The organism is Pseudomonas sp. NPDC087358, assembly GCF_044900785.1.
Lineage (GTDB): Bacteria > Pseudomonadota > Gammaproteobacteria > Pseudomonadales > Pseudomonadaceae > Aquipseudomonas.
Genome location: NZ_JBJDOA010000001.1, coordinates 1 through 56,843 on the forward strand (window position 1 = coordinate 1; position 56,843 = coordinate 56,843).

Here is a 56,843-nt window from a genome sequence, read left to right on the forward strand (position 1 = left end):
AGTTGTTAAAGAGCGGTTGGTTAAGATCTTTCGTCTCAACCGAGGCGCGCATTCTACAGCGTCCTCTGTATCTGTCAAGCGGTTATTTTAAGAAGTTTTCAAAGTTTCCTTTGCAACTTCAACCACTTGCGCTTCGTTCGACTTGGCGTCTCACGTCAGCGGGAGGCGAATTCTACAGCGTTACAACTTGCTGTCAACTCCTTTCTCACCGCTGTCGATTCAAGCATCTGAACCGAAGCGCTTCCTCACTGCTTACTTCGTCCAACTCTTTGATTATCAAGGAGTTTTCCGTTTCGTCTGCGCCGGAAGTGGGGCGAATTATAGACAGATCGAGAGAGGCGTCAACAGTTAATTTCGATTTACCCGCATTCTGCCCGCCCTGACAAAATATGAGCACTATATTGCTCATTTACACGTTCTTCAGCATCATGCGCCTGCACCATTCCTTACGCTTATTCACCGGACCTCTATAAAGCAATGAACGCAAAGCAAAGCAGGCTGACCTCCATCGCGCTTCCAGTTGGCATGTTGCTGATTGCCATGGCATCGGTACAGACCGGCGCATCTCTGGCCAAGTCGCTGTTCCCTGTCGTTGGCGCTCAGGGCACCACAACCTTGCGCCTGATTTTCGCCAGCATTCTCATGCTGCTGATCCTGCGCCCTTGGCGCACCACCTTCACCGCCAGCTCGCTGCGCACCGTGCTTATATATGGCATCGCACTGGGCGGGATGAATTTCCTCTTCTATATGGCAATCCGCACGATTCCCTTGGGGATCGGAGTGGCGTTGGAATTCACCGGCCCCCTGGCCGTAGCGCTTTGGCATTCGCGCAAGTTGACGGACTTTATCTGGATCGTTCTGGCGGTCACCGGCCTGGCACTGCTGATACCGATGGGCCAGGCCGACAGCCTGGACCTGACCGGTGCGCTCTATGCACTGGCAGCGGGCGTCTGCTGGGCGGCATACATCCTGTTTGGCCAGAAGGCCGGTGCCGATCACGGAGTACAGACAGCGGCGCTGGGCGTGGTCATCGCGGCCATCTTCATCGCGCCAATCGGCGTGGCACATGCTGGCAGCGCCCTGCTCAACCCTGGGTTGATCCCGGTCGCGCTAGGTGTTGCCATCCTGTCGACCGCGCTGCCCTATACCCTGGAAATGATCGCCCTGACGCGCATGCCGGTTCGCACGTTCGGCACATTGATGAGCATGGAGCCAGCCGTGGGTGCATTGTCCGGCCTGCTGTTTCTCCATGAAACCCTGTTGCCTAGCCAATGGATGGCGATAGCCGCAATCATCGTGGCTTCCGCGGGCGCCACGCTCAGCACCGGTTCTGAGCCTGCCGCTCTGGTGCCTGCCGACTGAGGGGTTTTTCCACCTGGTTACACGATGTCACTGGCATTTGTAACGCCATTGCGCCATGTTTACATCCAAGCCCTCCTCCACTGCGCGGATTCACCTGGACGGGCAAGGTTGTTGGCTTAAGGCAAGCAAGCGAATTCAAGATAGAGACTGAGCGGATGATCCCGATCAGGTAAGGGAATGAATGAAGTACATTTTAATAGTACTGGCAGTCTTGACCGTCACTGGGTGCGCGGCCACTTCCAAACCAGTCATGAGCAAAAGAGGCCTGCACATCAACTGTTCCGGCCTGTCGTCCTCCTGGGACAAATGCTATGAGATGGCCACCGACTCTTGCGAATCAAAGCAGTATCGGGTCATTGCCAAATCAGGCGACGCCGCCGAAGACCCGGGTGACTTCCCACTGGGCCTTAATCCGGCCGGCTACACCAGTCGCAGCATGATCATCATCTGCAAGAAGCCCACCAAGCCCTAGTCTGATCCGCACGGCCCATCGATCTGCTGACACAGCAGATCATGACTGGCCTGTATCACGCGTGCCTGCACCCCAGGCGTCGAGAGCATCCTGGCCACCACCAATGCGCCAATCGACTGGGAGATTGCCGCCCACGCCAACGTATCACTCTCCAGAATCTGCCCCCAGACCCGATGCAATTCACATAGCCAGTGTTCAGCGCGGGAGCGTACGTGCTCATCCGCTCGGGCAATTTCTGCCCCCAACGCCGGGATCGCGCAGCCATCGGCCGGATTCATCACATGGGCCATGTTCAAGTAGTGCCCCAGGCATTTCTTGAGCTTCTCCTTGCTCGACGTCTCACCACAGCCGAGCAATCTGAGGCTGTTCTCCAGCTCACGCTCGATGATGGCGCAAAACAGATCGTCCTTCGATGGGAAGTGGCTGTAGAACGCCCCGCCGGTGAGGCCAATGGCTTTCATCAAGCCATCGACGCCGACGGTAGAGAAACCATTGTGCTTGGCCAAACTGGCGCTGCTGTCCAGCAAGGCCTGGCGGGTCTGTTGTTTATGCTCGGAAGAATAGCGCACGTTTACCTCATTGCCGGTGGCTTGACGCAGCAGGCAGCGTAGCATAACGTCCGTTTGGTTAACGATCGTTTAACTAAAGGAATGACGATGACTGCTGACTCGAATAATAAGAAAGTGGCTCTGGTGGTGGGAGCAGGAGACGCAACCGGCGGTGCCATCGCCAGACGGTTCGCCCGCGAAGGCTATGTGGCTTGCGTCACCCGGCGCAGTGCCGACAAGCTGCAGCCATTGGTTGACGGCATTCGCCTGGAAGGTGGCCAGGCGCACGGTTTCGCCTGCGATGCGCGCAAGGAAGACGAGGTGGTTGCCTTGATCGAACAGATCGAAAACGACATCGGGCCCATCGAAGCCTTTGTCTTCAACATCGGCGCCAACGTGCCCTGCAGTATCCTTGAAGAAACCGCCCGCAAATATTTCAAGATCTGGGAAATGGCCTGTTTCTCCGGATTTCTCAATGCCCGGGAAGTGGCGATCCGCATGGCCCGACGCAAACGCGGGACCATCCTGTTCACTGGCGCGACTGCGGGCCTTCGCGGGGCCGCGAATTTCGCCGCATTCGCCGGCGCCAAACACGGTATCCGCGCCCTCGCCCAAAGCATGGCCCGCGAGCTGGGCCCAATGAACATCCATGTCGCCCACATTGTGGTGGATGGCGCGATCGACACCGACTTCATCCGTACGCAATTCCCCGAACGTTATGCGCTCAAGTCCGAAGACGGCATCCTTGATCCGGAGCATATCGCCGAGAACTATTGGTACCTGCACAGCCAACCCCGCGATGCCTGGACCTTCGAGCTGGACCTGCGCCCGTGGAACGAGCGCTGGTAGCCGGTCCTGCCCAGATAAACCTCTCCCGAATATAAAGAAGAAGGAAGCTGGTGATGAGCAAAGAAGTGGAGTTTTATTTCGACGTGGGCAGCCCGACCAGTTATCTGGCGTTTACCCAATTGAGAAAGATCTGCGAAGAGACCGGCGCCACGCTGATCTATCGCCCCATGTTGCTGGGCGGTGTGTTCAAAGCCACTGGCAACGCATCGCCCAATGAAGTCCCCGCCAAGGCGCGCTATTCGATTACCGACCTGGCGCGCTTCGCCGAGCGTTACGATGTGCCGCTGGTTTTCAATCCGCACTTCCCGATCAATACCCTGAATCTGATGCGAGCGATCACTGCCGTGCAGTCGATTGAACCGCAGCGGTTCCTGGCGTTTCTCGAGCTGACATTCAAGGCGATGTGGATTGACGCCCTCGATCTAAACGACCCGGCGGTGCTCGCTGCTGCATTGAAAAAAGGCGGTTTCGACCCCGCGCAGGTACTGGGATGGGTTAACGATCCGCAGGTCAAGGATGGTCTGAAGAGCGCCACCGAGGCCGCCGTCGCCCGCGGCATCTTTGGCGCCCCCAGCATGTTCGTGGGGGACCAGCTCTACTTCGGCCAGGACCGCGTCGATTTCGTCAGGGATGCGTTGAACGCCTGACGCTCAAAGCGTAAAGGAAATGCCACCACCGCTGCGGACGCGGTGGCAGCCAAAAGCCAACTCAGACAGCGGCCGTGCGGGTTTCCAGCCAGGCCAGTGCCGCACCTTCAAGCAGTGGGCTCAGGCGCTGTCTGACCTGGGCGTGGTAATCGTTCAACCACTCCCGCTCCTCCTGGGTCAGCAGGCCGGTTTCAAGACAACGGGTGTCGATCGGGCACAGGGTCAGGGTTTCGAATTTCAGGAACTCGCCGAATTCAGTCTTGCCCGCCTGCTGGTTGATGACCAGGTTTTCGATACGCACCCCCCACTGGCCGGGGCGATAGGTGCCAGGCTCGATGGAGGTGATCATCCCCGGCTGCATGGCCGTCTGCGGCGTGGCCGGGGCCTGATAGGCAATGACCTGCGGACCTTCATGCACGTTGAGGAAATACCCCACCCCGTGACCGGTGCCATGACCATAGTTCACACCCTCAGCCCAGATGGGCGCGCGAGCGATGGCGTCGAGCAGCGGCGAAAGAATGCCTTGCGGAAAATGTGCGCGAGACAGCGCGATCACACCCTTGAGTACGCGCGTGCAGTCGCGCTTTTGCTCCAGCGTCGGCGTGCCGATCGGAACCATCCGCGTGATATCCGTGGTCCCCCCCAGGTACTGGCCACCGGAATCGATCAGCAGCAGGCCATCGCCTTCGATCTGCGCATGTTCCTGTTCGGTCGCGCGGTAATGCGGCATCGCTCCATTGCCATTGAAACCTGCAATGGTGGCGAAGCTCTGGGAGATATAACCCGGGCGGCGTGCCCGCGCGGCGCTGAGTTTTTCGTCGATGGTCAACTCACTGACCGGTTCATTTCCCAGGGCCGAGTCCAGCCAGGCGAAGAACTCGCACAGCGCCGCCCCGTCCTGCTCCATCGCCTGGCGAATATGCTGGGCGTCGGCAGCGCTTTTCTGCGACTTGAACAACGTGGTCGGGTTCAGGCCCTCCACCAGCGTCACTTCGCTGTCCAGATAGTCGAGTAATCCGCAGGTGACCCGTGCCGGATCCACCAGCAAACGCGCCTCACGGGGGACCTCACGCAGGGCGGCGCCGATGCCGGTGTACTCACGCAAGGTAATGCCTTCGCTCTCCAGGGTTTTACGCAGCGCAGGGTTAACCTTCTGCGGTGCAACAAACAGACTGACGCTGTCTGGTCCGATCAAGGCAAAGGAAATGAACACCGGGTTGTAGGAAACGTCTTCGCCTCGCAGGTTAAACAGCCAGGCGATGTCGTCCAGCGTGGCGAGGAAATGCCAGTCGGCACCGCGCTCGGCAAGTACCCCGCGCAGGCGCGCGAGTTTTTCGGCTCGCAGTTGGGTCGCCTGTGGCGCCACGTGTTCATAAACAGCCTGCGTCGGCAACGCCGGGCGGTCGCTCCACAGTGTCGTCAAAGGATCGAGATCGGTACGCAGCCTGGCGCCCCGGGCATAAAGACTGCTGGCCAGCGTGCGCGAGGACGCCACCGCCAGTACCGCGCCATCCACTGCAACCACTGAATCTGCCTTCGCTTGCTCGGCCAGCCATTCCAGAGGCCCTGGTTGGCCGGGCTGCAACTTGACCAGCTCGATGCCGCTGCCTGCAAGCTCCTTGCTGGCCTGCTCCCAGTAGCGACTGTCCGCCCACAGACCGGCAAAGTCAGCCGTGACAATCAATGTACCCACCGAGCCATGGAAACCGGACAACCACTGCCGCCCTTGCCAGTAGCCCGGTAGATACTCAGATAGATGAGGATCGGCCGATGGCACCAGCCAGGCATCGATACCTTCCTCGCTCATCAGGGCGCGTGCCTGCGCCAGGCGTTGCCCTACCACTCCAGTGGCTGTCGACTGCGTGTTCATTGATTCTCCTGCTGACCCGAAAGATTTGCCCGCACCCGCCAGATAATGGAGGACACGCCGACGGTGAGCAACCACGTGGCGCAATCTCGGTGCCCGGCCCGCATGGCGCAAAGCCGTTGCCGATCAGGTAATGGCGGCCAGCGGACACCGGCCAGTTATGAAAGTTATAGAGCAGCAGATTATTTTATAAAGCGGTTTTCACTCATACTTTGATATCGCAGGCACCGCCGACTAATAGCCCATCTTTATTACACTATGTAGATAGTTTCCGACGACTAACTACACGCTGTTTCCAAGTTCAATTAATGAGCGCCATAAAACCACCTCACCCTCCGAGCGCCCAAGTTCTGGCGTTGGAAAACTGTCTTTTGATGGCTTGCGCCATACCCGCCCCGTTCGTGCATCCCTGTGGAGAAAGCGTCAGCGCACCGTGGCAGCGCATTGATGGTTTTTTGACTGTCTTATAAATCAATAGGTTAGGTCGCTTAAGACTGCTCTTATCAAAAATTTTACAGAATGTTGGCGAAATAATTTGACAGGAACTGCGCCGCCGTCGATATATAGGCATGTCCAATGTTTATCTGTTTTAGCAGCGTAGCCGCAGAGCTGCGCCTAGAAAACATTCGAGCTTTATCACGCTGTACCTGCCAACGAAGTTAATGATCAAAACGGTGTGTTGCTTACGCCGGTGGGCATTTGTTGGCCGTCAGAAAATTTTCAAAATTACTGAAAGTGCTCGGTAGGGCGGTAGCTTTGCCCAACGACTTGAACAAGCGGTTCTGATTCAAGCCGGCAACCGCTCCATCCTCCACTGCGAAAAGAACGGCAGGATCTGCAGATTCGGGCGGTAGCGTGCCTGACCTGCCAATAGCTGACTGCCGAGTCTCTCTCCACTTATTCCGAGGGCGCGATGCAATGCCTTTATCTTTCGACATGGATGAGCAGCTGGTCCAACGCCTGGCTGACGAAATCGATACCAACGGCTTTGCAAGACTCAGCGCTGCGGTGCCTGAAGCGGATCTTCAGCAGCTACGCGCATGGACTGACGAGCAGGCACTCAAGCATCAGGGCGAATACTTCGCCTACCACGGGGAAGCGATGCTGGGCGACAGCCTGTTGGCCAGTTACTGGTCCGACCCGCGATTCAGATCCTTGTTGGCACGCCTTTATAAGCACGCCGCTCACCAGGAAGCGGCCAGCGAGCGAATCTTCCCGGTGCTGCGCTGCGTACAGGGCAATCAGGGCCAACGCGAATCCAACAGTTTTCACTACGACGCGAGCCTGGTGACCGCACTTATCCCCGTGTTCATCCCCACCGAAGGTGAAGAACGCGGCGATTTGATGCTGTTCCCCAACCTTCGTCGCGTGCGCGGCTGGGTGCTGTTCAACGTGATCGAAAAGGCGTTGCTGCAGAACAAGTTCACCCGCAACTGGATCATCAAAGGCATGCAGCGCCAATGGCTCAAGCCTTACATCCTGCGCCTGGAGCCGGGCAACGTTTACTTCTTCTGGGGCTATCGCACGCTGCACGCCAACAAGGCCTGTAGCGCCGACGTCAAACGCGCCACCGCACTGTTTCACTTCGGTGACCCGCATACCGGAAGTCTGGCGACACGCCTGATCCTGAGGATTAACCAGGGCCGGGCACGACGGATGAGTAATAAAGCCGGCAACCAGCCACCCGCTTCAACCCAAGGCTAGTCCGGACCGGATGTTGCGCCCCACTGCCCTAAAGCATTGCGTCAGAAATGGAGACTTCGATGATCAACGTAACCAAGACTTACCTGGGCGATATCGACAAGTTCAAGAATTACGTCGAAGGCATCTATTCGCGCGGCTGGCTGACCAACCATGGTCCGCTGGTGTGTGAACTGGAGCAGCGCCTGAAGGACTACCTGGGCGTCAAACACGTGATTCTTACCAACAACGGCACGCTTGCCCTGCAGGTGGCTTATCGCGCACTGGGCCTGAGCGGCAGCGCGGTCACCACGCCCTTCAGCTTCGTGGCCACCAGCAGCTCGCTGCAATGGGAAGGCATTCGGCCGATCTTCGCCGATATCGACGCCCAGACCTGGAACATCTCGCCCGAGCACATCGAGAGCCGGATCGTCTCGGACACCACTGCCATCGTCGGCACCCATGTCTTCGGCAACCCTTGCGCGGTCGAACGCATCGAAGAAATCGCCCGTCGGCGCAATCTGAAAGTGGTGTACGACGGCGCGCATGCCTTCGCCGTGCGCCACGCCGGGCAGTCGGTGCTCAACTGGGGCGACATCAGCACCTTGAGCTTCCATGCCACCAAGCTGTTTCACACCATTGAAGGCGGCGCCATCATCACCAACGATGACGAACTGGCGCGCCGTGTTCACCTGTTGTGCAACTTCGGCATCGTCGATGTCGACAAGATCGACGGCATCGGTATCAACGCCAAGCTCAACGAGTTTTCCGCTGCGATGGGCCTGTGCATTCTCGACGACATCGAGAACATTCTTCAGGAGCGCGCTGAAATTGCCCACCGCTACACCACGCGCCTGGGCGATTACGTCGACCTGCAGCGCGCCGAGGCCGACAGCCAGCTCAACCACAGCTATTACCCGATTGCCGTCAACGACGAGCAGCAGCTGTTGCGTTTGCGCAGCGCACTGAACACCAATGGCATCAACCCGCGTCGGTACTTCTACCCCTCGCTGGACACCCTGGAATATCTGCAACCCCAGGCGGCGCAAACCGCGTCGCGCTCGCTGAGCGAACGCGTGCTGTGCCTGCCGATCTATCCCGGCCTGCTCAAGGACGATCAGGAGCGGGTCATCAACACCGTGATCGCCGAATGCAGCCTGGGCCGGGCGGTCTATCAGAGCCCCAACCTTGCGCAGGTCATGTAGCGCCGCCACCCGGGAAACACGCTCACGTTTTGGCGAGAAGGACATCTCATGCAGACCAAGCGCTCAGTCATACGCAACACTGCGTTGAGCTATGCAGGACAGGCCTACACCCTGCTGGTGGGCATCCTGATCATGCCGTTCTACCTTGGCCATATGGGCGCCGAGGCCTACGGGCTGATCGGTTTCTTCTCGGTGTTGCAGGCCTGGTTGCAGCTGCTGGACGCCGGCCTGTCGCCCAGTCTGGTACGGGCCGTGGCGCATCAGCAGGGTGCCGACGTCGCGCAGCGTTACACCGGACGCCTGCTGCGATCGTTCGAAATCATCTTCCTGCCGCTGGCCGGGCTATGTTGCGTGGCGATGTATGCCGGCAGTGAATGGATTGCGGTGCGCTGGCTCAACGCCAAAGAGTTGTCGACACAAACCTTGATCGAGTGCATCAGCCTGATGGGCATCGTCATCGCCCTGCGGCTGTATGCGACGCTTTATAAAAGCGGGATTCAGGGCCTGGAGCAACATGCCTGGCTGAACATCGCCAATGTGGTGATTGCAACCGTGCGCTACTTCGGCGGCTTGCTGCTGGTGAGCACGATTTCCAGTGATCCGGTGCTGTTCTTCGAGTTCCAGGTGCTGGTCGGGGTGATCGAGACCCTGATCTTCGCTGCCCGCGCCTACCAGCAGATGCCGACGCCCTCCTGGTGGACGGGCTTTGACTGGCAGCTGGTCAAGCCGATTATCCCGTTCGCGGCGAGCATGTCCGGCACTGCGGTGTTGTGGATCGTACTGACGCAGATCGACAAGGTATTGCTTTCAGAGCTGCTGCCACTCAACGAATACGGCTATTTCTCGCTGGTGGCGTTGATCACCACCGGCATCATGATGTTGAGCAACCCCCTGGCTCAGACGCTGCTGCCGCGCCTGACGGTGCTGATGGCCGAGGGCCGGCGCGACGACATGCACCGGCTGTATCTGGCGGCCAACCGGTTTGTCTGCACGTTTCTGTTTCCGCTGGCGGCGCTGATCGCCCTGCATGCCGACGCGATGGTGTATGCCTGGTCGGGCGACCGGACCGCCGCTGACTGGAGCCGCGCGATTCTGCCGTGGTACGCACTGGGCAGCGCGATCATGGCGGTCAGTGCCTTTCAGTTCTATCTGCAATACGCCTATGGGCAGATGCGCCTGCATGTCTGGTACAGCGTCGTTTCAGCGCTGGTCACGGTGCCGGTGATGTTTCTGGCGATTCATTACGACGGCGCATTCGGTGCCGCCATCGCCTGGCTGGTTCTGCGCGTGGTGTCGTTGGCCATCTGGCCGATGATCGTGCATCAGCGGCTGGCACCGGGGATTCACAGCTTATGGCTGCGCGACATCATCCGCATCAGCGTGATGACCGCCGTGGGCCTGGCGATCAGCGAGCCGCTATTGCGCATGATCGTCAACGAGAGCCGCTTCAACACGTTTCTGGGTCTGGCCGTCAGCGGCCTGATCACGCTGATGGTGGTCGCAGCGAGTTACAAGCCACTGGTGACGAAGATTTCCGTCCTGTTCAGCAAACCGAGTGTTTAACACCCAGTTTCAAAACCGAGAGCCCAGCCATGGATGCTACTAGCAAAAAGACGAGCACCTCGCCGTCCGCCGCACCCCTGGTCAGCATCGTCTGTCCAGCCTACAACCAGGAAGCCTACATCGTTCAGACGCTGGAGGGTTTCCTGATGCAGGAAACGACCTTCGACTTCGAAATCCTGGTCAACGACGACGCTTCCACGGATGGCACAGCCCGCATCATTGCCGATTACGTCGAGCGTTACCCGACCCTGATCCGCGCCTTCTATCACCAGACCAATCAGTATTCGCAAGGCAACCCCTCGGTACCGCGCCTGTTCGGCCAGGCCCGGGGCCGGTATATCGCCTACTGCGAAGCCGACGATTACTGGACCGATCCGCACAAGCTGCAGATCCAGGTGGACTTTCTCGAGGGCCACCCCGATTACGTACTGACCTACCACGACGCCATCCCCTTCGACGTCAACGGCCAGTACCCGATTCAGCTGCAAGGCACGCTACGCGCCGACGCCACCGCGCTGGAGCTGCAGAAAGCGCGGCCGGTCTCGACCCTGACCACGGTGTTTCGCAACGTCTTCGACAGCCTGCCCCAGGAGCTACAGGGCGCGCCGCTCAACGACCTGGTCTGGTGGTCGCTGCTGGGCGCCTACGGCAAGGGCAAGTTCATGGAGCAGATCAAGCCGGCTGCCTATCGACTGCACCCGGGCGGTGTGTTCTCCATGCGCTCGAACAAACGCAAGCTGCACATGGCCCTGCAAACCACCGGCGCGCTGGCCAACTATTACAACCGCCTTGGCAACGAGGCGCTGTATGAGCACTTTCTGATGGAGCTGGTGGGTTACTCACTGTCAGCGATCACTCCCCAGCGCAAGGTGCAGACACTGCTGCAAGTGGCGCGCAACTTCAGCCTGAACATCAGCAAAAGACTGATGACGCCGTTGCGCAAAGGTCATGTTCAGTAACGTTCTGGTGGTCTGCGTCGGCAATATCTGTCGCAGCCCCATGGCCGAAGCCATGTTCCGACAACGGGTACACAACCCTGGCATCACCGTTTCGTCGGCAGGCACTCACGCCATGCTCAGTTCGACCATGGACCCGCTGGCCAGGGCCGTGTTGCACCTCAACGGCGTCGAAGCACAAAAGCATCGAAGTCGGCAGATCGACAGGCAGCTGCTGCATGACGCGGATCTGATCCTGCTCATGGAGCACCGTCAGACGCAAAGCGTACTCAATCTGGCCCCCGAGGTACGCGGCAAGACGTTTCTGATTGGCAAATGGCAACAGGAACTGGAAATAGCCGATCCCTACCGGCGCCCGAAACTAGCCTTTGAACAGACCTACGAGCAGCTTTCGCGTTGCGTCGACGACTGGCTTCCTTATCTTCAGTCAGGAGATCCAAGATAAATGACCGCTATGAACCGTACTTCCCTGGACGAGGTCCAGGACTCCCGGATCGATTTGGCGACTATCTTGCGCACACTTTTCGATCACAAGGGAATGATGGCATCGATTATCGGTGTCTGCGTCCTGATCGGGGTGACCTACGCCGTACTCGCAACGCCGATCTTCCAGGCCAACGCGATGATCCAGATCGAGCCGAAGAAAATCGGCATCGAAGGTCGCACGGAGATCAGCTCCAAGCCACTGTCGGTTTCCCAGGCCACCACCGAGATCGAACTGATCAAATCCCGGGCGGTATTGGGCAAGGTGGTCGAGGACCTCAAGCTCAACATCCTTCAACGGCCCAAGTACGTACCGGGCATCGGCAGCTACATGGCCCGTCGCTTCAAGCCTGGACACGAAGGCGAGATGGCCGCGCCAATGTTCGGCCTGGACAGCTTCGCCTGGGGCGGCGAGAAGATCGACATCTTCCAGCTCGAAGTGCCCGACGCGCTGCTGGGCGAGAGGCTGACCATGGTCATCGACAAGCCCGAGAGCTTCAGCCTGTATGACGACGATCACAACAAGCTGCTCAGCGGCCCGGTCGGTCAGACGGTGGAAGGCAGCGGCGTGAAGATTCAGGTGGCTGCGCTCAATGGCCGTCCTGGCACCGAGTTCATCGTCGTCCGTCAACGCACCCTGACCTCTGCACTGGATTATCAGGATCGCCTGAAAATCCTCGAGGCCGGCAAGGATTCCGGGATCGTCTACCTGTCGATTCAGGACCCGGACCCGGTCTTGGCAAAACGCATCCTCAACGAGGTCAGCCGTCTGTATGTGCGTCAGAACGTCGAACGCAGTTCGGCCGAAGCCGCTCAGCGCCTGGAGTTCCTGCGTTCGCAATTGCCAGCGGTGCGCAAGCAACTGGAGCAATCGGAAATTGCCTTGAACAATTTCCAGATGGGCGCCAAGTCGGTTGACCTGAGTGTCGAGACCAAATCGATCCTCGATCAGGTGGTCAAGCTTGAAGGCACGCTGTCGGATCTGAAGATGAAACGGGTCGACGTCGAACGTCTGTACACCCCGGAGCACCCGACCTATCGCGGTCTGATGACCCAGATCAGCCAGGTTGAAGCGCAGAAAGCGGCGCTGCTGAAGAAAATCGAAACCCTGCCTGCCACGCAACAGGAATTGCTGCGCCTGACCCGTGATATGCAGGTCACTTCGCAGACCTACACCCTGTTGCTGGACAAGAGTCAGGAGCAGGACATTCTTCGGGCGGGCAGCATCGGCAACGTGCGGGTGATCGACAACGCCGACGCCAACGTCGAAGAGCCGGTCAAGCCGATGAAGAAAATCATCGTGCTGGTTGCAGCGCTCGTCGGTCTGCTGCTGGCGGTGGGCACCGTGTTCGTACGCCAGGCGTTCTACCGCGGTGTGGATAACCCGGAAGTGATCGAGAACCTGGGCATGCCGGTTTATGCCTCGCTGCCGTATTCGCGTCAGCAGGAGCGCATGGAAAAGGCCAGCCAAGGCCGCGCCAGCAACAAGGAACCGCGCCTGCTCAGCGTCAGCGCACCGACGGAACTGGCGATCGAGTCGTTGCGCAGCCTGCGCACCAGCCTGCATTTCGCCATGCTCGAAGCACGCAACAACGTGCTGATGATCTCGAGCCCGACGCCGGGTGTGGGCAAGTCGTTCGTTTCCAGCAACCTGGCGGTGATCATTGCCCAGACCGGCAAGCGCGTGCTGTTGATCGACGCCGACATGCGCAAGGGTTACCTGCACAAGGTGTTTAACCTGACGCCCAAGCATGGTCTGTCCGACACCTTGGCCGCGCGGCTCAAGAGCAAGGAAGTGATCAACCACACCGAGGTGCGCAACCTGGACTTCATATCCTGTGGTTTCGCGGCGCCCAACCCCTCGGAGCTGTTGATGCATGACAACTTCAACAAGCTGATCACCGACCTGTCGCCGCTGTATGACCTGGTGATCGTCGACACCCCGCCGATCCTGGCCGTCACCGACGCCACCCTGGTGGGGCGTCAATCGGGCACCTGCCTGCTGGTCACCCGCTTCGGCCTGAGCACGGTCAAGGAAATCGAGGCATGCAAACGCCGGCTGGCGCACAACGGCATCCTCATCAAGGGGGCGATTTTCAACGGCGTACTGCGCAAGGCCTCGACCGCCGACTACGACTGCGCCGCCTACGGGTACGACTACACCACCGTTCGCAAATGAACGGTTCCTGAAGTTCTGAAGTAAAGGAGACGTACATGGCCAGGACCATCGCAGTGATGCAACCCTATCTTTTTCCGTATCTGGGCTACTTTCAGCTCATTGCCGCCGCAGACGTCTTCGTCCTGGGAGACGATCTGCACTATGTGCGTTCGGGCTGGGTCAACCGCAATCGCATCCTGTATCAGGATCAGGCGCGGCTGATCACCTTCCCGCTGAAGAAAGACCGCTTCGAATTGCAGATCAATCAACGGCAACTGTGCGATCACTTCAGCGATGAAGCCGAACGCCTGATTGCCCTGATCACCGAGAGCTACCAGCAGGCGCCCTACTTTGCTCAAGTGATGCCGCTGGTCGAACGCCTGATCCGCTTCCCGCAACAGAACATCGCGCTCTACGCCGAGCATGCAATTCGGGAAATGTGTGCTTATCTACACATCGCCACGCCGATCATGCGCAGTTCCGATTTGATTCTGGGCAAGCCTGTGGACAAACAGGAGCGCATCGTGCGCATCGCTCACACCTTCGAGGCGACGACCTTCGTCACGCCCGAAGGCGGATCGGTGCTGTATGACCGTGACCATTTCGCGCGTAACCGGTTGCTGGTGCGATTCTTCCGCATGGATGCGCTGCAATACCGCCAGTTCAGGCAACCTTTCGTCGCTAATTTATCGATCATCGATGTACTGATGTTCAACTGCGTCGAGCAGGTCCAGCACATGCTGACCCAGTATCAACTGGACAAGAACCCGCCCGCCGCCGAGCCCGGGCTGCTGGCCAGGCTGACGCAACACCCTGAGCCTGTTTCAACCCTGTCGACCCGGATTGCAGTGGAGTGAAGAACTATGTCTCAAGCCGTTAGCCCTTCGAGCAACCCCGCACGCTGGTACCTGATCCAGACCAAACCCCGCCAGGAAGGCCGGGCGCAGGAGCATCTGCAACGCCAACTCTTCGAATGCTACCGTCCGGTCAAGCACGGCGAGAAAAAACGCGGCTCGCGCGGCCCTTGCGAGGAGGAGCTGTTCCCCGGCTACCTGTTCATCCGCATGGACCAGACCAGCGACAACTGGTATCCGATCCGCTCCACCCGGGGGGTGGCGCGCATCGTGACCTTCGGCGGCCTGCCGATTCCGGTCAAGGACGAGCTGATCGTGCAGATTCGCGAGCGCCTGCTGGCAGCGCCGCCCACAGTGGCCTTCGAGCAAGGCGACGCGGTGCGCATCAGCGCAGAAGGCTTCAATGACGTCGAGGCGATTTTCCTCACCGCCGATGGTGATGAGCGCGCGGTGATCCTGCTCAATCTGCTGCACCGCGAGCAGAAAGTGACCTTGCCGGTCAGCAGCCTGACGCGGATGGAAGTGCGGGTTTGATCTGATAGTCCATTGAACTGTATGAGCGTGGCCTGTCGCTGGGCCGCACTCGGACAAGCGGCGGTCAACCCGTCGCGAAATCCGGGAACGGGTTTTACCTGACCCACCGCGTGTCTGGATATTGCTGGCGGTTCCGGCAGATCGCGGGACCCGCCACGCGCCTACAGTGCTACCCCTCTGATATCCCTGAGAGGCTGACGCTTTCAGCCTCTTGAACCCTCTTCGCCCGGAAACTCACCATGACCCCAAAAACGACGCTGGTGACGCTCACCTATGGTGACCGTTTCAATTACCTGCACACGCTGGTCAGCCGTTCGCTGGAAAGCCCGCTGATCGATCGCGTGATCATCGTCAGCAACGCTTCCACCTCGCCGCTGGAAACCTTGCGCCGCACCTGGCCGGATCAGGTCAGTGTGATCTACATGCATCAGAACACCGGCTCCGCACGTGGCTACTCGGTGGGGATCCAGGCCGCGCTGGACGCAGGCGCCGAGCATATCTGGCTGATGGATGACGACAACGCACCGACCATCAATGCGATCGCCACCCTGCATCAGGTGCTGGAAGAACGCAAAGTCATCGATGGCGAAGAAAAGGCCGCCGTGCTGGGCTTTCGTCCGACCCATCAGGCCGATATCGCCGCCGGCGTGCCCAAGCGTTTCGCCATCCAGCGGCGTTCGAGCTTTTTCGGCTTCCACATCGCCCAGCTGCCGTACAAGATCTGGCGCCGCCTGCCCTGGGGCGCGCCGCAGAGCCCGCACAGCAAGCTGGCGATGGTGCAGTTGCCGTTCGCGACCTATGGCGGCCTGCTGGCCCATCGCAATCTGTACCGCAAGATCGGCCTGCCCCTCGATGCCTTGATGCTGTACGCCGACGACAGCGAGTACACCTGGCGCATCACCGCCGGTGGCGGGCGGATCTTCCTGGTGCCCGACGCCGTGCTCGATGACCTGGAGAACTCCTGGAACATCAAGGCGCGCACCAACAACATCTATGAGAGCTTCCTGCTGGGTGGTTCGGACCTGCGCGCCTATTACGGAGCGCGCAACCAGGCCTGGTTCGACAAGAACATCTGGGCCAACTCGTCGCTGCTGTACAGCCTCAATCGCTGGGTGTTTTTCCGCCTGCTCAGACTGATCGCCAAGCGCCGCGGCGCTGAAGAGCGTTTGAGCCTGATCGAAAAAGCCATCCGTGACGGTGAGTCCGGCGTATTGGGTCTGAACCAGTCGTATCCATTATGAAAATCCTCTTCATCAGCAGCCTGTACTCACCCCACATCGGCGGCGGCGCGGAGATCGTTCTGCAACGCACAGTCGAAGGCCTGCAACAGCGCGGCTGCGAGGTCAGCGTGCTGGTCACCGGCCCCGACGCGGGGCTCGCCACCGACAGGGTCAACGGGGTCAAGGTCTACCGGGCCGGCCTGCATAATTTCTACTGGCATTTCGGTGATCAGCGCCCGGGGCGGCTGGCACGCCTGGGCTGGCACCTGCGCGATCGCTACAACGGTGCGATGCGCAGCTACGTCAGGCAGGTGATCAACGACGAGCAACCGCAGTTGGTGGTCTGTCACAACCTGGCCGGCTGGTCGGTGTCGATATGGGACGAGATCACCGCCGCGCAGTTGCCCATCGTTCAGGTGCTGCACGACATGTATCTGATGTGCCCCAGCAGCAACATGTTCAAGAACGGCCAGTGCTGCCAGCAGCAATGCAGCACCTGTCAGTCGTTTCGCAAGGGTCACGATGCGCGTTCGGCGCAAGTGTCGGCGGTGGTCGGGGTCAGCCAGTTCATCCTCGACAAGCTGCAAAAGCGCGGGTATTTCAGCGCCGCCAAGGGCTATGTGGTGCACAACGCCAGCCCGTATGCGGCGGTGTACAACTCGCCGAGCAAGCAACGCGCGCTCGACCCTGTGATGAAAAAGGCGCCGCTGCGTTTCGGCTACATGGGCACGCTGTCCGAACAGAAAGGCGTACGCTGGCTGATCGAACAGTTCCAGCGTCTGCCGTTCGATGCCACCTTGCAGCTGGCCGGGCGCGGACAGACCTGCGACGAGGCTGCCTTCAAAGCCTTGGCCACCTCGCCGAACATCCAGTTTGTCGGCTACCAGAAGCCCGAAGCGTTTTATAGCCAGATCGATGTCGCCGTGGTGCCCTCGTTGTGGAACGAGCCGTTCGGGATGGTCGCCGTCGAGGCCTGCGCGCACTCGATACCGGTGATCGCCAGCCGCATGGGCGGCCTGCCCGAAATCATCCAGGACCCGCTCAATGGTTTGCTGTGCAGCCCAAAGGACCCGGACTCGCTGGGGCAGGCGATGCTCAGACTGCATCAACAGCCCGAGTTGCTCAGCCGCTTGAGCGGCCAGGCGCGGGTCAGTGTCGCGGCGCTGCTGAACCTGGAACTGATGCTCGACAGTTACGAAAGCATCTTTGCCCAGACACTGCTGGACAACGTTGTTCACCGCGACCCCACGGCGTTGCGTTACACGGTCTGAAACCATCCGGCATTGCCTGCGCAACTGCCGAATTCACCTGCCGACGGCCCGAGACCTACCCTGAGCAAGCGCTCCGGACCGTGCCTCTTCATTGAGACAAACCATGACCATCACGCGTCTGACGAGGTTACGACGACCATTGACGGTTCTGCTGCTGGGTGTGTTCATCAGCAGCGCAGGCTTTGCCGACGACTCGTTCATCATCGGGGTCGACACCCACCTGATGAACAAGAGCAGTACGTCGGCCAAAGCGCTGCAGTTGCTCCAGGCGGCTGGCGTGGACTCGGTGCGCGATGACGCGTACTGGTCCAGCGCCGAACCGCGACGCGGCCTGATGAGGATTGAACCGGCCTGGCAGGATTACTTGAGCAAGGCCCAGGAGCACCATTTGCGACCTTTGCTGGTGCTCGGTTACGGCAACCCGTTCTACGACAACTACGCCAAACCGCGTAAACCCATCGTGCGTGACGCATACGGCAATTACGTCAGCTTCGTCACTCGCCAACTCACCGACAGCGTGGACTTCTACGAAATCTGGAACGAATGGGACAAGGAAAACCCCGTCGACCCGGCCTTTGCCAAGGACTACAGCGGCTTGGTGGAAGAGGCCGCCAGGCGCATCCGCAACAACCCGCGGCCCATGGTGATCCTGGCCGGCGCCGTTACCAGTCAAGGCATGGACTTGGGATTCGCCGACCGACTGGTGGAGTCGGGAATCCTCAACCATGTCGACGGCCTGTCGCTGCACCCCTATGTGCACTGCCGCGCCGACGAGCGCAACACCCCGGAAAACTGGATCGCCTGGCTTCGGCGAATCAGCGAAGACCTCAAGGACAAGACTCGAAACAAGACCGCCGTGCCGCTGTACCTGACCGAAATGGGCTGGCCCAGCAACACCGGCCGCTGCGGTGGCGATGAGAAGACCCAGGCAGCGTTCCTGGCGCGCAGTTTCTTTCTGGCGCAGACCATGTCCAACATCAAGGGCATGTGGTGGAACGGCTTGCTCAACGATGGCCCTGACAACGGCGACCCCGAGCAGAATTTCGGCCTGCTCAACCAGGACCTGAGCATCAAACAGGCTTACCTGACACTCAAGGCGATCAGCCCGACACTGCATCAGTTCCGCTACGACGCCGAGAAAAGCCGTGAAACCGACTCGCAATACCTGCTGCGCTTTGCCCGAGGTTCGGAGCAGATCATGGTCGCCTGGAGCGCCGGATTTCCCCGATCGATCAAGGTCGACGCCAGCAGCGTGCTGCACGGCAACGTGCAATACATCGACACCCGTGAGCCGCAGAACGGTCTGGTCGACAGCGGCATCCCGTGGAACTGCGACGAAGGCCGCTGCTCGGCGCAAGTGCCGATCGATGACTTCCCGAAAATAATAAGCCTGGGCACGCGCCCTGCCCTGTTCGCCTTGCCCTGATTCATCTCTGCACGTTTTTCATGTCCGCAGGCAGAGCGCCCGTTCATTCGGGGCGCTCGCGGACGATGCGTACGGCCCCTTCATCTCTTCACAGGTCGACCACAATGATTGTGATCAATGCACGTTTTCTCACTCAAGAATTGCGCGGCGTTCAACGCTTCGCAGAGCAGACCTGTCTGGCGCTCAAGCAACTGCGTGACGACGTTGTCTTCGTCGCCCCCCACGGCATCAAGATGCACGACAGCGCCCGCGTGCTGGACGTGCAATGCATCGGCCGCCACAGCGGGCACCTGTGGGAACAGCTGGACCTGCCGCTGTATCTGCGTCGTCAGGGCAACCCGCTGCTGGTGTCGCTGTGCAGTACGGCGCCGTTGCTCTATGGCAACCAGATTGCCACGCACCACGACGTCACCTATGTACGCCATCCGCAAAGCTACACGCGGATGTTTCGCCTGCTGTACCGGACCATGACGCCGATCATGCTGTCGCGGATCAAGGCGTTGCTGACCGTCAGCACCTTTTCCCGGGGCGAGATTTCGCAGTTCTACAACTACCCGGAAAAGAAGATTTTCGTGGTGCCCAATGCCGTGAGCGGCGCCTTTCAACCCGGTCCGCCGCTCAAGGATCAGGCGCAATACCTGCTGGCGGTGTCCTCACCCAGCGCGCACAAGAACTTCAGCCGGATGATCCAGGCGTTTCTGCTGCTGCGCGGCCACGATGACCTGCAACTGCACATCGTCGGCGGTGCCAGCGGCATCTTTGCCGATGACAGCCTGCAGCGTCTGGCCAGTCGCGATCCACGCATTCGTTTCCTCGGTCGCTTGAGCGATGACGAACTGATCGCGCAATACCAGGGGGCCACGGCGTTCGTGTTCCCTTCGCTGTACGAAGGTTTCGGCATTCCGCCGCTGGAGGCCCAGGCCTGCGGTTGCCCGGTACTGGCAGCCAACGCGGCATCGATTCCGGAAGTGCTGCAGGCCAGCGCCTTGTACTTCGACCCGATGGATGTCAGCCACATGGCTTCGGCCATGGAACGCATCCTCACCGATCTGCCGTTGCGTCAGTCGCTGCGACGGCGCGGCCTGAACAACGTTGCGCGGTTTTCCTGGGACGAGTCGGCGCGCCGTGTTTCACAACGCATCGACGTACTGCTCAACCAACCCAATGACCGTCGCGCCAGCACCGGCACTGATGCGCTGCGTCGTGAATCGTCCAGCAAGCTGTGAGGCTCGCCCATGAAACGTTTGGCCTATCTCGACGCGCTGCGCGGTATCGCCGCCCTGATGGTGGTATTCACCCACTTATATGGGCCGCTGATTGGCAATGCCTGGGTCTTCGAGTTCCTGATCGACCCCGGCAAGCTGGGGGTGCTGTGGTTTTTCATGATCAGCGGCGTGGTCATTCCCTACAGCCTCAAGCCTGGCCCTGACGGCGCACGGCGCTTTCTGATCTCACGCTTCATGCGCCTGTATCCGGCCTACTGGCTGTCGCTGCTGGTGTTTGTACTGATGCTCGGGCTGACCGGCGCGCCGCTGCCATCGGTGGCACAGATCGTCGCCAACCTGACGATGGTGCAGGCGGCGCTGGGCTTCGACGATGTGGTCGGGCTGTACTGGACGCTGTTCATCGAGCTGGTGTTCTACGGACTGTGCCTGGCGCTGTTCATTGGCGGCAAGCTTTACGACCAGACCTTTCGCGCCCGCTGCTCGCTGCTGTTCCTGCTCATGGCGCTGGCCATGGGTGTGGTCCGCGCGCTGACCGAACGCAAACTGCCGGTGGCCTTGCCGCTGGCGCTGTCGCTGATGTTCTTCGGCTCGATCTGGCGCCAATGGCTGCTGGCCGAGCACAGCGCGCAGTTGACACGCAATCTGAAGACCCTGCTGATCGCCTTCGCCGTGCTGCTGCCGCCGACATTGATCATGGCCTACAACACGGACATGGGCACCGCCGAGGCGTGGAGCCGTTACTGCTTCACCTACGCCCTGGCCATCGGCAGCTTCCTGTTGCTGACCCGTAGCGTGCGCCTGGATCACCCGCTCCTGGTGTGGCTGGGCGCGGTGAGTTACTCGCTGTACCTGCTGCACCCGTCGATGTTGATGCTCAGCGAGTTTGTGCTGAGCCGCACCGGCGCCTCGCCGCTGATCATCGCGGTGCTGGCCACGGCCCTGACGCTGGGCGCCGCCCACCTGTGTTTCCGCTACATCGAGGCACCCTTTATTCAGCTTGGAAAACGCCTCAACAATCGCAGGGCGAAAACGCAATCGGTAAGCGTTTGAAGTAGCCCCTGCGTAAATACAGCCGCTTTGAGGAAATCCTCGCGAGCTTTGCTCGACCTGCCGGATCTTCCTTGAGCCGTTACAGCAGAGAATTCCAATGAAAATAGCAATCGTCCACGACTGGCTGGTGACATTCGCCGGCGCCGAAAAGGTGCTGGCATCGCTGATCAATATCTGGCCGGAGGCGGATCTGTTCTCCGTCATCGACTTCCTCAGTGACCACGACCGCGCGCAACTGGGCGGCAAGGTGGCCACCACCACGTTCATTCAGCGCCTGCCCAAAGCCAGGACCCGCTATCAGCGTTACCTGCCGCTGATGCCCATGGCCATCGAGCAACTGGACCTGTCCGGCTACGACCTGATCATCAGCAGCAGCCATGCCGTGGCCAAAGGCGTGCTGTGCGGGCCTGACCAGTTGCACATCAGCTACGTGCACTCGCCGATTCGCTATGCCTGGGACCTGCAGCACCAGTATCTCAAAGAAGCCAATATGAGCAGCGGCCTCAAGGGCAAACTGGCGCGCATGGTGCTGCACTACATGCGCATGTGGGACCAGCGCACGGCGGCCGGCGTCGATGACTTCATCGCCAACTCGCACTTCATCGGCGCGCGCATCACCAAGTCGTATCGGCGCGAATCGACGGTCATCTACCCGCCGGTGGATACCCGGGGTTTCACACTTCAAGAACACAAACAGGACTACTACTTCACCGCGTCACGCATGGTGCCCTACAAGCGCATGCCGATGATCATCGAAGCCTTCGCCGCGATGCCGGACAAGCGCCTGGTAGTGATTGGCGACGGTCCGGAAATGGACAAGGCCAAGGCCATTGCCGCCACTGCGCCGAATGTCACCCTGCTCGGTTATCAACCGTTCGCGGTGTTGCAGGAGCACATGCGCAACGCCAAGGCGTTCGTGTTCGCCGCCGAGGAGGATTTCGGCATCAGCCCGGTGGAGGCGCAGGCCTGCGGCACGCCAGTGATCGCCTTCGGCAAGGGCGGTGTGCTGGAGACCGTGTGTGGACTGGATCACCCGCAACCGACCGGGGTGTTCTATCCGGAGCAAAGCATGGCGTCACTGACCGAGGCGATCGCAACCTTCGAGGCGGCCAGTGCGCGCATTACTCCTCAAGCCTGTCGCGCCAACGCCGAGCGTTTCAGCCAGGCGCGCTTCGAGCAGGAAATGCGCCAGTTCGTCGAACTGCGCCTGAGCGCCTCGCGCCACGCCCGTCAACCCTTGCACTACCGGGCGCCACAGGTGCCGCCGAGCCTGGTCGCATCGACAATGGTCCCCAGCGATTTATCCGCCCGCGTTGTTCCGATCAAATCCGTCTGAGCGAGCACAGAACATGAGCACACCTCTTCGCGGCATCTTGCATGCTCATCAATCGTCGTTATCGGTTGCCCACCGATTACTGGACCTGGCCGTTATCGTGCTGGGCGGCTATTGCCAGAATTTCCTGACCGATGCGCCGATGACCGCAGAAGCCTGGAGCCAGATCCTGCTGGCGGTGCTGGTGTTTCACTGGCTGGGCGAATACCACCAGCTGTACGGTTCCTGGCGTGGCGAGCGGATCATTCGCGAGCTGATAAAAGTCGCCAATTACTGGGGGCTGACGTTTGTCGTCCTGCTGTCGGCCGACTACCTGTTGCTCAACCATGCCGACCTGCCGGACAACGGCCAGATGACCTGGTTTGCCGGGGTGCTGGTTGCCCTGTGTGGCTATCGACTGGCGATTCGCAGCCTGCTTCACACCCTGCGCAGCCGTGGTTTCAACACCCGCCGCGTGGCGATCGTCGGCACCGGCCAGTGTGGCGAACGGCTGGCGATGTCCATCGACAGCGCGCCGTGGATGGGCCTGGACCTGTTGGGTTTTTATGACGAGGTTCCCGAGCAGATGGATCTGGCGCGCATCGGCCGGCGGATTCCGGTGCTCGGCGATCTTGACCAACTGGTCGCCGATGCCCGCGACGGCAAGATCGACAAGGTCTACATCACCTTGACCCTGGGCGCGCAGGCGCGTCTGCAGGCGTTGATCAAAGGCCTGAGCGACACCACCGCCTCGGTCTACGTGATCCCGGATGTGTTCATGTTCGAACTGCTGCACGCACGCAGCGAAAGCATCAACGGGCTGCCGAGCATCAGCATTTTCGACTCGCCCATGGACGGCGCCTGGAGCATGGTCAAGCGCGTCGAGGACATCGTGCTGTCGAGCCTGATCCTGGCCATGATCGCCCTGCCGCTGATGCTGATCGCCATCGCGATCAAGTTCACCTCGCCCGGGCCGGTCCTGTTTCGCCAGCGCCGTTACGGGCTGGACGGCCGGCCGATCATGGTCTGGAAATTCCGCAGCATGAGCGTGCAGGAGAACGGCGAAGTGGTCACCCAGGCCACGCGCAATGACAGCCGCGTCACCCCGCTGGGGGCGTTCATGCGCCGCACCTCGCTGGACGAGCTGCCGCAGTTTTTCAACGTGCTGCGCGGCGAGATGTCGATCGTCGGCCCTCGCCCCCACGCCGTGGCGCACAACGAGCAATACCGCAAGCAGGTGTCCGGCTACATGTTGCGGCACAAGGTCAAGCCGGGCATCACCGGGTGGGCACAGATCAATGGCTGGCGCGGCGAGACCGACACGCTGGACAAGATGCAGAAGCGCGTGGAATTCGACCTGCAGTACATCGAGCACTGGTCGGTCTGGCTGGACCTGAAAATCATCCTGCTGACGCTGTTCAAAGGCTTCGTCAACAAAAACGCGTTCTAGAAGAAAAAACAGGCTGCCAATAACAACATATATGGCCGATGGCTACTAAGCTCGGCGGGAGGTGCATGGGTGTATGAGCGGATGAATCCGAAGTTCGGTGTGGGTAAGGGATGCAACGAAATCACTGCGGTGCCAGTACGCACCTTTTAGGATTAGAAGGAACATTCATATGAAAGTAACGTTAGCGGTAGTGCTGCTTTCCAGTCTGGCTTTGCAAGGCTGCGCATTCGCCCCCGGTCAATACATGTCTCTGAGCGATGTCACCGACAAGGACCCGGATGGTCCCGAGGTCACACTCGTCAATATCACCCCGACCACCCTGGCCCAGCAGCAGAAAACCGCTGCTGCCCAGGCCAAGCCGTTGCCACCTGAGCTGATGAACTACAAGACTCCGGAATACATCGTCGGCCCAGGTGACGCCTTGCTGGTGACCGTGTTCGAACACCCCGAGCTGACCGCTCCTGGCTCTCAGGAACAGCTCGACGCCAACAGCCGCGAAGTGCTCAACGACGGGACTGTATTCTTCCCCTATGTAGGCCGTGTTCAAGCCGCCGGCAAGACCGTCTCGCAGATTCGTGAACAACTGCGCATGGGCTTGCTGCCGCAATACACCGAGGTCAAGGTCGACGTCAAAGTGCTGCGTTACAACAGCCAGCGCATCCTGCTCTCGGGTGCGTTCAAGGCGCCGGGGCCACAACCGATCACCAACATCCCGCTGAGCCTGGTTCAGGCCATCAGCCAGGCCGGTCTGGACCTGACCGACGCCAACCTCGCCGGGTTGACGCTGCGTCGTGACGGCAAGGACTACGTCATCGATGTCGACTCGCTCAACCGCAAGGACTCGCAATTGAGCAAGATCTACCTCAAGGACGGCGACTACCTGCATTTGAACAGCAACTCCAAGAACAAGATCTACGTGCTGGGTGAAGTCTTGAACCCGCAAGTGATCTCCTTCAGCACCACCAGCGTCACCCTGCTCGAAGCCCTCGGCACCTCGGGCGGCTTGAGCCCGGAAGCGGCTGATGGCGAGGCGGTGTACGTGATTCGCGCGCAGGATGCGACGCACTCGGCAACCGTTTACCACCTCAATGCCAAGAAGCCTACCGCCTACACCCTGGCCAAGGGCTTCGAACTGGCGGCACAGGACGTGGTATTCGTCGGCCCTGCCAACATCACCCGTTGGAGCCGTTACGTCAGCCAGCTGCTGGGTTCGAACAACCTCGTCCAGACAGGTGCGATGTTCAGGCACTAAGCGCAGCCTTGAGCTGCAAGCTTCAAGCGGCAAGTCAAAGGCAACAGAAAAATCCTCGCGGCGTCTGCCTGCGGGGATTTTTTTTGCCTGGGGTTTGGGTTGTGATCGTCTGAAAGCTGGACACCATCCTCTTTAGCAGTCCGGCTTGCCGGGGCTGGCGATCTTGCGCACGTCACCGCCGGCAAGCCGGACTGCTACACGGCCCCCGCGTCAACAGTCCAATGGCCTGAGCGAAGTGTTGCGCCACAGACAGCCGATCAACACTTGCAAGCATTCGAATCAGTTTCTGCAAGCGCGCCAGGCACCCCGTACCTCCCTCCCGTCACCAGATTCATTAGGCCGTCCATTTATCGGCAACGCTGGCACGCATGCTGCTTTGAAGCTGTCACAGGGTCTATCCACCCACTCAATTTCGCGTCGAACGCGACCTGCAGGTGCGCTTCGCACCCCGGGTGTCGACCCCAAGGAATCACAGCATGTTGGTAGTTTCAATTTCCGGTAGCCCCTCGACCCGCTCACGCTCCGGCGTGGTGTTGAAACATGCGGCGCAATGGCTGGCCGAGCATGGTGTCAGCGTCAACGCCGTGCGCATTCAGGACTTCAACGCCGAGGATCTGTTGTACGCCCGTTTCGACAGCCCGCAGGTGGTGGCCTTTATCGAGGCCGTGGCCAGGGCCGATGGCCTGCTGATCGGTACCCCTGTTTACAAAGCATCGTTTTCCGGAGCGTTGAAGACCATGCTGGACCTGCTGCCAGAGCGTTCGCTGCACGGCAAGGTGGTCCTGCCGCTGGCCACTGGCGGCAGCATCGCCCACATGCTGGCGGTCGATTACGCACTCAAGCCGGTGCTGTCGGCGCTCAAATGCCAGGAAGTGCTGCACGGCGTGTTCGCTATCGACAGCCAGATCAGCTACGGCGAAAACCAGTTGGGGGGTGACCTGGACGAATTGCTGACCCAGCGCCTGCATGACGGGCTGGATCATTTCCTGCTGGGGCTGCAACACCGCACCAACGCACGGCACAAGGAAGCGGGCGGGCATCTGAAACTGGCGCTGTAGCAAGACCTTTGCGCCGTAGCCTTCCAGCTTGCCGGCGGTAGCGATCTTGAACCCGTTACTGCCGGCAGGCCGGCTGCTCCAACAGCGGGTCAGCGCCAGTCAATGCTCAAGCAACGGATACAACCACAGCACCGGCAATGCCGGCATTACCCGGTTGAACTGATCGACCTTAGATCTGACGCGCTTTCGACGGCACGCTGACCTCGGCGTTGAACTCACCGCGGTTGTCGAATTCGTGCGCCTGTTGCAGCTGCGGCTGGGCCATCAGCTGGTTTCTGCGCACCTGGTATTCGTCATAGGACAGGCCACGACGGTTGAGGTCTTCGAGGGCCAACTGGTGGGTTTCTTCAGCGGTGTAAGGGCGCAATTCGGGATGATTGCCAGCGGCGCAACCGGAGACGACGGCGACTGAAAGCAACATGGCAAGGGCAACAAGACGGTTCATGAGAGCCTCCAATCTGGCTCGTTTCTGGGATGAGTCAAGGCTACGCCCCGGCCCTTGCCAGCAGAAATCAGTCGTCTTGATAGTCGGTATCGGATCCGTCGCAGTCTCGCAGTATCTGAATCACTTGCCAGCGCCTGTAGGAGCGAGCTTGCCCCCGCGAGCGGCGGGGAACCCGTCGTAAAATCCGGCCACAGGATCCGCGTGATGCACCGCGTTTAATGCATCACGACGACTGCGTCGCTGCTCGCCCGGATGCGGCTCAGAGGCAAGCCCGCTCCCACAGGGAACAGATGCCAGCGGCGCTACCGGATCAAGTCAGCCAGTGCCACAACAGCAAGGTGCCGATCAGCCCCACCACCGAGACAATGGTCTGCAACACCGACCACACCCAGATCGTCTGCTTGAGTTGCAGGCCGAAATATTCGCGGACCATCCAGAAGCCTGCATCGTTGACGTGGCAGAAGAACACCGAGCCGGCACCGATGACCAGCGCCACCAGAGATGCCTCGACCGGCGCAAGGCCGGCCATCATCGGCGCCAGGATGCCCGCCGTAGTGGTGGTCGCCACGGTCGCCGAACCGGTTGCCTGACGCAGCGCCACGGCAATCAGCCAGGCCAGCAGCAGATACGGCATGTGCGCGCCTTCGGCCACCTTGCTGATGGTCTGGCTGACACCGGCGTCCAGCAGCGTCTGCTTGAGGCCGCCACCGGCGCCGATGGTCAGCAACAGCACGGCAATCGGCGCCAGGCTTTTGCGCAACGTGGCGCCGACGTGCTCGCGGGAAATGCCATTGGCCCAGCCCAGGCACACGGTTGCCGCCAGTACTGCAATGCCCAGTGCAACCAGGGGTTCGCCGAGAAACTTCAGGGTCAACGCGATGTTGCTTTCCGGCTCCAGGGCGATCTTGGCCAAGGTGCTGCCGAGCATCAGAATCACCGGCAGCAGGATGATCAGCAGCGAAATGCCGAAGCCTGGCTGGCGCGCGACGTCGGCCTTGGCCGAGAACAGCTCACCCAGCTCGGCGGGCGCTTCGATGTGCAGGCGCCTGGACAGCCAATTGCCGTACAGGGGACCGGCCAGAATCACTGCCGGAACGGCGATGCAAAAGCCCAGCAGCATGGTCAGCCCGAGGTCGGCGTGCAGCGCGCTGACCGCAATCAGTGGTCCCGGATGCGGCGGCATCAAGGCGTGCAGCGTGGTCATGCCGGCCAGTGCCGGGATCGCGATCTTCAACAGCGGCTGGTTGGACTGGCGGGCCATGACAAAGATGATCGGCACCATCATCACCAGGCCCACTTCAAAGAACAACGGCAGGCCGATGACCATCGCCACCAGGGCCATGACCCAGGGCAACCGCTTGCCCTTGCCCAGCCCCAGCAAGGTGGAGGCAATGCGATCCGCGGCCCCCGACTCGGCCATCATGGCCCCCAGCATCGCACCGAGTGCGATGATGATCCCGGCCTCGCCGAGAATCCCGCCCGCGCCCTTGCTGAACGCTTTGGCAACGCCTTCCGCTGGCAACCCCGCGCCGATCCCTGCAATGAAAGTCCCCACCAGAATCGACAGAAACGGCGGCAGTCTGGTGACGCTGATCAGCACGATAATCGTGGCAATAGCGATCAGGCAGCAGATGATCAGGCGAGTGTCATGAAACACCCACGCAGCAGACGACAAATCCAAAGCTCAACCCCTTATCGTTCGATTCTTATTGAAAGATGATCTGAAACAATTTGTTTCAGATGACCGAACGATACCGGATGCGGCAAGACGTCGCAGCGGTTTTTTCACAGAAAGTGGCCGAAACGACCTGTCATTCATCCATTCATCTAAATGAATCAGGCCGCTCGCTCACAACGCGCTCTGCTGAGCACATTCGATCAACACATCGCGCAATGCCTGCGCCGCCGCCGACAGTTTGTGATCGGCCAGGGTCATCAGGCCGATCCGCCGCTCGATGCGCGGGCCTTCCAGGGCGATACAGCGTGCGCCCAGCTCCTCCATTTGCCGGATACACAGGGACGGCACCGCGCTGACCCCCAAACCGTTGGCGACCATGCGCCCGACGGTCGACAGCTGATGGCTTTCGAACGCGACCGACAGCTTGCCGTGTTGAGTCTGCAGGTCCTGCTCCAGCAGCAAGCGCACCGCCGAAGGCCGTTGCAGGGTGATGAAGTCGTGATGCAGCAACTCATCCCAGCTCACCTCGCCGCGCTCGGCCAACGGCGAATCCATGGGCACCACGGCGACGAAACGGTCCATGTAGAACGGGGTGAAGGTCAGGTTGTGACTGGCCTGGGGCTCAAAACCGATACCCAGCTCCACGCGCCGATGATCTACCATCTCCAGCACCTGTTCGTTGATCACATCGTGCACCGCCACGTTGACCCGCGGATAACGCTGGCGAAACACCTTCAGCGCGACCGGCAACAGATTGCCGGCGAAGGATGGCATGGCCGCGATGGAGACCTTGCCCATCTGCAGGGTGAATCGCTGGCGCAGCAGTTCCTCGGCATTGTCCCAGTCGGCCAGCAGTTGCCGGGCCAAGGGCAACAGGGCCTCGCCCTCCGGCGTGAGGCTGACGGTGCGGGTGGTGCGCATCAGCAACTGCCCGCCCAGGTCCTCCTCCAGCGCCTTGATGGTCAGGCTCAGGGCTGGCTGCGACAGGTGCAGGCGCTCCCCCGCCTGGGCAAAGCTCAGGCACTGGGCAACGGCGAGAAACGCGCGAAGCTGCTTCACGTTCATATATTTGGATTACTTATCAATCTATGAGAAAAACAAAATTAACAAATCACTGGGTGCGAGAGAAGATGCGAGCAACGCTCCCCGACGAATAATTGTCGGACACAACTACAACGAAGGCGGGATATCACCATGGCCGGACTCGACAAGCGAGTTGCAACATACGAACAAGCCCTAGCCGGGCTGACTGACAACATGACGGTACTGTCCGGTGGTTTCGGTCTGTGCGGTATTCCGGAAAACCTGATTGCCGAGATCAAGCGTCTGGGCGTCAAGGGCCTGACCGTCGTTTCCAACAACTGCGGCGTCGATGGTTTCGGCCTGGGCGTGCTGTTGGAAGACCGGCAGATCCGCAAGATGATCGCCTCTTATGTCGGCGAGAACGCCCTGTTCGAACGTCAGCTGCTCAGCGGCGAACTTGAAGTCGAACTCACCCCGCAAGGCACCCTGGCCGAGAAAATGCGCGCCGGCGGTGCCGGCATCCCCGCCTTCTACACGGCCACCGGATACGGCACCCCCGTCGCCGAAGGCAAGGAAACCCGCCAATTCAACGGCCGCAACGTGATTCTTGAAGAAGCCATCACCGGCGACTTCGCGATCGTCAAGGGCTGGAAAGCCGACCATTTCGGCAACGTGGTCTATCGCCATACCGCGCAGAACTTCAACCCGGTAGTCGCCACCGCCGGCAGAATCACCGTGGTCGAAGTCGAGGAGATCGTCGAGCCGGGCGTGCTGCTGCCGACCGAAATCCACACGCCCGGCATTTATGTGGACCGCGTGATCCTCGGCACTTTCGAGAAGCGCATCGAGCAGCGTACGGTCAAGAAAGCCTGACGCTCGGTCAATCCTCCATCGAAACTCCGTTGTAACAGTCCGGCTCGCCGGCGGTGAGGTTCCCCGCAACACCACCGCCAGCAAGCCGGACTGCAACAAGATCGGCCACCGGACAATAAAAGAGACCCAAGATCATGGCACTCTCCCGCGAACAAATGGCACAGCGCGTTGCGCGCGAACTGCAAGACGGCTTTTACGTGAACCTGGGCATCGGCATTCCGACCCTGGTCGCCAACTACGTCCCTGATGACATCGACGTCATGCTGCAATCGGAAAACGGCCTGCTCGGCATGGGTGAGTTCCCGACCGAAGCGACCATCGACGCTGACATGATCAACGCCGGCAAGCAAACCGTGACCGCGCGCAAAGGTGCGTCGATCTTCTCTTCGGCCGAATCGTTCGCGATGATCCGTGGCGGGCATGTCGACCTCACGGTGCTGGGCGCGTTCGAAGTCGACGTCGAGGGCAACATCGCCTCGTGGATGATTCCGGGCAAGCTGGTCAAGGGCATGGGCGGCGCGATGGACCTGGTGGCCGGTGCCGAGAACATCATCGTCACCATGACCCACGCTTCCAAGGACGGCGAGTCCAAGCTGCTGTCGCGCTGCAGCCTGCCGCTGACCGGCGCCGGTTGCATCAAGAAAGTGCTGACCGACCTTGCCTACCTTGAGATCGAAAACGGTGCGTTCATCCTGCGTGAGACCGCTCCAGGGGTCAGCGTCGAGGAAATCATCGCCAAGACCGCTGGCAAGCTGATCGTGCCGGATGATGTGGTTGAGATGACGTTCTGAACAACAGCAGACCCTTGTAGGAGCCGGCTTGCTCAGAGCAAACGACATCTACCTCTGTAGGAGTGAGCTTGCTCGCGATTCACGGTAAATCAGTCACCTACGCAGTGCCAGAAAAGTCGTATCGCGAGCAAGCTCACTCCTACAGGGTATTCGCCACATCAGCGTCATTTCGTTATGCCAGCCTGCCCCTTCAGCGATGGAGGGGCTTTGCTGTATCTAGCGCCGTAGTTTTTTGCATCACTGCCAACACTAAAAACAGCTATTCAAATAGCACCTGAACAATAACTCCAAGAGGTAGAAACAACGTGGCCGCCGAAATCGAAGAAAGCCGCTCCGCCCGATTTGCCCTGCGCTGCGCCAAATGGGCAGAACGCTGGTTCCCCGACTCGTGGGTGTTCGCTGCCCTGGCCGTGGTCATCGTCACGCTGGCCACGCTGGCCATCGGCGCAAAACCGGCCGACACCGCCAAAGCCTTCGGCGATGGTTTCTGGAGCCTGATCCCCTTCACCATGCAAATGGCCTTCGTGGTCATCGGCGGCTATGTCGTCGCCAGCTCGCCACCTGCGGTCAAGCTGATCGACCGCCTGGCACGCATCCCCAAAAACGGTCGCTCGGCGGTCGCCTGGGTAGCGCTGATTTCCATGGTTGCCTCGCTGCTCAACTGGGGCCTGTCGCTGGTGTTCGGCGGCTTGCTGGTACGTGCCCTGGCGCGTCGTACCGATCTGAAAATGGACTACCGCGCAGCCGGCGCCGCCGCCTACCTGGGTCTGGGCGCCGTATGGGCACTGGGGCTGTCGTCGTCGGCTGCACAACTGCAAGCCAACCCGGCCAGCCTGCCACCGTCGATCCTGGCGATCACCGGCATGATCCCCTTCACCCAGACCATCTTCCTCTGGCAGTCGGGGGTCATGCTCCTGGCGTTGGTGGTGATCTCGATCATCGTCGCCTACGCCACCGCACCCGGCCCGGCCAATGCCCGTGACGCCAAGGAATGTGGCGTCGATCCGGCGTTCAGCCTGCCGCCGTTGCCACCGCGCACCCGCCCGGGCGAGTGGCTGGAATACAGCCCGCTGCTGATCATCCTGATGGTCGTGCTGGCGTCCGGCTGGTTGTACAACGAGTTCAGCACCAAGCCTGCGATCACCGCGATTTCCGGCCTGAACACTTACAACTTCCTGTTCATCATGGTCGGCGCACTGCTGCACTGGCGTCCACGCAGCTTCCTGGATGCGGTTGCCCGGGCGGTGCCAACCACCACCGGTGTGCTGATCCAGTTCCCGCTGTACGGATCGATCGCAGCCTTGCTGACCACGGTCAAGGGCGGTGATGCACAGACCGTGGCGCATCACATCTCGACCTTCTTCACCAGCATTGCCTCCCACGACACCTATGCCCTGCTGATGGGCGTGTACTCGGCGATTCTCGGCTTTTTCATTCCGTCCGGTGGCGGCAAATGGATCATCGAGGCGCCGTACGTGATGCAGGTCGCCAACGACCTGAAATATCACCTGGGCTGGGCGGTACAGATCTACAACGCCGCCGAAGCCTTGCCGAACCTGATCAACCCGTTCTACATGCTGCCGCTGCTCGGCGTGCTGGGGCTCAAGGCGCGTGATTTGATCGGCTTCTCGTTCGTGCAGTTGCTGGTGCACACGCCGCTGGTGTTGTTCCTGCTGTGGGCCTTGGGTACGACGCTGGCGTACATCCCGCCGGTCTTGCCATAACAAGGTCCGGGCCTGTGTAGCAACAGGGCTCGCTGGTGGTCACGGAGCTGATCCGTCGCCGCCGGCAAAGCCATCGCCACCCCTGATGTGCGGCTGCGCAGGAGCACGAACGTTTGTAACCAACCGCGCTGCCGCGCACAATCGCCTCCCCTCGTGACGCGGCAGACCGACCTCCATGAAAAACATCGCCTACTTTGCCTTCGCCCTGCTGGGGCTGATCTGGGGCACCAACTTCATGTTCATGAAGTGGGCGGTGGAGTGGATTTCCCCGGCGCAGATTGTCCTGCTGCGCTCATTCTTCGGCTTCCTGCCGATCCTGGTGTACGCGCTGGCAACCCGGGCGCTGAGCTGGCGCCACGTTCGCCACATCCACCATTTTCTGGTCATGGCACTGCTCGCCACCGCGGTCTACTACTACCTCTACGCCCAGGGCACCACCTTGTTGCTGTCCAGCGTGGCCGGGCTGCTGAGCGGGGTCATTCCGCTGTTTACCTTCGGTTGCGCGTTTTTGTTCCTGCGTGAAGAGAAACTCAACGCGCGGATGACCGCCGGCGTGGTGCTGGGCTTTGTCGGTGTGTTGCTCATCGCCCGCCCGTGGGCCACTGGCGATGCGGCGATTTCTGCGCAAGGGGTGATGTACATGATGCTCGGCTCGCTCAGCATCGGCTGCTCGTTCGTCTATGCCAGGCGTTTCCTGACCGGCCTGAACATCTCGGCGGTGGCGCTGTGCACCTACCAGATCGGCCTGGCGCTGTTGATCCTGCTGGCAGTCACCGACCGCACTGGCATGCAACACATCACCCAAAGCCCGAAAGCCATGCTCGGTGTGTCTCTGGGACTGGGTCTGTCGGGCACCGGCGTGGCGTACATCCTGTACTACTTCATCGTCGAGCGACTGGGCGCGGTGGTCGCGGCTTCGGCGACCTATATCCCGCCGGTGATCGCGCTGCTGATCGGCATTTTCGTCGCCGGCGAGCCGGTGCACGCCCTGGATGTGCTGGCGATCGCAGCGATTCTCGGCGGCGTGTTCGTATTGCAGAGCGGTCGACGGGTGGCCGCCCGGCAAGTGGCGGCGAAGGGCGCGGCTGGCGCCGACTGATGCACGACTCACGGGTATCAGACGCTCCTCCCCCGGTCGCCTATGCCCTGTAGCAGTCCGGTTTGCCGGCGCCGACATGTTGCAGATCGCTACCGCCGCAAGCCGGACTGCTACCGGTGTTCAACCTGGGCTCGCGGATCAGACGCCATCAATGCCCTCATACTCCCCCGCCGCCACGTCGATCAGCGCCTTGCGTAACTCAAGGCAGCGCTCACTGCCATAGCTGTCCTCGAAACTGGCCTGGGCCTGCTGCCACAGCGGTTGCGTCTCCAGCAATTTGTCCATGCCGGCCTGCGTCAGGCTCACCAGACGGCTGCGTTTGTCGGCCGGATCGACCCGCACCGATACCCAGCCTTCGCGCTCAAGCGGCTTGAGATTTTGCGCCAGCGCCGAACGGTCGATCAGCAGCGTCGCCGCCAGCTCTGACATGCTGGACACCTGGCTGCGGGCAATCTGCATCAGGATCGAACGTTGCGTGGAACGCAGCCCGGCGGGCGCCAGCAACGCGTCGTAGAGCAGGGTGATACGCCGCGTGGCCTTGCGCAGATGAGTGGCATGACAGACCACCTGCGGCGGGATGTGCAGGCCCTGCGGTATCGTCACCCTGGCTGTTTGTGTGTCGCTCATATCCCCTCCTGCGAGGACGCTGCGCTCGGTTCAAACCCGAGGCCAGCGGTCCATTGATCAAATAAGTCTTGACCAATGCTGGCATATCCCCGCAAATTGAAATAGGAGCATATACCTCTAATTTATTTCGCGCACCTCTTCGAGACCCGGACATGACCACCGAACACGCATCCCCAGCCGACGGCCTGCAGCGATTCCTGATCCTGCTGTGCGTGTCGATTCCCTCGTTCATGATCAATCTGGACTCCAATATCGTCGCGGTCTCGCTGTCTTCGATCGCGCATTCGCTGCATGCCGATTTTGCCGATATCGAATGGGTGATCAGCGCCTACACGCTGACCTTCGCATCTTGCGTCATGCCGGCCGGAGCGCTGGCTGACCGCTACGGGCGCAAACGCATGCTGGTCATCGGTCTGGCGCTGTTCACTGCCGCCTCGCTGATGTGCGGCGCGGCGGGCAGCGTCGGACTGCTCAACAGCGCCCGGGCGCTGCAAGGGGTGGGCGCTGCGATTCTGTTGAGTTCGGCGCTGGCGACTTTGTCCCACACGTTCCGTGGCGCGCATCGGGCGCGGGCGTTTGCCTTCTGGGGATCGGTGATCGGCATCGCCACCTCGCTGGGCCCGGTGGTGGGCGGGTTCATCACTGAGCATTTCGGCTGGCAATGGGTGTTCTACATCAACGTGCCCATTGGCGCCGCGATGATCGCGCTGACGCTGTATGCGGTGCAGGAATCGAGCGATCCCCATGCGCGCAAGGTCGACGTACCGGGTTCGCTGACCTTCTCCAGCAGCCTGTTCCTGGTCACTCTGGCGCTGATCACCGGCAACCACGAAGGCTGGAGCAGCCCGCGCATCCTCACGGAGTTCGCCTGCTCGGCTGTGCTGTTGGGCCTGTTTCTGCTGGTCGAATCCAGGCAACAACGACCGATGCTGGACCTGAGTTTCTTCCGCCGTGCGACTTACATCGGCGCCAACATCGCGGGCCTGGCGTATGCCGCCGCCTTGCTGACGATGTTCACCTATTTGCCGATCTACTTTCAGAGCGGCCTTGGCCTGAGCCCGCAAAAAGCCGGACTGCTGATGCTGCCCATTGCCGTGCCGCTGTTCATCGTGCCGCGCATCGTCGCCAGCTACCTGACCCATCGCTTCAGCGGCCGCGCCTTACTGACCTTCGGCCTTGCGACCATTGGCCTGGGCCTGCTGTGGCTGAGCGCACATGCGTTGCGCCTGGACTACAACTCGATGGTTGCCGGCCTGCTGATCGCGGGCATTGGCGCGGGCATCCTCAACGGCGAAACCGCCAAGGTCAGCATGTCGGTGATCCCGCCAGAGCGTGCCGGCATGGCCTCGGGCATCTCTGGGACGGTGCGCTTCAGCGGCATTGTGGTGGGGTTCGCGGCGCTGGGGGCGATTCTGTTTTATCGGGTTGCGGCCACCCTCGGCGCTGGTTTACCGGCCGACTCCACGATAGACCCGCTGGCGCTGACCCGCAGAATTGCGGCGGGCGACCTGTCCGGCGGCGGGCAAGGGCTGGCCAGCGGCGTCGATGTCCAGGCTCTGGCACTGCACAGTTTTGCCAGCGGCTTTCAGGCGATTCTGTTGGTAGGCGCAGGCGTTGCCCTGCTCGCCTCCTTGCTGGTGTGGCTGCTGGTGCGCAGCGTCGATACCGCGCCGACGCCGCGCCACAGCAAGCCCCTCAGCGCGCCAACACCTCAGGCGCAATAACGGTAGTCACGCTCGACCCTGCTGACCCGCGTCGTGCAGTGGCGGTACCAGGTCGAGCGGCCGCGCTGGCGTATCGTCCGGTGCTCGGGATGTTCTTTCCAGGCCAGGATCGCCGCTTCACTGGCCCAGTACGACACCGTGATGCCCAGGCCGTCGTCTCCCCGGGCAGACTCCACACCGAGAAAGCCCGGTTGCTCGGCCACCAGTTCGAGCATGCGCTTTGCAGCCTTCTGGTAACCGTCTGCGTCCTGCGCGGTGCGCGTCGAGGTGAACACCACGGCGTAGTACGGGACAGCGAAAGTAGCGGCCATCATCGTGAAGACTCCGCTTGCTGCGCACAGGCCTCAATGAAAGCCTTGACCAAGGGCGGTGTGCGGCCCTCCAGCGCGGCGCGTTCGGGCTGGAACAGCGTGGCGACGAAGAACCGATGGCCGCTCAGCTCCATGGCCCGGACTTCATCGTCCTGATCGTAGCCACACGCCTTCAGCGGCCCGGCGAATATCTGGGCCTGCAATTCCTTGCGCAACCCATACCGGCAACGATAACGCTCCTGGGTCTCCAGCGCCCCGTAAGCCTGGGCAATACGCGATCCGGGCAGTAGACGAATCGGCGCGAAGGCTTCCACCAACGAGCAACTCAGCGCGGTGATGATCGCCCGCGGCGCATCCGGTGCGGTTTCGCCATGTTCGGCATCCGCCCAGCCCAAGTGATTTCGTGCGTACTCCAGCACCGCGTGCTGATAGCCGCCGCACGTCCCCAGGAAAGCGACGCCGCGCTCACGGGCAAAGCGGATCGCTGTCAGCGCGCCATCCATATCCCGATAAGGGCTGGCCGGGACACACCAGATGCCATCGAAGGCTTGCAAGCACGCCCCGTTGCCGACCTTCGTGGTGGCCAGCCACTGCAACTCAACGTTGATCCCGGTCTCACTGGCCACCCGATCGACTGCCACGGGTATCGCCTGATGCGCCGGCACGTCCGGGTCATAATCGCCGACCAATGCCACGCGGATTGCCTGTGTGTGCTTCATGCCTGCTCCCTGATATCAAAACGCTTTGCGATAGGTCCGGTGCCGACTATAAACTTGTCGTCGCGCAATCAGAATTGGCGTTATCGCAAGAGATCAATGCAGCCATGCAATACCGAATCAATCATTCCGACCTCGCACTGATCATCGCGCTGGTACGCGGCAAAAGCCTGCCGCGTGCGGCTGAACTGCTCAAGGTCGACGTCTCCACGGTATTTCGCGCGGTGCGACGGCTGGAAGCTTCGGTCGGCACCGCGCTGTTTGACAAGAGTCGTAGCGGCTATCAGCCAACCAGCGCCGCCCTGGCCCTTGCGCAGCAGGCCGAGAGCGCCGAACAGGCCCTGGCGCTGGCGCAGATCAGTCTGGAACAGGGCCAACAGATTGTCAGCGGCACGGTGCGCCTGACCTGCACCGAGGCGGTGCTACAGAATCTCTTGCTGCCCGCGCTGACGCGCTTCATGCCTGACTATCCGGGGCTGAAGCTGGAACTCAACACCTCCAGCGCTTTCGCCAACCTCAGCCGTCGCGACGCCGACATCGCCCTGCGCCTGACCAACAGCCCGCCTGAGCATCTGGTAGGCACGCGCTTGGGTACGGTGTCCTATCGGCTATGCGCCAGCGAGAGTTATCTGCACCGTCGCCAGCATCTGCCGCTTGAAAGCATGGAGTGGATCGCGCCGGACGATTTCTTGCCCGACCACCCCACCGTCATCTGGCGCCGGCAACAGTGGCCCGGGGTCAACCTTGCGTATCGCTGCAGCTCGATGCTGGCGGTGGCACAACTGGTGCGGGCCGGGATGGGCGTGGCGGCTTTGCCGGATTTCATGCTGCAGGAGGGTGAGTTGCAGCACCTGAGCGAACCGCTGCAGGGCTACGACACGGCCTTGTGGCTGCTGACCCGGCCTGATTGCCGGGCATTGCGCTCGGTGTCGGCGCTGTTCAGCGAGCTGACGCGCGCCATCAGGCTGACCTGAAGCCAGGTCAGCTCGGTCGCCACAACCGCTCGCCGTTGACTTCGACAACACCGCTGGCCGGCTCCCTTGCGGTCCGGCGCACGATCATCTTGCCTGGCAACACTTCCTGAATCGCCGAGATCCCGGGGTCTGCCAGTTGCGCGCAGATGATGTTCACCGCGCGGCCGATCATCTCGGCCAGCGGTTGCTCGAAGGTGGTCAGGCCGAAGATCGGCCACTGCCCTTGCGGCAAGTCGTCGAAGCCGACGATCGAGACGTCCCTGCCCGGTTGCATGCCGCGCTCATGACAAGCGTTGATCGCCGCCAGCGCCATCAGATCGTTGGCGCAGAAGATTGCGTCCGGGGGCAGATCCAGGTCGAGCAAGCGACGGGTCGCCGCGATCGCCCCATCAAAGGTGTAATCGCCGACCTCGCGCAGCGGCAGCGGCCGGCCCTGCTCTTGCAGATAGCCGGTGAAGCCTGCCTCGCGGTCGCGGTTGGTGGATGAGCTCTGTTTACCGGCGACGAACGCCAGGCGCTGATGACCGCCGGCCAGCAAAAAGCGCGCAATGGTGCGGCTACCGGTGAGGTTGTCGCTGGTCACGCTGGAAACCGAGGTGCTGTCATTGGTGCGGTTGAACAGCACCACCGGCAGGCCAATGGTCCGGCATTCTTCGGCGAAGCGCGATGACAGGCTGGCAGAGACCAGCACCAGACCGTCGATCTGGTAGCGCAGGATTTCTTCGAGCACCGGATCGGAATCTTCGTTGTTGGCCATGGAGAACAGCAGGATGCGATAGCCCAATTGCTCGAAGGCCGCCGACAGCGACTCCAGCACCCGCGCATAGAACGGGTTGGCCATGCCCGGAATGGCCACGCCGATCAGACTGGAGCGACGGGTGATCAACGAGCGGGCCAGCAGATTGGGCCGGTAGCCGAGACTGGCCGCCGCCTCCTCGACCTTGCGCCGGGTATCGGGGGAGACGCTGGCGCCCTTGGTGAACGTGCGCGACACCGCCGACTGGGAAACCCCCGCCAGCCTGGCCACATCATGGGCCGTCACCGGACGCCGCCCTCGCTCCGTGATCTCTGACATATCGCCGTGCCTTGAAAAAGAAAATGATCATACCTGCCAATCGCTTAAGCGACATCCGCCGCATGTAATTCGTCTCTGGCGCCCTGGTGGGGCTTTGCAATCGGCAAATCATGGATTAACATCGGCGCCATTGCATACGTATGCAAACCTCCACAACCCAATAAGAACAACCTCGCAGGAGAACACCGTGGCTAAGTGGCTCAAACAAGGCGCCGAAGCAGAAGTCATCAAAAGCGCTGCCCGTGAAGTACGTGACACCGTCGAAAACCTGTTGGCCGACATCGAGGCGCGCGGCGATACCGCGGTTCGTGAGCTGGCCATCCGTTTCGACAAAATGGACCGCGATGACTACCGCCTCAGCGATGCTGAAATCCAGGCGTGCATGAATCAGCTCAGCGACCGCGACCTCAAGGACATCGAGTTCGCCCAGACCCAGGTGCGCAACTTCGCCCAGCATCAGCGCAACTCCATGGTCGACGTGGAAGTCGAGACCCTGCCAGGGGTGATTCTTGGCCACAAACACATTCCGGTGAACGCCGCAGGTTGCTACGTGCCCGGCGGCAAATACCCGCTGCTGGCATCGGCGCACATGTCGGTGATCACCGCCAAGGTCGCCGGTGTACCGCGCATCATCACCTGCGCCCCGCCGTTCCATGGCAAGCCGGCCCCGGCCATCGTCGCCGCGCAGCACATGGCCGGTGCCAACGAGATCTACTGCCTGGGCGGCATTCAGGCGATCGGCGCCATGGCCCTGGGCACCAAGTCCATCGCTCAGGTGGACATGCTGGTCGGTCCGGGCAACGCCTTCGTCGCTGAAGCCAAGCGCCAGTTGTTCGGCCGCGTGGGCATCGACCTGTTCGCCGGCCCCACCGAAACCCTGGTGATCGCCGATGACAGCGTCGACGGTGAACTGTGCGCCACCGACCTGCTGGGTCAGGCCGAGCACGGCCCGGATTCACCGGCGATCCTGCTGACCACTTCCGAGAAGCTGGCCCGCGACACCCTGGCCGAGATCGAGCGCCTGCTGCAGATCCTGCCGACCGCCGATATCGCCCGTCGCGCCTGGGAAAGCTTCGGCGAGGTCATCGTTGCCGAGGACGAGCAGGAAATGCTCGAGATCGCCAACGAACTGGCGTTCGAACACGTGCAGGTGATGACCCGTGACCCGGACTTCTTCCTCGACAACATGCGCAATTTCGGCGCGCTGTTCCTGGGTCCGCGGACCAACGTCTCGTTCGGCGACAAGGTGATTGGCACTAATCACACCCTGCCGACCAAAAAAGCGGCGCGTTACACCGGCGGTTTGTGGGTCGGCAAGTTCATCAAGACCTGCACCTACCAGAAGGTCACCACCGACGAAGCCTCGTCGATGATCGGCGAATACTGCTCGCGCCTGTGTGCGCTGGAAGGCTTCGCCGGGCATGGCGAACAGGCCAACATCCGTGTGCGCCGCTATGGCCACAAGGACGTGCCTTACGCCGGTGCCGCCCAGTAAGCAGCAGTTCTTTGCGGGACAGGGCATGCGGCAACAGCGCGCGCCCGATAATAAAAACAATCAACCGACTGCGAGCTGACTGTCGCGCCCGATGAGGCGTGACGGCTGCTCGCAGCGCCGCTCCGAAGGATTTCCTCATGAGTGTTGTCATCGCCGTGCTGGCGCTGTGCGTTCTGATGCTGGCTGCGTACCGAGGCTACAGCGTTATCATCTTCGCCCCGCTGGCCGCCCTGGGCGCGGTGCTGCTGACCGACCCGACCGCTGTGGCTCCGGTGTTCAGCGACCTGTTCATGGACAAAATGGTCGGCTTCATCAAACTCTACTTTCCGGTGTTCCTGCTCGGTGCCGTGTTCGGCAAGCTGATCGAGCTGTCGGGCTTTTCCCGCTCCATCGTCAAATCGGTCATCGGCCTGCTGGGGAGCAGTCAGGTGATTCTGGTGATCGTGCTGGTCTGCGCGCTGCTGACCTACGGCGGCGTTTCGTTGTTCGTGGTGGTGTTCGCGGTGTACCCGTTCGCCGCGGAGATGTTCCGCCAGGGCAATATCCCCAAGCGCCTGATGCCGGCCACCATCGCCTTGGGCGCGTTCACTTTCACCATGGACGCCATGCCGGGTACTCCGCAGATCCAGAACATCATTCCCACCACCTTCTTCGGCACCAATTCCTGGGCCGCGCCGTGGCTGGGTTTGCTGGGCTCATTGTTCGTACTGACCTGCGGCATGGTCTATCTGGAGTATCAACGGCGCAAGGCGGCGCGAGCCGGTGAAGGCTACGGCACCCAGCTGCGCAACGAGCCGGAGACCCCGGAGCAGATCGCGCTGCCCAACCCCCTGATCGCGTTGCTGCCGCTGGTGCTGGTGGGCGTGATGAACCTGTTGTTCACCAAATGGATTCCCGGCTGGTACGGCGCCTCGTACGGCATTCACCTGCCGGGCCTGAAGATGCCGATTCAGACCGACGTCGCCAAGCTGACGGCGATCTGGGCGGTACAGGCGGCGCTATTGGTTGGCATCATCACGGTGCTGGTGTTCTCCTTCCGCACCGTGGCCAGCAAGTTGGCCGATGGCAGCAAGACAGCGGTGGGCGGCGCAATGCTGGCAACCTTGAATACCGCATCCGAATATGGTTTTGGTGCGGTGATCGCTGCGTTGCCGGGTTTTCTGGTGGTCGTTGATGGCCTCAAGGCGATTCCCAACCCGCTGATCAATCAGGCGATCACCATCAACATCCTGGCGGGGATAACCGGCTCGTCTTCGGGCGGCATGAGCATCGCCCTGGCGGCGATGTCCGAGACCTTCATCTCGGCGGCCAACGCCGCGCATATCCCCATGGAAGTGATGCACCGGGTGGCCTCGATGGCCGCCGGCGGCATGGACACACTGCCGCACAACGGCGCGGTGATTACCTTGCTGGCGGTCACCGGCCTGACTCACCGTGAGGCCTACAAGGACATCTTCGGCATGACCATCTTCAAGGTGCTGGCGGCGTTTTTCGTGATCGGGGTGTACTACACGACGGGGCTGGTGTGAGTTATTCGCCCCTGTAGCAGCACGGCTTGCCGGCGGTGGCCATTTCACCGACGCCACCGCCGGCAAGCCGTACGGCTACAGAGGCGGTATCAGCGAGTTCACGGCGCGGGACTGGCGCCTGAATTGACCCGGCGGCACGCCGTGGGCCTTGCTGAAACGCCGGGAGAAATAAGCCTCATCGGCGAATCCACAGACTTGGGCGATGTGACTCAGCGGCTTGTTGCCGTTCATCAAGTGCGTGCGCGCAAGGCGCATGCGTCGTTCGACAACCAGCTCGGAAAACGTGCTGCCGGTTTCCTTGCGCAGCAGGTGGGTCAGGTAGTTGGGCGACAGGAACGCTGCGGCGGCCGCATCGGTCAGGGTCAGGCCCGGATCGGCAATGTGCTCGCGGATGTAACCCATCACCCGGCCCATGGCATCGCGTCGCCCTCGCCGCTCGGCCTTGTTCGCTGACAACGCCAGCAACTGCGGTTCGAATCGATTGCACACGGTGCCGATCAATTGCAGCAGGTAGCCGCGCAGGATCGAGCCCGAGCCTAGGTGGCGGGCCTGATCCGCCGCACGCATCTGCGTCAACAGCATCGACACCTCGGCGAACTCGGCATCATCGAGGGTGAAGTCCAGGTGCTCCTGGAACCGGAACGGCGCCAGCTCCGGCGCCTCGGCCAGCGACACATCCTCAAGGTCCATCGGATCGCACTGCAAACGCGGCAGGACAAACTCCTGGGAGAAATTGATCAGCACGAAACTGCCGTCCTCAGGGTGCGCAATCACGTGCAGGCGATGGGGCAGGATGAACGCCAGGGTGTTGCGCGGGAACGGCCGGATCGCCCCGCCGATGTGCTGCACGGTGTCGCCGCCCAGGTTGATCTGGATCTGGAAGTATTCGTGGCGATGGGGCGAAGTCAGTGCCGGGCGTGCCGATTTGTCACGGATGTAGAAATCCATGCGGTCGCTGCGCTGCTGCATGCCATAGGTGTGGATACGGGGGACGTTGGCCATCGGATGAAGCCTGAAAAAGTCTGCAAGCTACAAGTTTCAGGCTGCAAGCCGAAGGCCGCAAGTCAAAAGCCACTTTGCGCGGGCTTTCAACTGGCGGCTGGTGGCGTGTGGCTCAACCGATGGTCACCGTCAGCTCAGCGATGCCTTCGATGCCGGCAGTGACCACATCACCGCGTCGCAGCGCGCCAACGCCTGCGGGGGTGCCGGTATAGATCAGGTCGCCAGCTTTGACGCCGACCGACTGCGACAGGTAGGCAATCACGTCCCTGACCGCCCAGATCTGGTCAGCCAGATCGCCACGCTGGCGGGTCTGGCCGTTGACGTCGAGCCAGATGGAGCCGCTGTCCGGGTGCCCGATCTGGCTCGCCGGCAACAGCGCGGTAGCCGGCGCGGACGCATCGAACGCCTTGGCCCATTCCCAGGGACGCCCCATTTTCTTGGCTTGCGCCTGCAAGTCGCGGCGCGTCAGGTCCAGGCCCACCCCATAGCCCCAGACATGACTCAGCGCGTCTTCGGGGCTGATGTCCACGCCGTCCTTGCCAATGGCCACCACCAGTTCGATCTCGTGATGCAGGTCTTCGGTCAGCGGCGGGTAAGCGATCTGCCCCTCTGCGGGAACCACGGCATCGGCCGGCTTCATGAAGAAGAACGGCGGCTCGCGATCAGGATCGTGGCCCATCTCACGGGCGTGATCGGAGTAGTTGCGACCGACGCAGAATACGCGGCGGATGGGGAAACGGCTGGAGGTACCCGCCACTGCCAGCGATGGCGTGGCGACCGGTGCTATGACGAATTCGCTCATGGTCCTGTCCTCTGATGAAGGGTGATCGACATGGGCACAGTGTGCGCGAATCGCTGTCGACAGAATTGGACAGAACCGGTCAGCTATTGGACGAAACAACGATCGTCAGCGAACCGCGGCTGGCCATGCTCTGTAGCAGTCCGGCTTGCCCGCAGCGGCGCCCTGACAATCGCCACCGGCTTCGCCCCGGATCGCAAGCAAGCTTGCTCCTGCAGCCTGCGGCCAGCATCAGGAGCAAAGCGCGCCCGATCGATCAATCAACCACGCCCGACAAACGGCATGCTGCTGGCCATCACGGTCATGTTCAGCACGTTGGCCGACAGCGGCAGGCTGGCCATGTAGCTGACGGCATCCGCCACATGCTGCACGTCCATCGTCGGTTCCACCTGCAACTGGCCGCTGGGCTGCAGCACGCCCTTGGTCATGCGGTCGGTCATTTCGGTCAGGGCGTTGCCGATGTCGATCTGACCGCAGGCGATGTTGTACTGCCGACCATCCAGCGAGGTGCTTTTGGTCAGGCCCAGCACCGCGTGCTTGCTGGAGGTGTAGGGCGAACTGAACAGCCGTGGGGTGTGTGCCGAAATCGAGCCGTTGTTAATGATCCTTCCGCCCTGGGGCACCTGCCGACGCATCAGCCCGAACGCTGCCCGCACGCACAGGAACATACCGGTCACGTTGGTATCGATGACGTTCTTCCACTGCTCGACCGACAACTCATCCATCGGCACCGCGGGCGCGCCGATGCCTGCGTTGTTGAACGAGACGTCAAGACGGCCATAGGTGCTCTCGATCTGCACAAACAGCGCCTCGACGCTGGCGGCATCGCGGACATCGGTAGACACCGCAAGCGCCTGCTGACCGGCCGCTTGCGCCTGTTCGGCCAGTGCCTGCAGCGGTTCCAGGCGACGTCCGGCCAGCACCACGGCATAGCCATCCTTGAGCAATTGCAAGGCGACGGCGCGACCAATGCCACTGCCGGCGCCGGTGACCAGCGCGACTTTCAGGGTGGACGATGAAGACATGTGGGGGGTTCCTTTTTTGTTAGAGGTCGTCAGTTGACATGGCGATCATCCATGTAGGTTCGGGACTGGGTGACGGTTAACCATAAACCGGCGTCAACACCGGCAGACCTGCATAGAACGCCGTCAGGTTGTCGGCGACCTTCTGCACCGTGTCCCGTGATGCTTCTGGCGACAGACCGGCCAGATGCGGCGTCAATACCACGTTGTTCAGGCTTTTCAGGGCGTCGGGCACCTGCGGCTCGTCGTCGAACACATCCAGCGCCGCGCCTGCCAGACGCTCATGCTGCAAGGCGTCGATCAGCGCGTCGGTGTCCACCACACTGGCCCTTGCGATGTTGACCAGATAGCCGCTGGCTCCCAGTGCGTGGAGGGCGGCCTTGTCGATCAGATGCCGGGTGCCGCTGCCACCGGGCGTCGCCACGATCAGGAAGTCGGACTCGGCGGCCAGCGCCAGCGGCGTCGCGCAATAATGAAAATCCACATCCGCACGGGGCGAACGGCTGTGGTAGTTGATCGCCATGTCGAAGCCCAGCGCCCGCTTGGCGATCGCCATGCCCACCGCCCCCAACCCGAGAATGCCGATGCGTTTGTTGGCGAAGGAAGGACACGTGACCTTGCGCCACTCACCGCGGCGCACCGAAGCATGGGCCTGGGGAATATCGCGCACCATCGACAGCAGCAGCGCCATCGCGTGATCGGCCACTGTCGGCGCGTTGACCCCGGCGCCATTGGTCACGGTGATCCCCCGCGCCTGCGCAGCCGGCAGATCCACGCGCTCGTAACCGGCGCCAATCACGCAGATGATGCCCAGCTTCGGCAGCGCCGCCATTTCTTCGGCAGTGAAACCCAACGGGCCGCGCGTCAGCACCGCATCGATCTCCGCCCCGCCTGTCGCCACCGCTTGCGCCCGCATGGCCGGTGTCGGCGCCAGAATCAGACGAAACCCGCCCTCCTCCAGAATCGGCAGGTACTTGTTCACGCTTTCGACCAACACTAGCACCGTCTTCGTCATCGTCATTGCGCCCCGGATAAATTCGATGGGCAGACAGTAGCGCGAGTTAGAGCGGTTTTCACCCCTGAAAACGATTTCCCCCACGCTTCTTGGCGCTGTACATCGCTTCGTCGGCGTGGCGGAACAGGTGTGACAGGTCGGTGGCGTTTTCAGGGTAGTTGGCGATGCCGATGCTCGGCAGGATCTGCCAGTCCTGGCCTCTGAGGACCATGGGCACGTTCAGGGTCTTGCAGATTTTTTCGGCGACCCTGGCCGAGTCTTCGACGTGATTGATCCGGTCAAGCAGAATCACGAACTCATCGCCACCGATGCGAGCCACGGTGTCGGTTTCGCGCACGCACTGTTTCAAACGATGGGCGACTTCCTGTAACAGCAGATCCCCCGCGGCGTGGCCCAGGCTGTCGTTGACCAGCTTGAACTTGTCCAGGTCAAGGTAAAGCAGCGCCAGGCGCCCCTTGCTTTTTTTCGCCCGTTCAAGGGACTGCAACAGTCGCTCCTGCAGCAGCATGCGGTTGGGCAACTGGGTCAATTGATCGTACTGGGCCATGCTTTTGAGACGATCGTAGAGTTGCTTGCGCTCGATGGCGGCAGCGACTTGGGTGGAGACGAACTGCAGCAGCTCCCGGTCCCGATGATCGAAGGGCGGACACGCCGCATCGCTCTTGACCAACAACGCACCGATGATGCCGTGCTGGGTTTCCAGCGGCGTCGCCAGCCAGGACAAGCCGTCGCTGCCCAACATGAGCCTGAGATACTCGGGAGCGGCGTCAACGGCGTCCTGCTGTTGATTCGAAGCCGCCAGCAGCATGGTGCGGCCGCTGCCGACGACTTCCGTCGCCAGGGCGTCGGCCATGGGCTGTTGCAGCGTGGGGTCCAGCTCGTCGACGTGGTAAGGGAAGTTCAACAGGCCGCTGTATTTGTCGCGCAGGCCCACGAAAAAATTCTTCGCCGGCAACAGCTCGCCGATGATGCCGTGGATTTCCTTGAACAAGGCCGGCAGATCACTGGCCACATGGGCCGCTTCCGAGATGCTGAACAACGCCGTGCGCATCGATTCGGAACGTTTGCGCTCGGTGATGTCCCGAGCCACGGCGATGCGCAGGCTGTCCACCTGCGACCAGCGCGCCGACCACATGATGTGCACGATGCGGCCGTCCTTGCGCACGTAGCGGTTTTCGAAACCCAGGTTGGGCTGTCCGGCCATGATGTCGCTGGCCGCAGCCAGCGTGCGCTCACGGTCATCAGGGTGCACCAGCTCGATCATCCTGCGGCCAATCAGCTCCTGGGCCGTGTAGCCAAAGATCCGCTCGCAGGCTGCGCTGACAAAAACGTAGCGGCCTTCCACGTCAACGACACAGATGGCGTCCAGCAACATGTCGACGAAGCCTACCAACGCCGCGTAAGTGTTTGTTTCCATACTCAAAAAAGACGCCTGTAGAAAGAAACGTTTACCCACCCGACCCTCAAGCGTCATGAAAACCCGCGAAACTGCAGGCCATAGTGCCCAAACCTGTGACGTGCGGCCATCCATCGATTGAACAGCCCCTCATAACGACGTTTTTTTTCCAGCTGCGACAGACCGGTTGCCGGCACCGGATGTGGGTGTTTATGGTCTGACCGCTGCGCCGGGACAGACCGTTGCGGCAAACAGCTGACGCGCAGCGGTTATTTTTTACCGCCTCATGAATCAATCATGCACATAAGGAATGTCATCACCATGCTCAAAGGAATTTCCAGAACGTTGGGTAGCGCCGCGCTGGCCGGCGTCATGCTGTCATCGGGATTCGCCTCGGCCGCCAACGAGCCGGGCAAGGCGCTTGCAGCGAAGATCGGCGTGCCCTGGCCTGCTGTCATCGCCCACCGTGGCGCCTCGTTCGACGCACCGGAAGAGACCATACCGTCCTATACCCTGGCCCGCGAGCTGGGTGCCGACTACCTGGAAATGGACATTCAGCGGACCAGGGACGGTGTACTCATCGCCTTGCATGACGACACCCTGGAACGCACCAGCAACGTCGCCGAGGTCTACCCCAGCCGCGTCAAAGACCCCCTGAGCAGTTTCACCCTGGCAGAAATCAAGGCACTGGACGCAGGCTCCTGGTTCAACAAGACTCATCCGGATCGTGCCCGTGCCAGCTACAAAGGGTTGAAGATCCTGACGCTGGATGAAGTCATCGACATCGCCGAAGGCGGCAAGAACAAGCCGGGGCTGTACATCGAGACCAAGGTGCCGTCGCAGTTCCCGGGTATCGAAGAGGATCTGCAGAAGAAGCTGCAACAGCGCGGTTGGCTCAGTCAGCGCCCTGCGGCCGAAAAAGGACACGTGAACGTGGCGCACATGCCAGGGCGCGTGGTGCTGCAGACCTTTGAGAAGCCAAGCCTTGAGCTGCTGCAAAAATACATGCCCGATACGCCCAAGGTGTTGCTGTTGTGGTTGGGTGACGGTTCGATCGCAGCGGCGTCGGACACCACGTTCAAGGACTCCGGCGCCAAGGACAAGGCCAGCTTTTATGCCAGCCAGAAGGTCAAGTCCAAGGAAGAGTTCGCCGCCTGGATAGATTGGGCCAAGGCCCATGGTGCGGTCGGTACCGGCCCCGCTTCAGCCTTGAAGAACGGTGGCGAGCAAAGCTACATGGACCTGGTGCAGCCGTGGATGAACAAGATGGCCCACGATCGCGGCATGATCGTTCACCCGTACACGGTGGATGATGCAGTGGATTTCAAGGCAATCAGCGGGCACGGGGTGGACGGGTTCTTCACCAACCGGGCTTCGGAGCTGCTGAAGTTCTACGGCCGGCCATCGAGCGAGAGCATGGATTCGATCTTGAAGCGGATCGGCTACTAGGATCGACGCACACCTTGTAGGAGTGAGCTTGCTCGCGTCATTTTGTCAGGCGATAAATATGCCTCGGACAAACAGCATCGCGAGCAAGCTCACTCCTGCACAGGGTTTTCACCGTCTCAGGGTTTACGCAAGCTCGGCAACCACCGCGGCCAGGGCTTTGGCCGGGTCAGCCGCCTGGCTGATCGGGCGGCCGATGACCAGGTAATCGGAGCCGGCGTCCAGCGCCTGACGCGGGGTCAGGATGCGCCGCTGGTCGTCCTGCGCGCTGCCGGCCGGACGGATGCCCGGGGTCACCAGCTGCAACGACGGATGCGCGGCCTTCAGCGCCTGGGCTTCCAGTGCCGAACATACCAGCCCGTCCATACCGGCTTTCTCGGCCAGTGCGGCCAGACGCAGCACTTGCTCCTGGGGTTCGATATCCAGGCCGATGCCTGCCAGGTCCTCGCGCTCCATGCTGGTCAGCACGGTCACACCGATGAGCAATGGCTTGGTACCGCTGCGCTGATCCAGCACGTCACGGCAGGCCGCCATCATCCGCAGGCCACCGGAACAATGCACATTGACCATCCACACGCCCATCTCGGCAGCAGCCTTGACCGCCATCGCCGTGGTATTGGGAATGTCGTGGAATTTGAGGTCCAGGAAGACTTCGAAGCCCTTGTCGTTCAAGGTTTCGACGATGCCCGAGGCGCTGCTGGTGAACAACTCCTTGCCCACCTTGACCCGGCAGAGCCTGGGGTCCAGCTGATCGGCCAGTTTCAACGCGGCTTCGCGGGTCGGGAAATCCAGGGCGACGATGATAGGGGTCTGGCAGGCGGACATGAGCGGGTTCTCTGGCAAGTCAAATCGGCGCGCATTGTAGCTGAACATCCCGCAGGGCGGGACCCGGTGATCGGCAAACTGTGCATAAACGCCTTGTGGCGCAGGCTGTGCCGGTAGCGATCTCAAAGGCGCCACCGCGAGCAAGCAGGACCGCTATATAGGCGCTCACCGCACCCACAGCATGCGATGCGCACAGCGATCGCGCACGATCCCCGCTCATTCTCCGAACAAGCATTCTGTACACGACCACTTTACGAACATTACGACATATCCGCCGCCCACTGGCACGACCACTGCACAGCGCTCTGTCCCGATGATCCAATCAATCCAGGGAGTGACGCATGAATACGCAACTCAAGCCCACGCTGGGCACGCTGCATTTATGGGGGATCGCTGTCGGTCTGGTGATTTCCGGCGAATATTTCGGCTGGAGTTACGGCTGGGGCGTGGCCGGGACGCTGGGCTTTCTGGTGACATCGCTGATGGTGGCGGCCATGTACACCTGCTTCATCTTCAGCTTCACCGAGCTGACCACCGCCATCCCGCATGCCGGCGGCCCCTTCGCCTACAGCCGCCGGGCGTTTGGTGAAAAAGGCGGTTTGATCGCAGGCCTGGCCACGCTGATCGAATTCGTCTTCGCGCCCCCCGCCATCGCCCTGGCCATCGGTGCATACCTGAATGTGCAGTTTCCGGCCCTTGACCCCAAACACGCAGCCGTCGGGGCTTATATCGTGTTCATGACCCTGAACATCCTCGGGGTGAAGCTGGCCGCGACGTTCGAGTTGGTGGTCTGTGTGCTGGCGGTGCTGGAGCTGTTGGTGTTCATGGGCGTGGTTGCGCCGGCGTTCAGCTTCAGTAATTTTGCACTCAACGGCTGGGCCGGTTCCGACAGCTTCGGGGCGCCGGCGGTTGCCGGGATGTTCGCCGCGATTCCGTTCGCGATCTGGTTCTTCCTGGCCATCGAAGGCGCGGCCATGGCGGCCGAAGAGGCCAAGGACCCCAAACGCACCATTCCCAAGGCTTACATCAGCGGCATCATCACGCTGGTATTGCTGGCGATGGGGGTGATGTTCTTCGCCGGCGGCGTGGGCGACTGGAAAGCCCTGTCGAACATCAACGATCCGCTGCCCCAGGCCATGAAAGCGGTGGTCGGCGAAAGCTCCGGCTGGCTGCACATGCTGGTATGGATCGGCCTGTTCGGCCTGGTGGCCAGCTTTCATGGCATCATCCTGGGTTATTCGCGGCAGTTCTTCGCCTTGGCCCGAGCCGGTTATCTGCCCGCCTCACTGGCAAAACTGTCACGCTTCCAGACCCCGCATCGGGCGATCATCGCCGGTGGCCTGATCGGTATCGCGGCGATCTACAGCGACGGCCTGATCAATCTCAGTGGCATGACCCTGACGGCGGCGATGATCACCATGGCGGTGTTCGGCGCCATCGTCATGTACATCATGAGCATGTTGAGCCTGTTCAAGCTGCGCAAGACCGAACCGCTGCTGGAGCGGACCTTCCGTGCGCCCGGTTATCCGATCGTGCCGGGCATCGCCCTGGTCCTGGCGGTGGTCTGCCTGATCGCCATGGCCTGGTTCAATGCCTTGATCGGCCTGATCTTCCTGGCCTTCATGGCGGTGGGCTTCATCTACTTCGCCCTGACCGGGCATGCGCGCCTGGCGGCGCCGGCTGACTCGATGCTGACCGGGGTTTGAAACGCATGCATGCCCTGTAGCAGCGCAGCTTGCCGGCGGTGACACCCGGCAGATTGCCAACGCCGGCGAGCCGCACTGCTACAGACACCATGAAAGCCAGCAGCGAAGGGTCAATCAACGATCCCTCACCCAGCCGGCATCTCCTACAATGGAACCACTGAGCGGCGCCGCTGCTCAAACCGGTATCACAATAAGGAGAGAGCCTCATGCCCTGGTATGCCTGGTTGATTCTGGTAGTTGCAATTGGCTCGATCGTCGGTGGTCTGCTGATGCTCAAGGATTCAGCGAAAAAACTGCCCCTGACCGAAGAACAGCTCAAGCGCGTCCATGAGCGCAACGCTGAAATGGACGCCAAGGAAGCGCGGGACCGTTGATGTCACCGGGCGGTGGAAAACACCATCGCCCGCCTTATCCCTTTCACTCAATCCCGACCGTCATCCAGCGCAATCGCGTGGTGACTGGCCTGCGGCGTCACCGCGATACGAAAAGGCTGGAAGATCCTGAACATCTGCCCGTTCTCTCGCAGTTGCCTGAGCAGTTCGCCGAATTGCTCAGCGCTGATCGGCGCGCCCGGGCGCAGCAGCGCAAAGTGACGATAGACCTGATCGACCCGTTCGGAGACCAGAAACTGATCGGCATCCCTGGGGTTGGCGGCCATGAACGTACTCAGGTAGGAGCGCGTGACCAGCGCGATGTCCGCCCGGTCGCGCAGCACCATCAGCAGGTTGCTGTCGTGGGAGTAAGTCAGCGTGGCGTTGTAATTGCGGGTGAGAAAGCCGGGGTCGGCGTTGAATCTGGCGAACGCGTAGTGATACCCGCTGAACAACGCCAGACGCTTGCCGTGAAGATCATCGAAGTAGTCCTGGTTGCGACCCTGAACCCGATGAGTGACGAAAACCTCGGCATCTTCCAGGCCCATGTCGACATCCTCGTGGGCAATGTCCTTCCAGCCCCAGGCGGGGTTCTCGAAGATGGCCATGTCAAAACGCGCCTGCTGGAAATCGCGGAAGCGACGCGGGATCGAAGTGGGCACCATTTCAAAACGGTAGTCGCTTTGCATGGCATTGAGCGCGCTGATCATCTGCGGCAGCAGACCCGTGTCTTCGCCGCGCTCAGGGCGAATGGTGTACGGCGGAAAGTGCGCCGCGCCAATTCGCACGACCTGCAGCGCGCTCGCGCTACCGGCCCACAGCAGGGTCATTGCCAACAGCAGCGTTCTAAAAGCCATACGCACCGGCGTAGACATCAACACAAAGCACCTCTGGCGAATCGGAGTACGGGTAAGCTATGCGTTTGCACACCATTAGACAACGGTCAAACCAAGCAAAAAACCGGCTTTAACCTCAGCCGCTGTTCTTGAGCAGCAAAACCAGGGCTTGGTCGGCCAGCTGATCCAGGGTCATGCTGCCGTCGGCGCGGAACCAGGTCGTGGTCCAGGACAACGCGCCGGTGAGCAAGCGTCGGGTGACGAATACATCGCCCTCCAGCAGCCCGCAGTCCTTGGCTTCTGTAAGAACTTGCAGCCAAAGCTGCTCGTAGGCCTCGCGCAGGACGAGAATCTTCGTCTGCCCTTGCGCTGATAACGAACGCCACTCGTAGATCATTACCGCCATCGCCTCGCCGGTACCGCCCATGATCGACTGCAGCTCACAGGTGATCAGCGCCAGTACGCGCTGGCGCACGTCGCGGGTCTGCGCCAGTGCTGCACGCATCAGCTCGGTGTTATAGATGGCGGTCTGTTCCATCACCGAGCAGAGGATTTCGTCTTTGCTGCGAAAGTGGTGGAAGATGCTGCCGGACTGAATCCCCACCGCCGCTGCCAGATCGCGCACCGTGGTGCGTTCGTAGCCTTTGTGGCGGAACAGGTGGGCGGCGACTTGCAGCAGCTTGCCGCGGGCACTGTGCGGATCGGTCATCAAGCCGCGGCTGATCAGTTCGCCCATGACCGTCGAGCTATTGGGTTCGTCCACAGCGCGCTCCCTGAAACCCCTGAAAAATTTGCTTACAAACGCGATGGGCTGCGCGGCAATTTATGCCGAGCGCGCCAACCAAGCAAGCGCTTGGGGCAACATTCGAACCCCTGATGCAATAAATTTCTGCCCGACGGCAAACCATCGTCGGGCCTGCGAGTCCCACCCATGTGTCGCGGGCAATTGCCGGGTTGGACGCAATGGACTGAATATGGCTAGGCTCCATGACGGTGCCACGGTTTGAAACTGGAGTTCGATATGCCCCATTGGTTGGTGATAGATCTGGAGGCCACCACCGACGAGGGCGGATGGCCAGTGGCAGAAATGGAGATCATTGAGATTGGCGCCTGCGTGGTCAATTCCGACGGCCGTGAAATCGATCACTTCGAACGCCTGGTGCGCCCGGCGCGCAGACCGCTGCTGACGCCCTTCTGCCGGGAGCTGACGCACATTCAACAGGCTCAGATCGATAGCGCCTTGGCACTGACCACGATCTGGCCGCAGTTCGAGCGCTGGCTCAGCCACCATCGCACGCGTCTGGTGGGCTGGGTGAGCTGGGGCGACTACGACCGGCAGCAATTTGAAGTGCAGTGGCAGCAACACCAGTTGACCAGCGCACTGCAAACCCTGGCACACATCAACCTCAAGCAGCGCTTCGCCCAGGCCCGGCAACTGCAAAAACCCTGTGGGCTCAACACCGCCCTGCAGCTGGCGGGGATGCATTTCAGTGGGCAGCAACATCGGGCGCTGACCGATGCGCGCAACACCGCGCGGTTGCTTCCGCTGGTGATTCCTGCCTGAACATGACGCATTTATCAAAGCGGATGACGGCCTTTTGTACGTTGGGCATACTGTCCGACCTTTTTCAGCCCTTTCCCAGGAGATCAGCCATGTTCAAGGTCAACGAGTATTTCGACGGTACCGTCAAATCCATCGCCTTCCAGCAAGCCGAAGGCGCGGCCACCATCGGCGTCATGGCCCCAGGAACTTACAACTTCGGTACGGCTGATCGCGAAGTCATGCACGTGGTCTATGGTTCGCTGCAGGTCAAGCTGCCAAACAGCGAGACATGGGAAGCTTTCAAGGCGGGTAATCAGTTTCGCGTCCCGGCCGACAGCAAGTTCGAGGTAAAGGTAGAGGTAGAGACCGCTTATCTGTGCGAATACCGCAAGGACTGATCGGAAAAACGGCGCCTACGGGCGCCGTTTTCATGTCTTCAAGCTCCAGGTTTTAGCCGCAGGGCCTGGCGACGGTGGCGCCCATCGGGTCGCTGGCGCCGACAAACCCGACTGCTACAGTTGGCTCGCATTACCCCGCCTGCTCCTCCCCGACATTGAACTGCAAGGCTGCCAATCTGGCGTACAGCGGATTGCTGGCAACCAGTTGCCGATGGGTCCCCACCGCCACCAACCGGCCTTGATCCATCACTGCAATGCGATCGGCGTTCTGGACCGTTGCCAGCCGATGAGCGATCACCAGCGTGGTACGCCCCTGCATGAGGGTCGGCAATGCCTGCTGGATCAGATGTTCACTCTGCGCATCCAGCGCACTGGTGGCTTCGTCGAGTAACAGAATCGGTGCATCGGCCAGCAGTGCCCGGGCAATCGCCAGACGCTGGCGCTGGCCGCCGGACAGACCCAGCCCGCCATCGCCCAGATGCGTCTGATAGCCCTGAGGCAGAAGCTCGATGAACTCATGGGCATGGGCAATGCGTGCCGCCGCCTGCACTTGCTCCATGCTGGCCGAGGGATTGCCATAGCGGATGTTGTCCTCGACGCTGCCGAAAAACAGCGCAGGGGTTTGCGCAACCCAGGCGAAACAGCGCCGCAGGTCCAGCGGATCGAGTCGTTCCACTGGCAGCCCTTCGACCAGAATCCGTCCCTGCTGCGGATCATAGAAACGCAGCAGCAAATCAAACAGCGTCGACTTGCCGGCGCCCGACGGGCCCACCAGCGCCAGCGTTTCGCCGGGCTCGATGGTCAAGGTCAGATCCTCGACAGCGTTACGCTCAGGCCGCGATGGGTAGGCAAAGCTCAGGTTTTCCAGCGCCAGCCGGCCGCTGATCCGCGCCGGCAGGGTCAACAGATCGCTGCTCGGCGGGGTGATTTCGCTGCGCGCCTGCAACAGTTCGGTGATGCGCTCGGCCGCGCCGGCAGCCCGCTGCAGCTCGCCAATCACCTCACTGAGGGTGCCGAACGCGCTGCCGACGATCAGGCTGTAGAAGACGAACGCGGCCAGCTCGCCACCTGAAATACGCCCGGCAATGACATCCATGCCGCCGACCCAGAGCATCACCGCTACTGCCCCCAGCACCAGCACAATCACCAGAGTAATCAACCAGGAGCGCTGCAGAATCCGCTTGCGCGCCGTCTCGAATGCACTTTCGGCGGTCTGCGAAAAGCGCTGGCGATCCTGCTCCTGATGGTTATAGGCCTGCACCGTCTTGATCTGGCCCAGCGCTTCAGAGACATAGCTGCCGACATCCGCCACCCGATCCTGGCTTTCCCGCGACAGACTGCGCACCCGGCGTCCGAAGATCAGGATCGGCGCGACCACCAGCGGCAACGCCACCACTACAATGCTGGTCAGTTTGGGATTGGTGAAAAACAGCAGGATCACCCCGCCAATGACCATCAGCGCATTGCGCAGGAACATCGACAGCGACGATCCGATCACCGATTGCAGCAAGGTGGTGTCGGCGGTCAGGCGTGACTGGATTTCCGAGCTGCGATTGTTCTCGTAGAAACCCGGATGCAGGCTGACCAGATGATCGAACACCTGTTTGCGCAGATCGGCCACGACCCGCTCGCCGATCCACGACACCAGGTAGAACCGCGCAAAGGTTCCTATCGCCAACGCTATGATCAGCGCCATGAACAGGGCAATGGTTTCATTGAGCAGGGTCGGCGAACGGGTCATGAAACCCTGATCGACCATCAGCCGGATGCCCTGGCCCATGGACAAGGTGATCGCCGCCGTGACGATCAACGCCAGCAGCGCGCCGATGGCCTGTTTGCGATAAGGCGCGATCATCCGCAGCGCCAGACGGAGGGCATGGCGCTGACGCCCGGAAAACACTGAAGCCATGAAATACACCTGTTGGCTGACTCAAGCGCAGAGCCTACACCGGCGCTT

At 61.1% G+C, this 56,843-nt stretch carries 52 protein-coding genes; 34 read left to right on the top strand and 18 right to left on the bottom strand.

Annotated features, from left to right (window positions below):
• Positions 1-477: 477 nt before the first annotated feature.
• The gene (gene rhtA, locus ACI2KS_RS00005; protein WP_404616357.1) at positions 478-1,362 is read left to right on the top strand and encodes a threonine/homoserine exporter RhtA; all 885 of its coding nucleotides are present in this window, start codon (positions 478-480) and stop codon (positions 1,360-1,362) included.
• 181 nt (positions 1,363-1,543) lie between these two features.
• The gene (locus tag ACI2KS_RS00010; protein ID WP_404616358.1) at positions 1,544-1,834 is read left to right on the top strand and encodes a hypothetical protein; all 291 of its coding nucleotides are present in this window, start codon (positions 1,544-1,546) and stop codon (positions 1,832-1,834) included.
• Here the strand turns inward: ACI2KS_RS00010 and ACI2KS_RS00015 are convergent.
• Positions 1,831-2,403: a TetR/AcrR family transcriptional regulator gene (locus tag ACI2KS_RS00015; protein WP_404616359.1), complete on the bottom strand. Its 573-nt coding sequence runs from the start codon at positions 2,401-2,403 to the stop codon at positions 1,831-1,833. The genes ACI2KS_RS00010 and ACI2KS_RS00015 overlap by 4 nt on opposite strands.
• 87 nt (positions 2,404-2,490) lie before the next feature.
• Here ACI2KS_RS00015 and ACI2KS_RS00020 point away from each other — a divergent pair, with 87 nt between their 5' ends.
• Positions 2,491-3,231: an SDR family oxidoreductase gene (locus tag ACI2KS_RS00020; protein ID WP_404616360.1), complete on the top strand. Its 741-nt coding sequence runs from the start codon at positions 2,491-2,493 to the stop codon at positions 3,229-3,231.
• A 53-nt stretch (positions 3,232-3,284) separates the two neighbouring features.
• Positions 3,285-3,878: a 2-hydroxychromene-2-carboxylate isomerase gene (locus ACI2KS_RS00025; RefSeq protein ID WP_404616361.1), complete on the top strand. Its 594-nt coding sequence runs from the start codon at positions 3,285-3,287 to the stop codon at positions 3,876-3,878.
• Between the two features lie 61 nt (positions 3,879-3,939).
• Here ACI2KS_RS00025 and ACI2KS_RS00030 read toward each other — a convergent pair whose 3' ends face one another.
• Positions 3,940-5,748 (bottom strand): aminopeptidase P family protein, encoded by a 1,809-nt coding sequence (locus tag ACI2KS_RS00030; RefSeq protein WP_404616362.1) that lies wholly within the window; start codon positions 5,746-5,748, stop codon positions 3,940-3,942.
• 915 nt (positions 5,749-6,663) lie between these two features.
• Between ACI2KS_RS00030 and ACI2KS_RS00035 the strand changes: the two genes are divergently transcribed.
• From ACI2KS_RS00035 to ssuE, 17 genes are all read left to right on the top strand, one after another.
• Positions 6,664-7,449: a hypothetical protein gene (locus ACI2KS_RS00035; RefSeq protein WP_404616363.1), complete on the top strand. Its 786-nt coding sequence runs from the start codon at positions 6,664-6,666 to the stop codon at positions 7,447-7,449.
• Between the two features lie 59 nt (positions 7,450-7,508).
• Positions 7,509-8,630 carry a DegT/DnrJ/EryC1/StrS family aminotransferase gene (locus tag ACI2KS_RS00040; protein ID WP_404616364.1) on the top strand — a complete coding sequence of 374 codons (1,122 nt, stop codon included), beginning with the start codon at positions 7,509-7,511 and terminating at the stop codon, positions 8,628-8,630.
• Between the two features lie 48 nt (positions 8,631-8,678).
• Positions 8,679-10,193 (top strand): lipopolysaccharide biosynthesis protein, encoded by a 1,515-nt coding sequence (locus tag ACI2KS_RS00045; RefSeq protein ID WP_404616365.1) that lies wholly within the window; start codon positions 8,679-8,681, stop codon positions 10,191-10,193.
• 29 nt (positions 10,194-10,222) lie between these two features.
• Positions 10,223-11,152: a glycosyltransferase family 2 protein gene (locus tag ACI2KS_RS00050; protein WP_404616366.1), complete on the top strand. Its 930-nt coding sequence runs from the start codon at positions 10,223-10,225 to the stop codon at positions 11,150-11,152.
• On the top strand, positions 11,142-11,594 hold the full coding sequence (locus ACI2KS_RS00055; protein WP_404616367.1) for a low molecular weight protein-tyrosine-phosphatase: 453 nt from the start codon (positions 11,142-11,144) through the stop codon (positions 11,592-11,594). The genes ACI2KS_RS00050 and ACI2KS_RS00055 overlap by 11 nt, the downstream gene beginning before the upstream one ends.
• Positions 11,595-13,811: a polysaccharide biosynthesis tyrosine autokinase gene (locus ACI2KS_RS00060; protein WP_404616368.1), complete on the top strand. Its 2,217-nt coding sequence runs from the start codon at positions 11,595-11,597 to the stop codon at positions 13,809-13,811.
• 35 nt (positions 13,812-13,846) lie between these two features.
• Complete coding sequence (locus tag ACI2KS_RS00065; protein ID WP_404616369.1) at positions 13,847-14,647, top strand: WbqC family protein; 801 nt, start codon at positions 13,847-13,849, stop codon at positions 14,645-14,647.
• A 6-nt stretch (positions 14,648-14,653) separates the two neighbouring features.
• Positions 14,654-15,178 carry a transcription/translation regulatory transformer protein RfaH gene (gene rfaH / locus ACI2KS_RS00070; protein ID WP_404616370.1) on the top strand — a complete coding sequence of 175 codons (525 nt, stop codon included), beginning with the start codon at positions 14,654-14,656 and terminating at the stop codon, positions 15,176-15,178.
• Positions 15,179-15,417: 239 nt separating this feature from the next.
• On the top strand, positions 15,418-16,419 hold the full coding sequence (locus tag ACI2KS_RS00075) for a glycosyltransferase (RefSeq protein ID WP_404616371.1): 1,002 nt from the start codon (positions 15,418-15,420) through the stop codon (positions 16,417-16,419).
• Entirely contained in the window at positions 16,416-17,669 is a 1,254-nt protein-coding gene (locus tag ACI2KS_RS00080) for a glycosyltransferase family 4 protein (RefSeq protein ID WP_404616372.1), read from the top strand. The genes ACI2KS_RS00075 and ACI2KS_RS00080 overlap by 4 nt, the downstream gene beginning before the upstream one ends.
• A gap of 103 nt (positions 17,670-17,772) precedes the next feature.
• Positions 17,773-19,095: a hypothetical protein gene (locus ACI2KS_RS00085; protein ID WP_404616373.1), complete on the top strand. Its 1,323-nt coding sequence runs from the start codon at positions 17,773-17,775 to the stop codon at positions 19,093-19,095.
• Between the two features lie 104 nt (positions 19,096-19,199).
• Positions 19,200-20,321, top strand: coding sequence for a glycosyltransferase family 4 protein (locus tag ACI2KS_RS00090; RefSeq protein ID WP_404616374.1), 1,122 nt, complete (start codon positions 19,200-19,202; stop codon positions 20,319-20,321).
• 9 nt (positions 20,322-20,330) lie between these two features.
• Entirely contained in the window at positions 20,331-21,371 is a 1,041-nt protein-coding gene (locus ACI2KS_RS00095; RefSeq protein ID WP_404616375.1) for an acyltransferase family protein, read from the top strand.
• A gap of 97 nt (positions 21,372-21,468) precedes the next feature.
• Entirely contained in the window at positions 21,469-22,707 is a 1,239-nt protein-coding gene (locus ACI2KS_RS00100) for a glycosyltransferase family 4 protein (RefSeq protein ID WP_404616376.1), read from the top strand.
• 13 nt (positions 22,708-22,720) lie between these two features.
• Positions 22,721-24,133 (top strand): undecaprenyl-phosphate glucose phosphotransferase, encoded by a 1,413-nt coding sequence (locus ACI2KS_RS00105; protein WP_404616377.1) that lies wholly within the window; start codon positions 22,721-22,723, stop codon positions 24,131-24,133.
• A gap of 169 nt (positions 24,134-24,302) precedes the next feature.
• Positions 24,303-25,385 (top strand): polysaccharide biosynthesis/export family protein, encoded by a 1,083-nt coding sequence (locus tag ACI2KS_RS00110; protein ID WP_404616378.1) that lies wholly within the window; start codon positions 24,303-24,305, stop codon positions 25,383-25,385.
• A gap of 476 nt (positions 25,386-25,861) precedes the next feature.
• A complete protein-coding gene (ssuE, locus tag ACI2KS_RS00115; protein WP_404616379.1) occupies positions 25,862-26,443 on the top strand; it encodes an NADPH-dependent FMN reductase in 582 nt (193 codons plus the stop codon).
• A 169-nt stretch (positions 26,444-26,612) separates the two neighbouring features.
• Here ssuE and ACI2KS_RS00120 read toward each other — a convergent pair whose 3' ends face one another.
• From ACI2KS_RS00120 to ACI2KS_RS00130, 3 genes are all read right to left on the bottom strand, one after another.
• On the bottom strand, positions 26,613-26,888 hold the full coding sequence (locus ACI2KS_RS00120; RefSeq protein ID WP_404616380.1) for a hypothetical protein: 276 nt from the start codon (positions 26,886-26,888) through the stop codon (positions 26,613-26,615).
• A gap of 310 nt (positions 26,889-27,198) precedes the next feature.
• Entirely contained in the window at positions 27,199-28,569 is a 1,371-nt protein-coding gene (locus tag ACI2KS_RS00125; protein WP_404616381.1) for a gluconate:H+ symporter, read from the bottom strand.
• Between the two features lie 168 nt (positions 28,570-28,737).
• Positions 28,738-29,631, bottom strand: coding sequence for a LysR family transcriptional regulator (locus ACI2KS_RS00130; protein WP_404616382.1), 894 nt, complete (start codon positions 29,629-29,631; stop codon positions 28,738-28,740).
• Positions 29,632-29,760: 129 nt separating this feature from the next.
• Between ACI2KS_RS00130 and ACI2KS_RS00135 the strand changes: the two genes are divergently transcribed.
• The 4 genes from ACI2KS_RS00135 to ACI2KS_RS00150 all read left to right on the top strand — a co-directional run bounded on the left by ACI2KS_RS00135 (position 29,761) and on the right by ACI2KS_RS00150 (position 34,076).
• Entirely contained in the window at positions 29,761-30,462 is a 702-nt protein-coding gene (locus ACI2KS_RS00135; RefSeq protein ID WP_404616383.1) for a CoA transferase subunit A, read from the top strand.
• 134 nt (positions 30,463-30,596) lie between these two features.
• Complete coding sequence (locus ACI2KS_RS00140) at positions 30,597-31,253, top strand: CoA transferase subunit B (RefSeq protein WP_404616384.1); 657 nt, start codon at positions 30,597-30,599, stop codon at positions 31,251-31,253.
• A gap of 305 nt (positions 31,254-31,558) precedes the next feature.
• Positions 31,559-32,977 (top strand): short-chain fatty acid transporter, encoded by a 1,419-nt coding sequence (locus tag ACI2KS_RS00145; RefSeq protein ID WP_404616385.1) that lies wholly within the window; start codon positions 31,559-31,561, stop codon positions 32,975-32,977.
• Between the two features lie 175 nt (positions 32,978-33,152).
• Complete coding sequence (locus ACI2KS_RS00150) at positions 33,153-34,076, top strand: DMT family transporter (protein WP_404616386.1); 924 nt, start codon at positions 33,153-33,155, stop codon at positions 34,074-34,076.
• Positions 34,077-34,214: 138 nt separating this feature from the next.
• On the opposite strand, the gene ACI2KS_RS00155 is transcribed toward ACI2KS_RS00150, so the two are convergent.
• Positions 34,215-34,703: a MarR family winged helix-turn-helix transcriptional regulator gene (locus ACI2KS_RS00155; RefSeq protein ID WP_404616387.1), complete on the bottom strand. Its 489-nt coding sequence runs from the start codon at positions 34,701-34,703 to the stop codon at positions 34,215-34,217.
• Positions 34,704-34,855: 152 nt separating this feature from the next.
• Between ACI2KS_RS00155 and ACI2KS_RS00160 the strand changes: the two genes are divergently transcribed.
• Positions 34,856-36,427, top strand: a complete 1,572-nt coding sequence (locus ACI2KS_RS00160) for an MFS transporter (RefSeq protein WP_404616388.1) — start codon at positions 34,856-34,858, stop codon at positions 36,425-36,427.
• Here the strand turns inward: ACI2KS_RS00160 and ACI2KS_RS00165 are convergent.
• Entirely contained in the window at positions 36,415-36,741 is a 327-nt protein-coding gene (locus ACI2KS_RS00165; protein WP_404616389.1) for an antibiotic biosynthesis monooxygenase family protein, read from the bottom strand. The genes ACI2KS_RS00160 and ACI2KS_RS00165 overlap by 13 nt on opposite strands.
• Entirely contained in the window at positions 36,738-37,457 is a 720-nt protein-coding gene (locus ACI2KS_RS00170; protein ID WP_404616390.1) for a CTP synthase, read from the bottom strand. Before ACI2KS_RS00170 ends, ACI2KS_RS00165 begins: the two co-directional genes overlap by 4 nt.
• 104 nt (positions 37,458-37,561) lie before the next feature.
• Between ACI2KS_RS00170 and ACI2KS_RS00175 the strand changes: the two genes are divergently transcribed.
• Positions 37,562-38,428, top strand: coding sequence for a LysR family transcriptional regulator (locus ACI2KS_RS00175; protein ID WP_404616391.1), 867 nt, complete (start codon positions 37,562-37,564; stop codon positions 38,426-38,428).
• A gap of 7 nt (positions 38,429-38,435) precedes the next feature.
• Here ACI2KS_RS00175 and ACI2KS_RS00180 read toward each other — a convergent pair whose 3' ends face one another.
• A complete protein-coding gene (locus ACI2KS_RS00180) occupies positions 38,436-39,503 on the bottom strand; it encodes a LacI family DNA-binding transcriptional regulator (RefSeq protein WP_404616392.1) in 1,068 nt (355 codons plus the stop codon).
• Between the two features lie 187 nt (positions 39,504-39,690).
• Between ACI2KS_RS00180 and hisD the strand changes: the two genes are divergently transcribed.
• Positions 39,691-40,998 carry a histidinol dehydrogenase gene (hisD, locus tag ACI2KS_RS00185; RefSeq protein ID WP_404616393.1) on the top strand — a complete coding sequence of 436 codons (1,308 nt, stop codon included), beginning with the start codon at positions 39,691-39,693 and terminating at the stop codon, positions 40,996-40,998.
• Between the two features lie 137 nt (positions 40,999-41,135).
• Entirely contained in the window at positions 41,136-42,527 is a 1,392-nt protein-coding gene (locus ACI2KS_RS00190) for a GntP family permease (protein WP_404616394.1), read from the top strand.
• Between the two features lie 75 nt (positions 42,528-42,602).
• Here ACI2KS_RS00190 and ACI2KS_RS00195 read toward each other — a convergent pair whose 3' ends face one another.
• The 5 genes from ACI2KS_RS00195 to ACI2KS_RS00215 form a co-directional block, all read right to left on the bottom strand.
• Positions 42,603-43,529 (bottom strand): helix-turn-helix transcriptional regulator, encoded by a 927-nt coding sequence (locus ACI2KS_RS00195; RefSeq protein ID WP_404616395.1) that lies wholly within the window; start codon positions 43,527-43,529, stop codon positions 42,603-42,605.
• 112 nt (positions 43,530-43,641) lie between these two features.
• Positions 43,642-44,331, bottom strand: a complete 690-nt coding sequence (locus tag ACI2KS_RS00200) for a fumarylacetoacetate hydrolase family protein (protein ID WP_404616396.1) — start codon at positions 44,329-44,331, stop codon at positions 43,642-43,644.
• Between the two features lie 257 nt (positions 44,332-44,588).
• A complete protein-coding gene (locus ACI2KS_RS00205; RefSeq protein ID WP_404616397.1) occupies positions 44,589-45,353 on the bottom strand; it encodes an SDR family oxidoreductase in 765 nt (254 codons plus the stop codon).
• Positions 45,354-45,429: 76 nt separating this feature from the next.
• Positions 45,430-46,365 (bottom strand): 2-hydroxyacid dehydrogenase, encoded by a 936-nt coding sequence (locus tag ACI2KS_RS00210; RefSeq protein ID WP_404616398.1) that lies wholly within the window; start codon positions 46,363-46,365, stop codon positions 45,430-45,432.
• A 58-nt stretch (positions 46,366-46,423) separates the two neighbouring features.
• Entirely contained in the window at positions 46,424-47,782 is a 1,359-nt protein-coding gene (locus ACI2KS_RS00215) for a diguanylate cyclase domain-containing protein (protein WP_404617217.1), read from the bottom strand.
• A 300-nt stretch (positions 47,783-48,082) separates the two neighbouring features.
• On the opposite strand from ACI2KS_RS00215, the gene ACI2KS_RS00220 reads away from it, so the two are divergent.
• Positions 48,083-49,210, top strand: a complete 1,128-nt coding sequence (locus tag ACI2KS_RS00220) for a glycerophosphodiester phosphodiesterase (protein WP_404617219.1) — start codon at positions 48,083-48,085, stop codon at positions 49,208-49,210.
• A 123-nt stretch (positions 49,211-49,333) separates the two neighbouring features.
• Here the strand turns inward: ACI2KS_RS00220 and pyrF are convergent, their stop codons facing one another.
• Positions 49,334-50,032 carry an orotidine-5'-phosphate decarboxylase gene (pyrF, locus tag ACI2KS_RS00225; RefSeq protein WP_404616399.1) on the bottom strand — a complete coding sequence of 233 codons (699 nt, stop codon included), beginning with the start codon at positions 50,030-50,032 and terminating at the stop codon, positions 49,334-49,336.
• Between the two features lie 341 nt (positions 50,033-50,373).
• On the opposite strand from pyrF, the gene eat reads away from it, so the two are divergent.
• Positions 50,374-51,738: an ethanolamine permease gene (eat, locus tag ACI2KS_RS00230; RefSeq protein WP_404616400.1), complete on the top strand. Its 1,365-nt coding sequence runs from the start codon at positions 50,374-50,376 to the stop codon at positions 51,736-51,738.
• A gap of 206 nt (positions 51,739-51,944) precedes the next feature.
• Positions 51,945-52,112, top strand: a complete 168-nt coding sequence (locus ACI2KS_RS00235; RefSeq protein ID WP_093469957.1) for a DUF2897 family protein — start codon at positions 51,945-51,947, stop codon at positions 52,110-52,112.
• A 47-nt stretch (positions 52,113-52,159) separates the two neighbouring features.
• Here ACI2KS_RS00235 and ACI2KS_RS00240 read toward each other — a convergent pair whose 3' ends face one another.
• Both ACI2KS_RS00240 and ACI2KS_RS00245 read right to left on the bottom strand, forming a co-directional pair.
• Positions 52,160-52,984: a substrate-binding periplasmic protein gene (locus ACI2KS_RS00240; RefSeq protein ID WP_404616401.1), complete on the bottom strand. Its 825-nt coding sequence runs from the start codon at positions 52,982-52,984 to the stop codon at positions 52,160-52,162.
• 97 nt (positions 52,985-53,081) lie between these two features.
• Positions 53,082-53,681: a TetR/AcrR family transcriptional regulator gene (locus tag ACI2KS_RS00245; protein WP_404617221.1), complete on the bottom strand. Its 600-nt coding sequence runs from the start codon at positions 53,679-53,681 to the stop codon at positions 53,082-53,084.
• Positions 53,682-53,966: 285 nt separating this feature from the next.
• On the opposite strand from ACI2KS_RS00245, the gene ACI2KS_RS00250 reads away from it, so the two are divergent.
• Positions 53,967-54,509: an exonuclease domain-containing protein gene (locus tag ACI2KS_RS00250; RefSeq protein ID WP_404616402.1), complete on the top strand. Its 543-nt coding sequence runs from the start codon at positions 53,967-53,969 to the stop codon at positions 54,507-54,509.
• A gap of 89 nt (positions 54,510-54,598) precedes the next feature.
• The gene (locus ACI2KS_RS00255) at positions 54,599-54,886 is read left to right on the top strand and encodes a pyrimidine/purine nucleoside phosphorylase (protein ID WP_404616403.1); all 288 of its coding nucleotides are present in this window, start codon (positions 54,599-54,601) and stop codon (positions 54,884-54,886) included.
• A 130-nt stretch (positions 54,887-55,016) separates the two neighbouring features.
• Here the strand turns inward: ACI2KS_RS00255 and ACI2KS_RS00260 are convergent, their stop codons facing one another.
• On the bottom strand, positions 55,017-56,795 hold the full coding sequence (locus ACI2KS_RS00260; protein WP_404616404.1) for an ABC transporter transmembrane domain-containing protein: 1,779 nt from the start codon (positions 56,793-56,795) through the stop codon (positions 55,017-55,019).
• Positions 56,796-56,843 lie beyond the last annotated feature (48 nt).

What these genes read in the sequence shown, in the direction of transcription:
- ACI2KS_RS00170 (WP_404616390.1), bottom strand. Translation starts at nt 37,457, where the DNA reads ATGAAGCACACACAGGCAATCCGCGTGGCATTGGTCGGCGATTATGAC.
- ACI2KS_RS00165 (WP_404616389.1), bottom strand. Translation starts at nt 36,741, where the DNA reads ATGATGGCCGCTACTTTCGCTGTCCCGTACTACGCCGTGGTGTTCACC.
- ACI2KS_RS00090 (WP_404616374.1), top strand. Translation starts at nt 19,200, where the DNA reads ATGATTGTGATCAATGCACGTTTTCTCACTCAAGAATTGCGCGGCGTT.
- ACI2KS_RS00235 (WP_093469957.1), top strand. Translation starts at nt 51,945, where the DNA reads ATGCCCTGGTATGCCTGGTTGATTCTGGTAGTTGCAATTGGCTCGATC.
- ACI2KS_RS00240 (WP_404616401.1), bottom strand. Translation starts at nt 52,984, where the DNA reads ATGTCTACGCCGGTGCGTATGGCTTTTAGAACGCTGCTGTTGGCAATG.
- ACI2KS_RS00200 (WP_404616396.1), bottom strand. Translation starts at nt 44,331, where the DNA reads ATGAGCGAATTCGTCATAGCACCGGTCGCCACGCCATCGCTGGCAGTG.
- ACI2KS_RS00210 (WP_404616398.1), bottom strand. Translation starts at nt 46,365, where the DNA reads ATGACGAAGACGGTGCTAGTGTTGGTCGAAAGCGTGAACAAGTACCTG.
- ACI2KS_RS00040 (WP_404616364.1), top strand. Translation starts at nt 7,509, where the DNA reads ATGATCAACGTAACCAAGACTTACCTGGGCGATATCGACAAGTTCAAG.
- ACI2KS_RS00260 (WP_404616404.1), bottom strand. Translation starts at nt 56,795, where the DNA reads ATGGCTTCAGTGTTTTCCGGGCGTCAGCGCCATGCCCTCCGTCTGGCG.
- ACI2KS_RS00150 (WP_404616386.1), top strand. Translation starts at nt 33,153, where the DNA reads ATGAAAAACATCGCCTACTTTGCCTTCGCCCTGCTGGGGCTGATCTGG.
- ACI2KS_RS00155 (WP_404616387.1), bottom strand. Translation starts at nt 34,703, where the DNA reads ATGAGCGACACACAAACAGCCAGGGTGACGATACCGCAGGGCCTGCAC.
- rfaH (WP_404616370.1), top strand. Translation starts at nt 14,654, where the DNA reads ATGTCTCAAGCCGTTAGCCCTTCGAGCAACCCCGCACGCTGGTACCTG.
- ACI2KS_RS00035 (WP_404616363.1), top strand. Translation starts at nt 6,664, where the DNA reads ATGCCTTTATCTTTCGACATGGATGAGCAGCTGGTCCAACGCCTGGCT.
- ACI2KS_RS00180 (WP_404616392.1), bottom strand. Translation starts at nt 39,503, where the DNA reads ATGTCAGAGATCACGGAGCGAGGGCGGCGTCCGGTGACGGCCCATGAT.
- ACI2KS_RS00085 (WP_404616373.1), top strand. Translation starts at nt 17,773, where the DNA reads ATGACCATCACGCGTCTGACGAGGTTACGACGACCATTGACGGTTCTG.
- ACI2KS_RS00120 (WP_404616380.1), bottom strand. Translation starts at nt 26,888, where the DNA reads ATGAACCGTCTTGTTGCCCTTGCCATGTTGCTTTCAGTCGCCGTCGTC.
- ACI2KS_RS00245 (WP_404617221.1), bottom strand. Translation starts at nt 53,681, where the DNA reads ATGGGCGAACTGATCAGCCGCGGCTTGATGACCGATCCGCACAGTGCC.
- rhtA (WP_404616357.1), top strand. Translation starts at nt 478, where the DNA reads ATGAACGCAAAGCAAAGCAGGCTGACCTCCATCGCGCTTCCAGTTGGC.
- ACI2KS_RS00080 (WP_404616372.1), top strand. Translation starts at nt 16,416, where the DNA reads ATGAAAATCCTCTTCATCAGCAGCCTGTACTCACCCCACATCGGCGGC.
- ACI2KS_RS00140 (WP_404616384.1), top strand. Translation starts at nt 30,597, where the DNA reads ATGGCACTCTCCCGCGAACAAATGGCACAGCGCGTTGCGCGCGAACTG.
- ACI2KS_RS00255 (WP_404616403.1), top strand. Translation starts at nt 54,599, where the DNA reads ATGTTCAAGGTCAACGAGTATTTCGACGGTACCGTCAAATCCATCGCC.
- ACI2KS_RS00250 (WP_404616402.1), top strand. Translation starts at nt 53,967, where the DNA reads ATGCCCCATTGGTTGGTGATAGATCTGGAGGCCACCACCGACGAGGGC.
- ACI2KS_RS00050 (WP_404616366.1), top strand. Translation starts at nt 10,223, where the DNA reads ATGGATGCTACTAGCAAAAAGACGAGCACCTCGCCGTCCGCCGCACCC.
- ACI2KS_RS00010 (WP_404616358.1), top strand. Translation starts at nt 1,544, where the DNA reads ATGAAGTACATTTTAATAGTACTGGCAGTCTTGACCGTCACTGGGTGC.
- ACI2KS_RS00130 (WP_404616382.1), bottom strand. Translation starts at nt 29,631, where the DNA reads ATGAACGTGAAGCAGCTTCGCGCGTTTCTCGCCGTTGCCCAGTGCCTG.
- ssuE (WP_404616379.1), top strand. Translation starts at nt 25,862, where the DNA reads ATGTTGGTAGTTTCAATTTCCGGTAGCCCCTCGACCCGCTCACGCTCC.
- ACI2KS_RS00220 (WP_404617219.1), top strand. Translation starts at nt 48,083, where the DNA reads ATGCTCAAAGGAATTTCCAGAACGTTGGGTAGCGCCGCGCTGGCCGGC.
- ACI2KS_RS00055 (WP_404616367.1), top strand. Translation starts at nt 11,142, where the DNA reads ATGTTCAGTAACGTTCTGGTGGTCTGCGTCGGCAATATCTGTCGCAGC.
- ACI2KS_RS00030 (WP_404616362.1), bottom strand. Translation starts at nt 5,748, where the DNA reads ATGAACACGCAGTCGACAGCCACTGGAGTGGTAGGGCAACGCCTGGCG.
- ACI2KS_RS00045 (WP_404616365.1), top strand. Translation starts at nt 8,679, where the DNA reads ATGCAGACCAAGCGCTCAGTCATACGCAACACTGCGTTGAGCTATGCA.
- ACI2KS_RS00065 (WP_404616369.1), top strand. Translation starts at nt 13,847, where the DNA reads ATGGCCAGGACCATCGCAGTGATGCAACCCTATCTTTTTCCGTATCTG.
- ACI2KS_RS00060 (WP_404616368.1), top strand. Translation starts at nt 11,595, where the DNA reads ATGACCGCTATGAACCGTACTTCCCTGGACGAGGTCCAGGACTCCCGG.
- ACI2KS_RS00215 (WP_404617217.1), bottom strand. Translation starts at nt 47,782, where the DNA reads ATGGAAACAAACACTTACGCGGCGTTGGTAGGCTTCGTCGACATGTTG.
- ACI2KS_RS00100 (WP_404616376.1), top strand. Translation starts at nt 21,469, where the DNA reads ATGAAAATAGCAATCGTCCACGACTGGCTGGTGACATTCGCCGGCGCC.
- ACI2KS_RS00095 (WP_404616375.1), top strand. Translation starts at nt 20,331, where the DNA reads ATGAAACGTTTGGCCTATCTCGACGCGCTGCGCGGTATCGCCGCCCTG.
- ACI2KS_RS00020 (WP_404616360.1), top strand. Translation starts at nt 2,491, where the DNA reads ATGACTGCTGACTCGAATAATAAGAAAGTGGCTCTGGTGGTGGGAGCA.
- ACI2KS_RS00110 (WP_404616378.1), top strand. Translation starts at nt 24,303, where the DNA reads ATGAAAGTAACGTTAGCGGTAGTGCTGCTTTCCAGTCTGGCTTTGCAA.
- ACI2KS_RS00135 (WP_404616383.1), top strand. Translation starts at nt 29,761, where the DNA reads ATGGCCGGACTCGACAAGCGAGTTGCAACATACGAACAAGCCCTAGCC.
- ACI2KS_RS00195 (WP_404616395.1), bottom strand. Translation starts at nt 43,529, where the DNA reads ATGGCCAACGTCCCCCGTATCCACACCTATGGCATGCAGCAGCGCAGC.
- ACI2KS_RS00075 (WP_404616371.1), top strand. Translation starts at nt 15,418, where the DNA reads ATGACCCCAAAAACGACGCTGGTGACGCTCACCTATGGTGACCGTTTC.
- ACI2KS_RS00105 (WP_404616377.1), top strand. Translation starts at nt 22,721, where the DNA reads ATGAGCACACCTCTTCGCGGCATCTTGCATGCTCATCAATCGTCGTTA.
- ACI2KS_RS00175 (WP_404616391.1), top strand. Translation starts at nt 37,562, where the DNA reads ATGCAATACCGAATCAATCATTCCGACCTCGCACTGATCATCGCGCTG.
- ACI2KS_RS00160 (WP_404616388.1), top strand. Translation starts at nt 34,856, where the DNA reads ATGACCACCGAACACGCATCCCCAGCCGACGGCCTGCAGCGATTCCTG.
- ACI2KS_RS00190 (WP_404616394.1), top strand. Translation starts at nt 41,136, where the DNA reads ATGAGTGTTGTCATCGCCGTGCTGGCGCTGTGCGTTCTGATGCTGGCT.
- ACI2KS_RS00025 (WP_404616361.1), top strand. Translation starts at nt 3,285, where the DNA reads ATGAGCAAAGAAGTGGAGTTTTATTTCGACGTGGGCAGCCCGACCAGT.
- ACI2KS_RS00205 (WP_404616397.1), bottom strand. Translation starts at nt 45,353, where the DNA reads ATGTCTTCATCGTCCACCCTGAAAGTCGCGCTGGTCACCGGCGCCGGC.
- eat (WP_404616400.1), top strand. Translation starts at nt 50,374, where the DNA reads ATGAATACGCAACTCAAGCCCACGCTGGGCACGCTGCATTTATGGGGG.
- pyrF (WP_404616399.1), bottom strand. Translation starts at nt 50,032, where the DNA reads ATGTCCGCCTGCCAGACCCCTATCATCGTCGCCCTGGATTTCCCGACC.